46 protein-coding genes (2 of these 46 running past the window's edge) are annotated in these 57671 nt (G+C 31.9%); 18 read left to right on the top strand and 28 right to left on the bottom strand.

What is annotated here, in order from left to right; genetic code table 11:
* The 13 genes from BMX42_RS05455 to BMX42_RS05515 form a co-directional block, all read right to left on the bottom strand.
* Window positions 1-297 carry the 5' portion of a TSUP family transporter gene (locus BMX42_RS05455; RefSeq protein ID WP_091310048.1) on the bottom strand. 1158 nt of this gene lie to the left of the window's left edge, so only the first 297 of its 1455 coding nucleotides appear in the window; its start codon is at window positions 295-297; its stop codon lies off the left edge, out of view.
* Window positions 290-1036 (bottom strand): DUF2490 domain-containing protein, encoded by a 747-nt coding sequence (locus tag BMX42_RS05460; protein ID WP_091310052.1) that lies wholly within the window; start codon window positions 1034-1036, stop codon window positions 290-292. Before BMX42_RS05460 ends, BMX42_RS05455 begins: the two co-directional genes overlap by 8 nt.
* Window positions 1036-2679, bottom strand: a complete 1644-nt coding sequence (locus BMX42_RS05465; RefSeq protein ID WP_091310056.1) for an NADPH-dependent assimilatory sulfite reductase hemoprotein subunit — start codon at window positions 2677-2679, stop codon at window positions 1036-1038. The genes BMX42_RS05460 and BMX42_RS05465 overlap by 1 nt, the downstream gene beginning before the upstream one ends.
* 91 nt (window positions 2680-2770) lie before the next feature.
* Window positions 2771-4432, bottom strand: a complete 1662-nt coding sequence (locus tag BMX42_RS05470; protein ID WP_177169123.1) for a diflavin oxidoreductase — start codon at window positions 4430-4432, stop codon at window positions 2771-2773.
* Window positions 4422-5240, bottom strand: coding sequence for a uroporphyrinogen-III C-methyltransferase (gene cobA / locus BMX42_RS05475; RefSeq protein WP_091310063.1), 819 nt, complete (start codon window positions 5238-5240; stop codon window positions 4422-4424). Before cobA ends, BMX42_RS05470 begins: the two co-directional genes overlap by 11 nt.
* A gap of 80 nt (window positions 5241-5320) precedes the next feature.
* Window positions 5321-6232, bottom strand: coding sequence for a cysteine synthase A (gene cysK, locus BMX42_RS05480; protein WP_091310067.1), 912 nt, complete (start codon window positions 6230-6232; stop codon window positions 5321-5323).
* Between the two features lie 40 nt (window positions 6233-6272).
* Window positions 6273-7088: a serine O-acetyltransferase EpsC gene (epsC, locus tag BMX42_RS05485; protein WP_091310070.1), complete on the bottom strand. Its 816-nt coding sequence runs from the start codon at window positions 7086-7088 to the stop codon at window positions 6273-6275.
* Window position 7089: 1 nt separating this feature from the next.
* Window positions 7090-8322: a sulfate adenylyltransferase subunit 1 gene (locus BMX42_RS05490; protein ID WP_091310074.1), complete on the bottom strand. Its 1233-nt coding sequence runs from the start codon at window positions 8320-8322 to the stop codon at window positions 7090-7092.
* Window positions 8323-8371: 49 nt separating this feature from the next.
* Complete coding sequence (gene cysD, locus BMX42_RS05495) at window positions 8372-9277, bottom strand: sulfate adenylyltransferase subunit CysD (protein ID WP_091310078.1); 906 nt, start codon at window positions 9275-9277, stop codon at window positions 8372-8374.
* 62 nt (window positions 9278-9339) lie between these two features.
* Complete coding sequence (locus BMX42_RS05500; protein ID WP_091310082.1) at window positions 9340-10035, bottom strand: phosphoadenylyl-sulfate reductase; 696 nt, start codon at window positions 10033-10035, stop codon at window positions 9340-9342.
* 479 nt (window positions 10036-10514) lie between these two features.
* Window positions 10515-12008, bottom strand: a complete 1494-nt coding sequence (locus BMX42_RS05505; RefSeq protein WP_091310086.1) for a PLP-dependent transferase — start codon at window positions 12006-12008, stop codon at window positions 10515-10517.
* Window positions 12005-13180, bottom strand: coding sequence for a trans-sulfuration enzyme family protein (locus tag BMX42_RS05510; RefSeq protein WP_091310090.1), 1176 nt, complete (start codon window positions 13178-13180; stop codon window positions 12005-12007). Before BMX42_RS05510 ends, BMX42_RS05505 begins: the two co-directional genes overlap by 4 nt.
* Window positions 13181-13554: 374 nt before the next feature.
* On the bottom strand, window positions 13555-14472 hold the full coding sequence (locus tag BMX42_RS05515) for a T9SS-dependent choice-of-anchor J family protein (RefSeq protein ID WP_091310094.1): 918 nt from the start codon (window positions 14470-14472) through the stop codon (window positions 13555-13557).
* Window positions 14473-14756: 284 nt separating this feature from the next.
* On the opposite strand from BMX42_RS05515, the gene metK reads away from it, so the two are divergent.
* A complete protein-coding gene (gene metK / locus BMX42_RS05520; RefSeq protein WP_091310097.1) occupies window positions 14757-16028 on the top strand; it encodes a methionine adenosyltransferase in 1272 nt (423 codons plus the stop codon).
* Window positions 16029-16087: 59 nt separating this feature from the next.
* Here the strand turns inward: metK and accD are convergent, their stop codons facing one another.
* The 3 genes from accD to tamL all read right to left on the bottom strand — a co-directional run bounded on the left by accD (window position 16088) and on the right by tamL (window position 20737).
* Window positions 16088-16942, bottom strand: coding sequence for an acetyl-CoA carboxylase, carboxyltransferase subunit beta (accD, locus tag BMX42_RS05525; RefSeq protein WP_091310101.1), 855 nt, complete (start codon window positions 16940-16942; stop codon window positions 16088-16090).
* Window positions 16943-17018: 76 nt separating this feature from the next.
* Complete coding sequence (gene fbaA / locus BMX42_RS05530; RefSeq protein ID WP_091310105.1) at window positions 17019-18086, bottom strand: class II fructose-bisphosphate aldolase; 1068 nt, start codon at window positions 18084-18086, stop codon at window positions 17019-17021.
* Window positions 18087-18154: 68 nt separating this feature from the next.
* Window positions 18155-20737, bottom strand: coding sequence for a translocation and assembly module lipoprotein TamL (gene tamL / locus BMX42_RS05535; protein WP_449404127.1), 2583 nt, complete (start codon window positions 20735-20737; stop codon window positions 18155-18157).
* Window positions 20738-20751: 14 nt separating this feature from the next.
* On the opposite strand from tamL, the gene BMX42_RS05540 reads away from it, so the two are divergent.
* Window positions 20752-21477 (top strand): TrmH family RNA methyltransferase, encoded by a 726-nt coding sequence (locus BMX42_RS05540; protein ID WP_091310111.1) that lies wholly within the window; start codon window positions 20752-20754, stop codon window positions 21475-21477.
* A 10-nt stretch (window positions 21478-21487) separates the two neighbouring features.
* Here the strand turns inward: BMX42_RS05540 and porT are convergent, their stop codons facing one another.
* The 8 genes from porT to BMX42_RS05580 form a co-directional block, all read right to left on the bottom strand.
* Window positions 21488-22186 (bottom strand): type IX secretion/gliding motility protein PorT/SprT, encoded by a 699-nt coding sequence (gene porT / locus BMX42_RS05545; protein ID WP_091310115.1) that lies wholly within the window; start codon window positions 22184-22186, stop codon window positions 21488-21490.
* A gap of 3 nt (window positions 22187-22189) precedes the next feature.
* Window positions 22190-22921, bottom strand: a complete 732-nt coding sequence (gene ubiE / locus BMX42_RS05550) for a bifunctional demethylmenaquinone methyltransferase/2-methoxy-6-polyprenyl-1,4-benzoquinol methylase UbiE (RefSeq protein WP_091310118.1) — start codon at window positions 22919-22921, stop codon at window positions 22190-22192.
* 63 nt (window positions 22922-22984) lie between these two features.
* The gene (locus tag BMX42_RS05555) at window positions 22985-23473 is read right to left on the bottom strand and encodes a dihydrofolate reductase (RefSeq protein WP_091310122.1); all 489 of its coding nucleotides are present in this window, start codon (window positions 23471-23473) and stop codon (window positions 22985-22987) included.
* A gap of 9 nt (window positions 23474-23482) precedes the next feature.
* Window positions 23483-24307 carry a thymidylate synthase gene (locus tag BMX42_RS05560; RefSeq protein WP_091310126.1) on the bottom strand — a complete coding sequence of 275 codons (825 nt, stop codon included), beginning with the start codon at window positions 24305-24307 and terminating at the stop codon, window positions 23483-23485.
* Window positions 24308-24361: 54 nt separating this feature from the next.
* Complete coding sequence (locus BMX42_RS05565; protein ID WP_091310130.1) at window positions 24362-25678, bottom strand: nucleoside permease; 1317 nt, start codon at window positions 25676-25678, stop codon at window positions 24362-24364.
* Window positions 25679-25742: 64 nt separating this feature from the next.
* Complete coding sequence (locus tag BMX42_RS05570) at window positions 25743-26363, bottom strand: bifunctional nuclease family protein (RefSeq protein ID WP_091310134.1); 621 nt, start codon at window positions 26361-26363, stop codon at window positions 25743-25745.
* A 123-nt stretch (window positions 26364-26486) separates the two neighbouring features.
* Window positions 26487-27455 carry an electron transfer flavoprotein subunit alpha/FixB family protein gene (locus BMX42_RS05575; protein WP_091310138.1) on the bottom strand — a complete coding sequence of 323 codons (969 nt, stop codon included), beginning with the start codon at window positions 27453-27455 and terminating at the stop codon, window positions 26487-26489.
* 38 nt (window positions 27456-27493) lie between these two features.
* Window positions 27494-28240, bottom strand: a complete 747-nt coding sequence (locus BMX42_RS05580; protein ID WP_091310141.1) for an electron transfer flavoprotein subunit beta/FixA family protein — start codon at window positions 28238-28240, stop codon at window positions 27494-27496.
* Between the two features lie 249 nt (window positions 28241-28489).
* Between BMX42_RS05580 and BMX42_RS05585 the strand changes: the two genes are divergently transcribed.
* The 10 genes from BMX42_RS05585 (at window position 28490) to BMX42_RS05630 (ending at window position 43456) form a co-directional block, all read left to right on the top strand.
* Entirely contained in the window at window positions 28490-29467 is a 978-nt protein-coding gene (locus tag BMX42_RS05585) for a pyruvate dehydrogenase complex E1 component subunit beta (protein ID WP_091310144.1), read from the top strand.
* A gap of 85 nt (window positions 29468-29552) precedes the next feature.
* Window positions 29553-32039 (top strand): DUF5686 and carboxypeptidase-like regulatory domain-containing protein, encoded by a 2487-nt coding sequence (locus BMX42_RS05590; RefSeq protein ID WP_394332815.1) that lies wholly within the window; start codon window positions 29553-29555, stop codon window positions 32037-32039.
* Window positions 32040-32081: 42 nt separating this feature from the next.
* Window positions 32082-32672 (top strand): DNA-3-methyladenine glycosylase family protein, encoded by a 591-nt coding sequence (locus BMX42_RS05595; RefSeq protein WP_091310148.1) that lies wholly within the window; start codon window positions 32082-32084, stop codon window positions 32670-32672.
* Between the two features lie 80 nt (window positions 32673-32752).
* A complete protein-coding gene (locus tag BMX42_RS05600) occupies window positions 32753-33283 on the top strand; it encodes an inorganic diphosphatase (RefSeq protein WP_091310151.1) in 531 nt (176 codons plus the stop codon).
* A 66-nt stretch (window positions 33284-33349) separates the two neighbouring features.
* The gene (locus tag BMX42_RS05605) at window positions 33350-34207 is read left to right on the top strand and encodes a T9SS type A sorting domain-containing protein (RefSeq protein WP_091310155.1); all 858 of its coding nucleotides are present in this window, start codon (window positions 33350-33352) and stop codon (window positions 34205-34207) included.
* 115 nt (window positions 34208-34322) lie between these two features.
* Entirely contained in the window at window positions 34323-36965 is a 2643-nt protein-coding gene (locus tag BMX42_RS05610) for a sodium-translocating pyrophosphatase (protein WP_091310158.1), read from the top strand.
* Window positions 36966-37048: 83 nt separating this feature from the next.
* On the top strand, window positions 37049-39322 hold the full coding sequence (locus tag BMX42_RS05615) for a glycoside hydrolase family 20 protein (RefSeq protein WP_091310162.1): 2274 nt from the start codon (window positions 37049-37051) through the stop codon (window positions 39320-39322).
* Between the two features lie 12 nt (window positions 39323-39334).
* Window positions 39335-40330, top strand: a complete 996-nt coding sequence (locus BMX42_RS05620) for an isoaspartyl peptidase/L-asparaginase family protein (RefSeq protein ID WP_177169124.1) — start codon at window positions 39335-39337, stop codon at window positions 40328-40330.
* A complete protein-coding gene (locus BMX42_RS05625) occupies window positions 40330-41001 on the top strand; it encodes a copper homeostasis protein CutC (protein WP_091310167.1) in 672 nt (223 codons plus the stop codon). The genes BMX42_RS05620 and BMX42_RS05625 overlap by 1 nt, the downstream gene beginning before the upstream one ends.
* Window positions 40994-43456: a beta-mannosidase gene (locus tag BMX42_RS05630; RefSeq protein WP_091310170.1), complete on the top strand. Its 2463-nt coding sequence runs from the start codon at window positions 40994-40996 to the stop codon at window positions 43454-43456. Before BMX42_RS05625 ends, BMX42_RS05630 begins: the two co-directional genes overlap by 8 nt.
* Window positions 43457-43622: 166 nt before the next feature.
* Here the strand turns inward: BMX42_RS05630 and BMX42_RS05635 are convergent, their stop codons facing one another.
* Window positions 43623-44237 carry a deoxynucleoside kinase gene (locus BMX42_RS05635; RefSeq protein ID WP_091310174.1) on the bottom strand — a complete coding sequence of 205 codons (615 nt, stop codon included), beginning with the start codon at window positions 44235-44237 and terminating at the stop codon, window positions 43623-43625.
* 3 nt (window positions 44238-44240) lie between these two features.
* Complete coding sequence (locus BMX42_RS05640; protein WP_091310177.1) at window positions 44241-45005, bottom strand: hypothetical protein; 765 nt, start codon at window positions 45003-45005, stop codon at window positions 44241-44243.
* 97 nt (window positions 45006-45102) lie between these two features.
* On the opposite strand from BMX42_RS05640, the gene BMX42_RS05645 reads away from it, so the two are divergent.
* The 3 genes from BMX42_RS05645 to BMX42_RS05655 all read left to right on the top strand — a co-directional run bounded on the left by BMX42_RS05645 (window position 45103) and on the right by BMX42_RS05655 (window position 51194).
* Window positions 45103-46023: a GLPGLI family protein gene (locus BMX42_RS05645; protein ID WP_091310181.1), complete on the top strand. Its 921-nt coding sequence runs from the start codon at window positions 45103-45105 to the stop codon at window positions 46021-46023.
* 76 nt (window positions 46024-46099) lie between these two features.
* Window positions 46100-48814 carry a TonB-dependent receptor gene (locus tag BMX42_RS05650; protein ID WP_091310184.1) on the top strand — a complete coding sequence of 905 codons (2715 nt, stop codon included), beginning with the start codon at window positions 46100-46102 and terminating at the stop codon, window positions 48812-48814.
* 118 nt (window positions 48815-48932) lie between these two features.
* The gene (locus tag BMX42_RS05655) at window positions 48933-51194 is read left to right on the top strand and encodes a hypothetical protein (RefSeq protein WP_143055607.1); all 2262 of its coding nucleotides are present in this window, start codon (window positions 48933-48935) and stop codon (window positions 51192-51194) included.
* Window positions 51195-51236: 42 nt separating this feature from the next.
* On the opposite strand, the gene asnB is transcribed toward BMX42_RS05655, so the two are convergent.
* Together asnB and BMX42_RS05665 are read right to left on the bottom strand one after the other, a co-directional pair.
* A complete protein-coding gene (gene asnB, locus BMX42_RS05660; RefSeq protein WP_091310192.1) occupies window positions 51237-53105 on the bottom strand; it encodes an asparagine synthase (glutamine-hydrolyzing) in 1869 nt (622 codons plus the stop codon).
* Window positions 53106-53171: 66 nt separating this feature from the next.
* Window positions 53172-54422, bottom strand: coding sequence for an ABC transporter permease (locus tag BMX42_RS05665; protein WP_091310196.1), 1251 nt, complete (start codon window positions 54420-54422; stop codon window positions 53172-53174).
* Window positions 54423-54579: 157 nt separating this feature from the next.
* On the opposite strand from BMX42_RS05665, the gene purH reads away from it, so the two are divergent.
* The 3 genes from purH to mreC all read left to right on the top strand — a co-directional run.
* Window positions 54580-56106: a bifunctional phosphoribosylaminoimidazolecarboxamide formyltransferase/IMP cyclohydrolase gene (gene purH, locus BMX42_RS05670; protein WP_091310199.1), complete on the top strand. Its 1527-nt coding sequence runs from the start codon at window positions 54580-54582 to the stop codon at window positions 56104-56106.
* A 142-nt stretch (window positions 56107-56248) separates the two neighbouring features.
* Complete coding sequence (locus BMX42_RS05675) at window positions 56249-57277, top strand: rod shape-determining protein (protein WP_091310203.1); 1029 nt, start codon at window positions 56249-56251, stop codon at window positions 57275-57277.
* Between the two features lie 11 nt (window positions 57278-57288).
* Window positions 57289-57671 carry the 5' portion of a rod shape-determining protein MreC gene (mreC, locus tag BMX42_RS05680; protein ID WP_091310206.1) on the top strand. It continues 454 nt past the right edge of the window, so the window shows 383 of its 837 coding nt (coding positions 1-383); its start codon is at window positions 57289-57291; its stop codon lies beyond the right edge, outside the window.

The raw sequence follows: 57671 nt of genomic DNA on the forward strand, positions 1-57671 counted from the left end.
TTTGGCTAACTCTCTAACGTTTCGATTTACTTCTGGTTTATCAGTTGCAATAATTACAAAATCTTTGTTTTCTAAATCAGTTGCTTCAAAAGCTCTTTCGTAAAAAGAAATAGTTGAATTTTGACGAATAATTTCCTTCAACTTCGGATGAAAATAAGTCGCAACCAAGATTAAATTAATCTTAGGGTTTTGCCTTAATAAGGTTTCTGCTTTTTCCAAACCAACATTTCCACCGCCCACAATTAAAAAGCGGGCGGTTTCTGTTTTTAGGAAAACTGGAAATAATGTATTACTCATTTTTTTTCTTTTTTAAATCAATACTGTGAAAAATGGACAATCTTAAAATATCTCTATTATAAAAATCGGTTCCTGATTTTTGTTGCTGAAACCAATTCATATAACCAATTTCAAAAGCATACGATTTATTCACTTTATAATTTAGTGCGAGATAAACTCTATTTTGGTCGAACGTATTTTTGACAATCTTTTTTCCTAGATTAAACATTATTTCATCTTTAATTTTAAGAAGTAATTTTTCATTTCCTTCTTTTTTCCAAATCGGAAAATCTAATCCTAATTGATAACGCAATCGGAAATTTGAAAAGTGATAACCACCAACTAATTTGCCATTTTCTACATCATGAAAAAAACGTGCTTCCGCTTTATAACGATGATTAATTGTTATAAATCTTAGTTTTTGCTTGTTACTAAAACCGATATCTGGACGCAATTCCGGAACCGTTAAATTACTTTCAGAATTCGGGTTATTCGGGTTTTGTAAAAACAATGTCATTCCCGAAGAAGCCTTCCAGTCTTCAATTAATTTCCTTTCTAAATTTAACCTAAACACCAATTGATGTTGGGCTGTTGGATTATAAAACTGTCGTTCTTGAATTTCGCTATTCAAACTCCAATTCTCGTTAAACTTTAAACTGTTGTAATATCCATACCAAATCAATTGTTGATTTTCTACCTTTTTTTGCGCTAATAAAAACTCAGGAATCAATAAAATAATTACTAAAACTATCTTCTTCATTAGTTCAAAATTGCTCGGTAAGTATAATCTCCGAAAGTTTCATTTTCTAACTTCTCTATGACATACTTTCCTAATAAAACATCTACATCTTCTAAAATTTGTGATTCAGTTTGTTTCTCTTTATAAATTGTATTCAAACGCGTTCCTAAACGGTCGCCGCCTAACATGAAATTATATTGTTCTGGACCTGTTCCAACGAAACCAAGTTCCGCAACATACGGACGACCACAGCCATTTGGACAACCCGTCATACGAATGGAAATTTCATCATTTGTTAATTCGTATTTGGCTAGAATTGGTTCAATTTTTGTTACCAATTCTGGTAAATAACGTTGTGCTTCCGCCAAGGCTAACGGACAAGTTGGCAACGCCACACACGCCATCGAATTTTTTCGTAAAGCACTTTCTAGTTTTTCGATATCATGTTGCGATAACAAAGCTTCTACTTTTGATTTATTACTTTCTTCAATTTCTCCTAAAATCAGATTTTGATTTCCTGAAAAAATGAAATTACTGATGCCCAATTGCGCCAATTCGAACAAAAACTGCTTTTGATCAGGTTTAATCACACCATGTTCTACAAACAACGTATAAAACCATTTCCCTTGATGATTTTTTTCCCAACCAAAACGGTCACTTCTTTCTGTAAACGTGTATTTTCTTTCAGGTTCGAATTCAAATCCGATGCGACTTTCTAATTCTTTTTTGAAACCTTCCACCGTTAATTTATCAACTGTATATTTCAATCGAGATAATTTTCTATCGACACGATTTCCAAAATCACGTTGCACCGTTAAAATTTCATACACGGCTTTTAGCGTTTTTTCTTCTGTATCCGTGAAACCAATAATACTTCCTAAACGAGAATACGTATTTGGATTTCCGTGAGTTGTAGCCAAACCACCGCCGATTGCGATATTGAAACCTTTCAATACATTGTTTTCGATAATAGCAATTAATCCAATATCGTTGGTAAACACATCTACATCATTACTTGGTGGAATGGCGATTGCGATTTTAAATTTTCTCGGCAAATAGCGATCTTCATACAATGGATCGGCTTCAGATGAACGTTCGTAAATTTTTTCACCATCGATAAAAACCTCGTAATACGATTGCGTTTTAGGCAAAAGCAAGGTTGAAATTTTATCGGCATACTCGTAAATTTGTTGATGAATGGCTGAAATTTGCGGATGCGAACTCACAATCACATTTCGGTTTACATCGCCACACGCCGCAATTGAATCTAATTTTGCGGTGTTAAACGCTTGAATGGTTGGTCGTAATTGATGTTTTAGCAATCCATGTAATTGCACCGTTTGTCTTGTTGTGATTTTTAAAGTTCCTGTTCCAAATTGTTCTGAAATTTCATGCGTTGCAATCCACTGATTGGCGTTAATTACACCACCAGGAATTCTCAAACGAATCATAAATGAATATAATTTGTCTAATTTTTTGGCTGCTCTTTCTACTCTTCTGTCGCGGTCGTCTTGCACATACATTCCGTGAAATTTCACTAAAGTTTCGTCGTCCGGACGCACATTTCCTGTATGATTATCTAAATCGATACTTTCCTTTAATGTTCCTCTAAGACCATCACTTTTGGTCTTGATATGTTCTACTGCTGATAATTTTTTGCTCATTTTATTTATTTTTTTAAGGCATAAGCAAAAAGGCAAAAGGCAAAAGTTTTAACTCTCATTATCTTATCCCTTTTTACTATTGCCTAATCACTTAATACACGTCTTTTTGATATTTTCCTTGATTCTCTAATTCTTCCAAAACTTGTTTAGCATCGCTTTCTGAGATATTTCGCTCTTTTGAAATAACCTCAACAATGGCTTGTTCTACATCTTGACTCATTGGATTTTTTTGTCCGCAGATGTAAATACTGGCGCCGTTTTCTAACCAAGAATTAAATTCCTTTGCTTTTTCTCGAATTCTGTCTTGCACATAAATTTTACGTTCTTGATCTCTTGAAAAAGCCGTATCTAATTTCGTCAACACACCAGTTGTTAGCCATTCTTGAATTTCGGTTTGATAGTAAAAATCTAACACGAAATGTTGTTCACCAAAAAACAACCAGTTTTTACCTTCGGCTCCGGTCACATCTCTTTCTGCCAAGAAACTTCTGAAAGGTGCAATTCCAGTTCCTGGGCCAATCATAATAATATCCGTTTCTTCGTTTGGCAATCGGAAATTTTGATTTTTATGTATATAAAATTCCAGTTGTTCTTCTAAAGGAAAATCGGCTAAAAATTCTGATGTTAAACCTGTTTTGATTTCATCATCCACGTTGAATTTATTCAAATTAACCGTTAAATGCACTTGTCCCTCATGCGCTTCCGAAGATGACGAAATAGAATATAATCTTGGAGCAATTGGCAAAAGCAAAGCAATCACTTCTTCTAATTTTACTTTTTTAGGTTGGTGTTTTTGAATGATATCTAACAAATTAGCTTTCTCTTCAATAATTTCAATTTCAAACAACTTTGAAAAAGCTTCCAATGATTTTTTAGACAAACCTCTCACATTTTTATCTGCAAGAATTGAATAATCTTCTTCTTCAAAATACGTTGCAATGGCTTGAATTTCTGCTTCTTTATTTTTTGGAAAAACACCTAAAGCATCACCAGGTTCGTAACTAATTTCATCATCAGATTCAATTTCGATATGATAGGTTTCTTTGTCCGAACCTTTGTCATTCAATACGACTTTATGACTAATTTTTCCTAAATAATTTTTCTTACCAGAAGAAACAATTGAACTTGTTGGTTTTACTTCATTCGTTACATTTGAGTCAATATTTTGAAAAGCTTTTTGTAAATCACTTTCCCAAATTGAAACAGTTTCTGCAAAATCAACATCTGCTTTTACTAATGGTAACAAACGTTTTGCTCCTTTTTCTTCTAGAACCTCATCTAACAAAATTCCTGCATTAGAAAACAACGGATACGAAGAATCTCCAAGTCCTAAAACGGCAAAAGAAACTTTGCTAAAATTCGCATTTGACGCTTTTAATTTTTCGTAAAATGGTATGGCATTTTGAGGAAATTCTCCTTCACCTTGTGTACTCATTACAAATAAGACCAGACTTTCTTTTTCAAGTTTAGCCACATCATATTGAAAAACATCAATAGCTTTTGCTTGAATTTTATTCTTTTTGAAAGCCGCCAATAAATTAGAAGCTACTTTTTTAGAATTTCCAGTTTCAGTTCCATACACAATTAGAGGTTTTACAGTTACCGAAGGAATTGTATTGTTTTCAGTGATTCCACCTAACAACTCCACTCGATCTAAAAACCCAGATAAATAACCTTTGGTCCAGATAATTTCTTCTTTTGAAGCATTTTGTGCTAATTGTTGTAATAACGATAGTTTAGTTTCAGACAGCATTTTGGAATATATTTTTATGATTATCGAAATAAGATTCTGTTGTATTTTTTTCAGTGAACCATGAATATTGTTCATGTAAATTCACCACTTTTCCTATGATTAATAGTGTTGGCACAAATTCAAATTCAGGCAAAGATTTTGATTGGATATTTTCAAAAGAAAACACGTTTGTTTTTTGATTGGGCGTAGTTGCTTGTTGCACCACAGCCAAACCTTTTTCTAAATCAATACCAAGATTTAAAAGTTGTTGCGTTAAAAAATCAAGACGTTGTCCGCTCATGTAAAAAACCAAAGTATCTTCTGTTGTCGCCCAGTCTTTCCATTGGTCGTACTGCACTTTATCTAAATCGTAAAGCGTTAAAAATCGCACACCTCTTGAAAAACCTCTAGCCGTTAGAGGAATTCCCGTATAAGCTGCAGCGCCAAAAGCCGCTGAGATTCCTGGAATGATTTCATAAGGAATTTCATGTTTCTTAACCGTTTGTAATTCATCTAACACATTAGAAAATAAAGTAGCATCGCCACCTTTTAATCGCAATACCAATTTCCCTTGCAAAGCGAATTCCACTATAAGTTCGTTAATATCTTTTTGTGGTGTCCAAATGCCTTTTGAACATTGTTTACCCACATAAATTACTTCTGCATCTTTTCTGGCATATTCTTCAATTAGTATTGGTGAGACCAATCTGTCTGTTAAAACCACATCGGCAGTTTGCAAATATTTTAATGCTTTTAGGCTGATTAAATCGGGATCTCCAGGACCAGCTCCAGCCAAAATAACTCTCCCTTTTTTTGCTATTTGTATCATAATTATTTTTGAAATTAGGCGTAGAAATAGCTGCTCCGCGTTAATAACGAAGTACAATTTCTACAATAAATCACTGATTTCTAGAACAATCCTTCTATCGAAAGATAACGTTCTCCGGTATCGTAATTAAAGGTTAATACTACAGCATCATCAGGTAATGACGCTACTTTTTTTGCTACGGCAGCTAATGAAGCACCCGTTGAAATTCCGACTAAAATCCCTTCTTTTTTAGCAATATTTCTGGTGTATTCGAAAGCTTCGTCTTTTGAAACTTGAATGACCTCATCAATTAAATTTCCGTGGTAATTTTCTGGAACAAAACCAGCACCGATTCCTTGAATTGGATGTGGAGATGGACTACCACCACTTAAAACTGGAGACAATTCTGGTTCCACTGCAATAACTTTAACATTCGGAAATTTAGCTTTTACGACCGATGCAATGCCCGAAATATGTCCGCCAGTTCCAACACCAGTGATGATATAATCTAAACCATTTGGGAAATCTGCTAAAATTTCTTGTGCTGTGGTTCTTTGATGTATCGCAACATTTGCTGGATTTTTAAACTGTGATGGCGACCAAGCATTTGGAGTTTGTAAAACTAATTCGGCAGCTCTTTCAATAGCTCCTTTCATTCCTTTTTCGCGTGGTGTTAAATCGAATTCTGCACCATAGATTTCCATTAATTTTCTGCGTTCCACACTCATCGATTCCGGCATTACCAAAATTACTTTATAGCCTTTTACAGCTGCCACCAACGCCAATCCAATTCCCGTATTACCAGAAGTTGGTTCGATAATTACACTATTCGGGTTTAGTAAATTTTTAGCTTCCGCATCTTCAATCATTGCTAAAGCAATTCTGTCTTTAATACTATTTCCTGGATTGGTTCTTTCTAATTTAATCCACACATTTTTATTCGCACCGTATAAATTATTGATTTTTACTACTGGTGTATTTCCTATCGTTTCTAATATATTATTTGCTTTCATCTCGTTTGATTTTATTTGTATTTTTATTTGTTTTGATTTCCTAAATCACATAATTCAATGCTTCTGGAAACTCACTTTTCTTTTTAATTTCGATTTCACTTTTATGATAAACCAAAGAATTTTCTGGAACTGAATGGGTTAACCAAACATTTCCGCCTATTACTGAACTCACTCCGATTGTTGTATTTCCTCCCAAAATGGTGGCATTCGCATAAATAGTCACATTATTTTCAATGGTTGGATGTCTTTTATCTGAAGCATTATCTTTTGAAACCGACAAAGCTCCTAATGTGACACCTTGATAAATTTTAACATTGTTTCCTATTTTAGTGGTTTCGCCAATTACAATTCCAGTGCCGTGATCTATAAAGAAATTTTCTCCGATTTCTGCTCCTGGATGAATGTCGATCCCTGTTTTACTATGCACATATTCCGTTATTATTCTTGGAACAATTGGAATATTTAATTTCCAAAAAATATTAGCAATTCTGTAGGCTGTAATCGCAAAAAAACCTGGATAAGCAATTAAAACTTCTTCTTTAGATTTTGCAGCTGGATCAAAATTTATAATCGTTTCTAAATCGTTAATCAAAACAAAATGAATTTGCTCTAGACTATCAAAAAAATAATTTGAATTCACTATAATTTGATTCGTATCATCTGCAACATTTGCCAAAATATCTTGAAGTTTTAACTGAATCAGCTTTTCTTTATTTTGGAAAAACCTATAATTAGAATATTCTTGACTAATATCGAAAAGCCAATTAATCAATTCATCCACCCATTTTTCCACTTGTTTTTTATTGATTGGACTTTTCGTCCTTTCCTGATTTCTGATGTATATTGAGTACGACATATTATAAAAACATTAAGGCGCCAACCGTATTATTACTAGTTTCATCAATCAGAATGGCATTTCCTGATTTCGGATTTTTATCGAAAGCATCATAAAACAACGGCTGATTTGTTCTTAAACTAATTTGAGCGATGTCATTTAGTTTGATTTCCGTTTCGTTGGTGAATTCCCAATCGTTGATATTCCATTTTTGATTTACTTCTTGAATTTTCACGCGAACATTTTTAAATCGGTGTTGCAACAAATACGTTTTCCCTAATTGTAATGGCGTGTTATCTAACCAAGAAACCCAAGAATTAATTTGAGTAGATTCTATTGGTAATTGATGGTATAAAACGACAGTATCACCACGACTAATATCAATGTTGTTCTCAAAATGTAAAACGACATTATCGCCAGCTTTCGCCACTTGAATACTTTCTAAATTCTTCTCAATTTTTACAATTTTAGTGGCAATATTCGCTGGTAAAATAATTGCTGTATCGCCAACTTTATAACTACCACTCAATACCAAACCAGCGTAACCACGATAATCGTGATTGGCTTCATCTTTTGGACGAATTACCCATTGTACTTGAAATCGAGATGCTAAATCTTCTGTTGTTTCCAATTCAATAGATTCTAAAGTTTCTAACAATGCTTTTCCTTCGTACCAAGCTGTATTTTCAGACTTCGTCACAATATTATCACCAACCAAAGCGCTTACTGGGATGTAATGAATTTCATTGAAATTCAACTCAGACTTAATCGTTTCAAAATCAGCTTTAATTTGATTGAAAATTGTTTCAGAATAATTCAGTAAATCGATTTTATTTATGGCGATAATTGCTTTTTTAATTCCCATCAACGAACCAATACTGGCGTGACGTTTTGTTTGTTCTGTAATTCCTTTTCGAGCATCTACTAAAATGATAATCAAATCGGAATTAGAAGCTCCAGTGATCATATTTCTCGTGTATTGTTCGTGACCTGGTGCATCGGCGATGATAAATTTTCTTTTCTTAGTCGAAAAATATTTATAGGCTACATCAATTGTAATTCCTTGTTCGCGTTCTGCTCGAAGTCCGTCTGTAATTAGTGACAAATCGATATCCACACCTTCTTGTTTCGTTTGTTTTTTCAAAACACCTAATTGATCGGTGTGAATACTATCAGAATCATATAAAAGACGTCCGATTAAAGTGCTTTTACCATCATCTACATTTCCTGCTGTTATAAATCGTAATGTGTTCATTGTTTTTTTTGTTTCAAGTTGTTTTTGTTTCAGGTTTCAAGTTTCAAGTTTAGAAATACCCTTGTTTTTTTCTGTCCTCCATGGCTGCTTCAGATAGTTGATCATCTAATCGCGTTTGTCCTCTTTCACTCACTCTGGTTTGAATGATATCTTCAATTATATCTTGTATGGTTGCCGCTTCGGAAGGAACTGCTGCTGTACACGTCATATCTCCAACCGTTCTGTATCGTACTTTTTCAACCACAACTTTATCATTTTCTAAAGGTTGAATGAGTTTTGATGTCGCCACCAATTTATCTTGGTGCACAATACATTCTCTTTCATGAGCAAAATACAAGTTGGGTAATTCGATGTTGTGTTTCTGAATGTAGTTCCACACGTCTAATTCTGTCCAATTGCTAATTGGGAAAACTCGAACATTATGACCTTTTTTCACTTTTCCGTTTAAAATATCCCATAATTCTGGACGTTGTAATTTTGGATCCCATTGTCCGAAATCGTCTCGAACGGAAAAAATTCTTTCTTTCGCCCTGGCTTTTTCTTCATCGCGTCGAGCACCACCAATACACGCATCAAATTCATTTTCCTCAATCGCATCTAAAAGCGCATAGGTTTGTAGAGCATTTCTTGAAGGAAAACGACCAGCAGTTTCTTTCAAATTGTATTTTTTAATGCTATCTTCTACTGAAGCTACGATTAATTTTTCGCCAATTTGATTCGCTAAATAATCTCTGAATTCAATGGCTTCTGGGAAATTATGACCGGTATCAATATGTACCAATGGAAAAGGAAATTTCCCTGGACGAAAGGCTTTTAAAGCTAGATGCACCAAAACGATAGAATCTTTTCCGCCAGAAAAAAGCAAAGCTGGTTTTTCAAATTGTGCGGCAGTTTCACGAAGAATATAAATTGCTTCGTTTTCTAATTGTTCTAGATAGTTATGTTTTTGACTCATTTTGTTTTGTTTCAAGTTTCAAGTTATTTTTGTTTCAGGTTTCAAGTTGTTTTTACCTGATTTTATTTATGTAAACCACATTCTTTTTTGGATTGATCTTCCCACCACCAACGACCCGCTCTGAAATCGTCACCTGGTTTTATAGCTCTTGTACATGGTGCGCAGCCAATACTTACAAATCCTTCATTGTGTAAAAGATTATATGGAACTGCATTTTTCTTTAAATATTCCACAACTTCATCGGTTGTCCAGTTTAATAATGGATTGAATTTGTATAGTTGTTTTTCTTCGTCCCATTCAATTTCTTTTACCGAATTTCGATTGTTCGATTGTTCCGCTCGTAAACCTGTAATCCAAACTGTTGCACCGACTAAAGCTCTGTTTAAGGGTTCTACTTTTCGAATGAAACAGCATTCTTTTCTTAAGTCCACCGAATTATAAAAAGCATTAATTCCATTTTCATTGATATAATTTTCAATGGTGTTTGAATTCGGATAGAAAGCCTTAATTTTTGCATTGTATTGTAATTGTGTTTTGTCCCAAACAGCATAGGTTTCTGGAAAAAGTCGGCCTGTATCTAATGTAAACACCTCAACATTTTTAATGTTTTGCGAAAAAATAGCATGAGAAATCACTTGGTCTTCAATTCCGAAACTGGTTGAAAAAACTATTTTACCTTGGATTATTTTGGCGATTTGTTTTAGCTTTTCTTCTAGCGTTTTACTTTCTACAACTTTTTTTAATAAATTATCTTTCATCTTTGATTTTGGTTTAAATAAAAAAAGCTCCTTCAAATTGAAGGAGCTTAATACTATTGTTTGTGATATATACAAATACAGTGTTACGGCTCCTTTTTGAGAAAGCACGCACAACAAACTGAAGTTGAAACTGTATATGTTATTGAATTTGAAATCATTTTATTTTTGTATTTATTTAATTATTGGATATAAAAAAAGCCTCTGCAAAACAGAGGCTTTTAGCTATTTTAAAAATTTAAAATTAGGCAATAGTCATCTCTGCGGAAATTTTCCCCATACAACAACACATATTGCTAACTGTAAATATCATTTTCTTATTATTTATGTGGCAAAGATAGATTAATTTTCTTTTAAACCAATTTTTTTAGATTAATTTTCTAAATTTTATTATTATTTTATCTTTAAAATGAATATTAGTTTTAAATAAATCATTTTAATAGATTATTTTTCTTTTTAATTATTCGAATCCAATTTTTAAATTATTCTAATACCAATTGAAATACGTTGATAATATCTTCGATTGGTTCTGCACCAACTGAGATTCGCAATAAATTCGGATTTATACCTAATTCATTCAATTTACTTAAGCCACTTTCCGACTTTAAATAATCGTAATGTGCTAAATACACATATGGCATGGCTAGCGTAAATTCCGTTCCTAAACTTGGGCCTTTAGCCAATTCTAACTTATCGTAATAATGAGCTAAATCTTCATCAAAAACTACTGACAACAATCCTGGAACTAAATTTCCTTTTTGGATTTTCGAAAAATTACCCAAACTATCTTCATGAAAAACACTTTTAATTTCAACAACTTTTGATTGTGTTTTTAAATAATCATGAAGTAAAATCGTGTTTTCAGAAATTCTATTTACACGATTTTCGTAATCTAAAATTTCAAAACCTAATCTTTTAACTTCACCTTCAAAAGGAGGAATTACGTTTTCAGAAAGCAAAGAAACTAGAGCATTATTTTTAGCAATAATTGCACCGAAAAGCAAATCGGCATTTCCGCAAGCGAATTTGGTTAAACTTTCCACAACCACATCGCAATAAGGTAAAACATCTACGCAATAAGGTGTTGCCAACGTATTATCTATAATTAGTTTGATTGAAAAACGGGAACACAATTCGTGCAATCTTGGCAAATCTACACATTGTAAAAGCGGATTACTCACCACCTCTGTTATTAGAACAGCAACTTTTTGATGATTTCTTTCTAACCAATTTTCCAGTTGATTTAAATCGAAAATATTAATTTGAACGTGAGAATTCTCTTTTCTTTCGATAATTTCCATCGTATCGACATACAACCAACCCAATTGTACAATTTCAGTTTTCCAGAATTTTTTCTGAACAGAAACCAACACTTCAGTTGCCGTAAACAAAGCATTCATACCGCAATTAGACAAAACAACTTTATTTGAAGATGTTCCGTATGCTTCACTCAACGTATTTTTTATATTGGAAATCGCTTTTTTTTCATTTACCGTTTCTTCAACAAAAACAGTTTTAATTAAATTGTAATTATATAAAGTTTCTTCCGCTTTTCTAGAACTGATAATTAAACCTGCATTTCGGATAAAATCGGCGTATTTTTTTTCGTTTTCATCTTCTGAATTGATAATTAAAAATGCGTTTTTATATTTATCTTCGATACATTCAAAAGAAACATTTAAAGCTTTTTCAATTATAATTTTAGCATGAATTGAAGTAATTGGAATTAATTTTTCGGCATCAGAAATTTTATATTTTTTCTTTATAAATTGCGTCAATTGTGTCACAAACGGATTGCGAAAAAAGCGCGGATATCCTGATTTCATTTTATCAATTACACTAGATTTCCCTTCTTCATAATCAATCACATCTTGAATTTTTGGTAAACTCACTGAAACCGAGTGCGGATTATCTAAAGGAATGTTTTCTCCGCAAGGAATTTTACAAAAATATTCACTGATTACTTCACTAGTCATAACTTTACGTATTTATTCGTTTCTACTTTTAATGCTTGTTGAATATCCGCAATTAAATCGTCGATATTTTCTAATCCAACCGATATTCGAACTGTAGCATGCGTCAATCCAATCTTTTTCAAATCTTCTTCAGAATACGTGGCATGACTCATTTTTGAAGGAATTTCTAAACGAGAATCTGATGTTCCGAAAGAAACTTTTTCGCCAAATAATTTCGTATTCTGAATTAATTGTTCTGCTTTTTCCGCTGATTTCAATGTTATTGTTAATACAGAAGGAATAATTTTCATTTGACTTTTCGCTAACTCATATTGTGGATGTGATGGCAATCCTGGAAATTTCACATCAATCACATCAGAAAGTGTATTTAAAAACTCCGAAAGCTGAATAGCACTTTGTTCTTGAGTTTTCATTCTGTATACCAATGTTGGTAAGCCTAATGAGACTAAAAACACATCAAACGGACTTTGCGCTCTTCCATGTGCATTTGAAAAATAATTCAAACGTTCCGACCAATGTTCCGTTTTTGCAACGATTGCTCCTGCTACCACACTTCCATGTCCAGAAATAAATTTTGTTGCTGAAAACAAAGAGAAATCTGCACCTAAATCTAATGGTTTTTGTGATGCGAATGTTGCCATACTATTATCAACCGCAAATAATGTATTGTATTTTTGACTTAAATCGGCAACCGATTTTAAATCAACAATTTTCAAACTTGGATTGGTTGGCGACTCACATAAAATCAATTTTACATCATTTTGTTCTAAGGCATTTTCTACTTCAGATAATTCTGTAAAATCTGCATAACAGGTTCTTACATCATATTTTTCAAGTAAAATTGACAACAATCTGTATGTTCCACCATAGCAATCTCTTTCTACTAAAATTGTATCACCAGATTTCAAAACGGTATCGAATAATAAAGCCAAAGCTGAAACACCAGTATTCGTACAAACACAACCTGCACCGTTTTCTGCTAAAGTGAAAATATCTTCTAAAGCATTTCTAGTTGGGTTATCTGTTCTAGAATAATCGTAGTTTTTATTATTTGGAAATTGTCTTTTTTGATCAAATGTTGCCGTGTTGTAAATAGGCAAATGCGTAGCGCCATAAGCGTCTACTAAATTGGAATGTTGTGATATATTAGCTAATAAAGTTTCAAGTTGCATGTTATATATGTTTAAAGTTGTGTCAAAAAAAAACCTCTACAAAAGCAGAGGTCTATTTATATTATTTTTTAGATTTAACAAATAGAGTACCCCGCGGAAATTTTCCACATCATCATTTGCATCATCATTTTATTATTTCCTAATTGCATGTTGTTGTTTTTTAACGAGGCAAAAATAGAATAATTTTCTAATAAAATAAATTTTATAGTTAAATTATCTAAATTTTACTACTTTAAAACATTTATTTAGTTTTTTTATCTACAAAATTTAAAATTAAGCCTTTAAAATTATTTTATCTAACAAAAAAATCGGAATAACAAATTGACGACCAATTCATTATTCCGATTTTTAAAGTTTATATTTTCTAGAACCTACTAGTTTTTCACAAATTTAGACGTTCCAGAACCTTCTAAAGTATTTATCCTTAAGAAATAAATACCAGGATTCAAATCACCTACAGAAACACTTGATACATTAGAATTAATTTCTTTAACCACTCTTCCGTTAATATCGGTAATTGAAACTTTAGTAATTTCAGAATCATTTAAATTTGAAATATTAACCATGTCAATTACAGGATTTGGATATACTGAAAAATTATTTTTAAAGAAACTATCCGTACTTAATGGCCTGTCAACTGAAAAAGTATCAATTCCAATAAGATCAGAATTAGCACCAGTAGGCCCACCATTTGTAACAAAATACCTAAATGCAAATTTAACAGGCGTTAATCCAGACAATCCAGAAACCGTGTATGAATATTGCGTCCATGTTTTTGGATACACAAACCCACCTACTAAAGTTGGATTAATAGTTAAACATACAGTTGTAAACGAACCAACCCCTGAAGAACCTCCCGAAGGAAGAACAGTAGCAACAGAACTCATTCTTAATTCCAATCTATCTGGATAATCCGTTGCCCCATCAGTCCCTTTACGAGAATAAAACGTAACAACATCCCCATTTTGAACGGAAATATCTGGAGTAATTAACCAGTTACTAATTATTCCTGTACCGGTTGTACTATTAAAATTCACTACAGCAAAAGAGTTATTACCTCCCGCTTGTCCTACAGGAACAGTATTAATATTTCCACTTCCAAATAAAGCACCAGCTAATGGCGTGGTATAAGTTGCATTATTCCATGTTGCAGTAGTTGCTGGAGAACTTTGGTTAGTAACTTGCCATCCTGCAGTAACCATAGCAGCCGTAGTTCCGTCAAATCCAAAAGCAAACTGATTTTGTGACATACCAAAAATTGGCAATAAAAGTAAAAGTAGAATTTTTCTCATAATTATTATTTTTAAAATTATTATTGAATGTACTCAAACTCAACAATTAAACAACGTTAACCCGTTGAAAAACAATTATTAATCGACAAAACACATTTTTTATCAAAAAAAACAAAACAACTATTTGGAATTCAAATACATTTCATACATTTGCACCAGAATTAAAAAGAGGAAAAATTTGAACTGATTGCAACCTCGTTAAAAAAATGCTAAAGCAGAAACCCTCCTTTAGTATTTCCCTGCAATTTTTTCGTTTATTATTTATATAATTTATTTTTATAATTATGGCATATTTATTTACGTCGGAATCTGTAAGTGAAGGACATCCAGACAAAATTGCAGATCAAATTAGTGATGCATTAATTGACAACTTTTTAGCATTTGACCCATCGTCAAAAGTAGCTTGTGAAACTTTAGTAACAACGGGGCAAGTAATTTTGGCTGGTGAAGTAAAGTCTTCTACTTATTTAGACGTACAAACTATTGCTCGTGATGTAATTAGAAAAATTGGTTACACTAAAAGTGAATATATGTTTGAAGCGAATTCTTGTGGTGTTTTATCAGCAATTCACGATCAATCAGACGATATTAATAGAGGAGTTGACAGAGCAGCTGCTACTGATTTCGAATCTAAAGCAAACGCACAAGGGGCAGGTGACCAAGGAATTATGTTTGGTTACGCTACAAACGAAACAGTAGATTTAATGCCATTAGCATTAGATTTAGCTCATAAATTATTACAAGAATTAGCAGAATTAAGAAGAGAAAATTCAGCTATTACTTATTTACGTCCAGATGCAAAATCTCAAGTAACATTAGAATACAACGACGAAAATCAACCAGTAAGAATTGATTCTATTGTAGTTTCAACTCAGCATGATGATTTCGACGAAGAAACTACAATGTTAGCTAAAATTAAGAAAGATATTATTGAAATTTTAATTCCTAGAATCTTAGCTAAATTCCCTCAATACGCACATTTATTTAATGATAAAATTGAGTACCACATTAATCCAACTGGAAAATTCGTAATTGGAGGACCACACGGAGATACTGGATTAACAGGTAGAAAAATTATTGTTGATACTTACGGCGGAAAAGGTGCTCACGGTGGTGGAGCTTTCTCAGGAAAAGACCCAAGTAAAGTAGATAGAAGTGCTGCTTATGCTGCGCGTCATATTGCTAAAAACTTAGTAGCTGCAGGTGTAGCTAGTGAAGTTTTAGTACAAGTTTCATATGCTATTGGTGTAGCTAAACCATGTAACATTTATGTAAACACTTACGGAACTGCTAAAAATGGTTTATTAGATTCTCAAATTTCTGATAAAGTAGCGCAATTGTTTGATTTAAGACCATACGCAATTGAGCAAAACTTAAAATTAAGAACACCAATTTATAGTGAAACTGCTGCTTACGGACACATGGGACGTAAAAATGAAGTAGTTACTAAAACGTTTAAATCTCCAAATGGCGACGTTAAAACGTTAGAAGTTGAATTATTCACATGGGAAAAATTAGATAGAGTTGCAGATATTAAAACTGCTTTTGGAATCTAATATTTTCTAAACATTATAAAAAAATCCCGATTTGAAATTCAAATCGGGATTTTTTATTTTTATCTAATATCTTGATTTAAAATTAAATCAACGTATAAATTAATTTTGTCTTTTAATTCTTTTCTGTGCGAAATGAAATCTAAGAAACCGTGATCTAATAAAAATTCAGAAGTTTGAAATCCTTCTGGTAAATCTTTACCAGTTGTATCTCTAACTACACGAGGTCCAGCGAAAGCTACTAAAGCTCCTGGTTCAGCGATATTAATATCTCCTAGCATCGCATAAGAAGCCGTAGTTCCACCAGTTGTTGGATCTGTACATAATGAAATGTATGGCAATTGCGCTTCTGCTAATTGTGCTAATTTTGCTGATGTTTTTGCTAATTGCATTAACGATTGTGCTGCTTCCATCATACGAGCTCCACCCGATTTTGAAATCATTACAAACGGCAATTTATGTTTCATAGAATAATTAATTCCACGAGCAATTTTTTCACCTACAACAGCACCCATAGACCCACCGATGAAAGCAAAATCCATACAACAAACAACGATGTCGTTTCCTTTAGATTTACCAACAGCAGTTCTTACAGCATCTTTAAGTTTTGTTTTTTCAGTAACTTCTTTTAAACGATCGCTATATTTTTTTGTATCTACAAAGTTTAATGAATCTACAGAAGTTAAATTTGCATCCAATTCTTCAAATTCATTATTATCAAAAAGTATTTGAAAATATTCCGCACTACCAATTCTAACATGATAATCGTCTTCTGGACTAACCCATAAATTTCTTTCTAATTCTTCAGAATCAACAATTTTACCTGTAGGCGATTTATACCACAATCCTTTAGGAACATCTTTTTTATCTTCAGTTGCAGTTGTAATTCCTTTTTCTTTTCTTTTAAACCAAGCCATAATTTTAAATTTTGGTTAGAAGACAAAAGTTTGAAGATGGAAATTTACATCCAACTTCAAACTTCAAACTTCTTGCTTATAATGTATTTACGTTATTTAAATCGGCGAAAGCCTGTTCTAATCTTTTGTTGAAAGTCAATTCACCTTCACGAATCCATTTTCTTGGATCGTAATATTTTTTATTAGGAAGTTCACTTCCTTCTGGATTTCCAATTTGAGTTTTTAAATATTCCATATTAGTTGCTATATAATCTCTAGCTCCTTCTGTGAAAGCAAATTGTAAATCGGTATCAATATTCATTTTAATTACTCCGTAAGAAATAGCTTCTCTAATTTCTTCTAAAGTTGAACCAGAACCACCGTGGAAAACAAAATCAACAGGATTTGGACCTGTATTGAATTTATTTTGAACGAATTCTTGAGAATTTTTTAAGATTTTCGGAGTTAATTTTACGTTTCCAGGTTTGTAAACACCGTGAACATTTCCGAAAGAAGCTGCAATTGTGAAACGCGGACTAATTTTCATTAATTCTTCGTAAGCGTAAGAAACTTCTTCTGGTTGAGTGTATAATTTAGAACTATCTACATCAGTATTATCTACACCATCTTCTTCTCCACCAGTAATACCTAATTCAATTTCTAAAGTCATACCCATTTTACTCATACGAGCAAGATATTGTTTACAAAGTTCGATATTTTCTTCAATTGGTTCTTCTGACAAATCAATCATATGAGAAGAATATAATGGCTTTCCTGTTGCTGCGAAATGTTTTTCAGAAGCATCTAACAAACCATCAATCCAAGGTAATATTTTTTTAGCACAATGATCTGTATGTAAAATCACAGTAGCACCATAAGCTTCAGCTAAAGTATGCACGTGAATTGCACCTGCTATTGAACCTAAAATTGCTGCCTTTTCATTTGCATTAGATAATCCTTTTCCTGCATTAAATTGCCCACCACCGTTTGAAAACTGAATAATAACTGGAGAATTAAGTTTTGCAGCTGTTTCTAGAACACCATTTACAGTACTATTTCCAGTAACATTTACTGCTGGCAAAGCAAAACCTTTTTCTTTTGCGTATCTAAAAATTTCTTGAACTTGATCTCCTGTAGCTACTCCGGGCTTAATATTATGACTCATATTCTTTTTTATTTGATAATTTATGTGTGTTGTTGTTTCGATTTACAAAAGTAACAATTTTATTAATTTTAAAAAGGATAATTGATACCTATATTAAAAACTGTTTTAGATAAATTCATATCTCTGAACCATCTTTCTGAATATTCTTTTGCTGGATTGTATAATTTATATCCGAAATCACCTCGAACTACGAAGAAACCAAAGTCATAACGGAGACCAAAACCTGTTCCTATAGCAGTATCATTAAGCGATTTAAAGCCTTTAAAAACTAATTTTTCATCTTCTACATTATCAAAAACATTCCAAATATTTCCAGCATCTGCGAATAAAGCACCGTTTAAACTATTGAAAATATTAAATCGGTATTCTAAATTAACTGATAATTTAAAGTTAGCTTCATTAAAATCATTGACACTTTTACTAGCTCCTGGCCCTAATGAATACGCTTGCCAACCCCTATTATCATTGCTTCCACCAGCAAAATAACTTCGTGAAAACGGAACAGAATTGGAGTTTCCATAAGGAATAGCAATTCCACCAAAAAATCTAAAGGCTAATGAGCTCTTTTTATACAAATGCAAATGCTTAATATATTCAAATTCCGTTTTTATATATTGTGCGTATTCTACACCAAATAAAGTTCGGTTATTACTATCACTAAAAGGTTCATTTTTTTGTTTAGCAATTAAATTTAAAACATTTCCAGCACTTTCAACTTTTGCCTTAATATTATAAAACTCCACATCGTTAATGTCTCTTTTTGTACTTAAATTATAAGAGAAACTTGAAGATAAAATTAAGTTGTTTTCAATTAATCTTTTTCTTCTTTCCCCAATAGTATTGATGGTTTTAAAATCTGCTTCGTTATTAACTGGTATTCCACCATAAGAAACTTGATTTAAAAATTCAACTGCGCCTGGCAAAGACAAATCTCCTGTTAAAGCTCCATCAACAGTTAAATTAGGATTATTGTTATATACATGAGCCAATTCATTTAATGTGTTATAAGAATAATTATACACATTAAAATAATTGCCAACATTTAAATTTCTAACAAATTGCAAATTGAACAAATCGAATCTAAACTTTTTAGTTTCATCTTTATTTAATCCCCAATCATAATAAAAACTTCCATTATAATTTTCTTTATCCAAACCAATATTGGTTTGTTTAGAAAGTCCTAACGTAATTGCTGTGCTCGGAAAAGATTCTTTCTTAATTATTTTTTTGGTATTAATCGGGAAGAAAATTCGAGGTAAAGATAATTTCACATCACCTCCATATTCCAAAATATTAAAAAAGGCATTAGTACTGTTTTTTATACTTGGATCTGTTGATGTTCCTAGATTTCCTCGTATAGCAAAATCTAAAATTTCAGCACCTTTAAACACATTCCTAAATGTAATACCTGTGAATCCAGAAATACCAAATTGTTGAATATTAGAATGCGTTAAATCACCCTTTATATTATATTGATATTTTTTTAATGGAGTTAATACAATATTTGCGATTAATCCATTTCCGCTAGCATCTTCAACATATTGAATTCGTGGAAACGAGAATATTCTTAAATTCGTTAATGCTCTTGTGGTTAAGGTTTTATCTTTATCACTAAACAATTGACCTTCTTCAATAAAGATGGCGTTTGTTAACGCTTTTGGTTTGTATTTTAATTTTCCAGAACTATAAAAATTGGTTTTTTTATAAGTAATACTATCAATTCCTACCGCTTTTTCTTTAACTTGTTTATCTGTAAAAACATTTACTTTTGAGATTCTATACAATTTAAATGGTTCTGTATAACTTGAATCTCCTTTTTTTACAACCCTATTTCCAATATTAAAAGTGATATTTAATTTATTATCTGGCTTGTCAATTGTATCAACATCAGGTGGTTTTATATAGTTCTCTTGGAAAAAATATAAGCCACGATTTCTAAATTCCGTAGCAATTCGTCTTTTCTCATTTTCAATATTTTCTTTGCTATATGCCTCACCTGTTTTAATTAGTGATTTATCAGAAATTCGAACATACAACGAATCTACAATTGGCGATTCAATATTTCTAAAAATACTGTCAATTACATAAGCATTACCCGTGTTTACTTTATACGAAATTTTTACTTTTTGATTTTTTAACGAATCAATTTTAGAAGACACTTTTGCATCAAAAAAACCTCTATTAAAATGATAAGCATATAATCTTTTCTCCGATTTTTTAACTTTTGAAGTATCTAAAATTGATGGCGCTTCACCAATTTCCTTTAAAAAATTACTATATCCAGAAACAAAGAACGATTTCCCTAAACGGTTTACTTGCTTCTTAGAATACAGCTTAGTCATTCTCTCAATTCGGTTTGGTTTTTTATGCAACCAAGCATTATAAGAAGAATCCGCATTTTTTTTACTTAAGTTATACAATTGTAAACGCGGTTTGAAACCTAATAATTTACTGTTGGGTTTTTGATATAACTGATTGTGCAAATCTTCCGAATTGGTAGATTTGTCATTTACAATAATTTCGTTGTCATGAATTAGCAATTGTTTCTTCTGGAGCTTTCTTACTTCAGAACAAGAGTAAAAAAGTATTCCAAAAAGAAAAAATAGTACTATTTTTGATGTGAGATTTTTCAAGCACTTAATTTTATTCAAAAATACAATTTTTTATGGTTAGCAAAAACCAAATTAAACTAATTAATAGTTTACAGCAAAAAAAGTACCGTAAGTTACACAATCTTTTTATAGCAGAAGGAAAAAAAGTAATTCAGGAACTTATTGATGCTAATTTTAGTTTGGAACATTTATTTGTAACCAAAGAAAATTTGTTTGATAAAAAGTATAATTCCGAATTCATTTCGGATGCGGAACTTAAAAAAATATCAGCCTTAACTACTGCGAATGATTGTTTGGCTGTTTTTAAAATTAAGGAAGTAAATTCAAAAACAAGTTCTGACTTAGAATTAGCACTGGACAACATAAAAGATCCAGGAAATATGGGCACGATTATTAGATTGTGTGATTGGTTTGGAATTTCTAAAATTATTTGCACAGAAGAAACCGTTGATATTTACAATCCGAAAGTAGTTCAAGCTACGATGGGAAGTTTGGCTCGAGTAGAAGTTTTATACACGGATTTGCCTGATTATTTAAAAACGGCTGATGTAGAAATTTTCGGCACTTTTATGGAAGGAAAAAATATCTATAAACAAGAATTACCAACAAAAGGAATTATTGTAATGGGTAATGAAGCTAATGGAATTTCTAAAGAAATAGAAAATTTGGTGACTCAAAAAATTTCAATTCCAAGATTTGGGAATTTACAACAAACCGAAAGTTTAAATGTTGCGACTGCAACAGCTGTGATTTTATCGGAGTTTAAGAGAAGTCTATAAGTTACTTAGATTAATGGAACGTAAAGTTCACAAAAATTGCTCTCGTTTTCATAGATTGAATATCTCCTGTCCAAGGAGAATTTGGGTCTTTATCACGAATTAATTCGTCATTCATTCCGAAAACCCCACGAATAGATGGCGAGAATTTGAAATATTCTAAATACAAATCGATTCCAAAACCAACTTCATAATTTTGTGTCCACGTTTTTACTCTAAATCTATCTGAGGAATTATCGTCTGGTGCTTTTTCGTTGCTGCCTAAATTTAATGTAGCTGAAACTCCACCTAATAAAAACGGTCTGATATTCCCAGTTCGTAAAGCCGAATATTTTAACAATAATGGAAAATGCAAATTAGCTGCTTTTACTTCTCTTAATTGGTCAACACTATCTTCAATATCTGGATACACTAAATTTCTTTGTGTGGCATAAAATCCTGGTTCAAAACGCAAATCAAAATACTCGGTTAATCTTAAATTCCCGACTAAACCCACATTAAAACCAGTTGTTTTTTGCAATTCAATATCTTTTCCTACGGTTAAATATTTAAATTGGTAATCGTAACTACTAAAACCTAAAAAATACCCCCAATGCACTCTTTGTTTATCGTGGTTTTCATTATTAATAATTGGATTTTTACCAAAGGTTCCCCCCTGACCAAAGGAGTTCAGTGAAAATAATACTATTAAAAAGAAATATCTAAATTGCATGTTTTACTTTTTTGATGCTTTATAAATTGTAGCCACTCCCATCGTTTGAGGAAGATCCTTAACATCTATAAACCCAATTTTTCGTAAAATATTGTTCAAAGCTTCACCAAATGGAAAATTTTGTGCCGAATTTGAAAGATAAGTATAGGCTTTTTTATCTTTAGAGAACAATTTCCCTATTGTTGGCATGATGAAATTCGTATAAATATAGTATCCTTGTTTAAAAGGAAATTTTGTTGGCACCGAAGTTTCTAAGATTATAAAGTTGCCGTTTGGTTTTAAAACGCGTAATATTTCCGATAAGCCTTTTTCTAAGTTTTCAAAATTACGAACCCCGTAAGCTACTGTAATTACATCAAAATAATTTTCTGGATAAGGAATACTTTCCCCATCACCTAAAACCATTTGAATTTTTGATTCTAAATTTTTAGCTACAATCTTTTTCTTTCCAATATCTAACATACCTTGAGAAATATCTAAACCAATAATTTCGGTTGCCGATGTTTCAGCAAATAATATCGCTAAATCTCCTGTTCCTGTTGCAATATCTAAAATAGTAGTTGGATTTTGAAGTTTTACCATTTGTAAAATCTTCTTTTTCCATTTTGCGTCAGTTCCTAAAGAAATTATTTTATTCAATCCATCATAATTTCCTGAAATATTGTCAAACATTTCTGCAACTTGTTCTTTTTTGCCTTTTTCAGAATCTTGGTATGGTTTTATGGTTTCAGACATGATTGTTTATTTGTGCTACAAAAGTAATTTAAAATTATAAGTTTTAGATTATGAATTTTAAATTTAATTAGCTCTTAAATAAGTTATAAAAGTAAAATCGAAAGCGTGTTTTTCATCTTTTTCATGATGTTCTTCAAAAACGACATTCCATTTTTTAGGGTCAATTTCAGGAAAAAAAGTATCGGCTTCTACATTGGTATGCACACGAGTTAGTTCTACTTTATCTGCAATATCAATGGATTGTTTGTAAATTTCTCCACCACCAATAATATAAACCTCATCATTTTTAGGGCAAACTTCAATCGCTTTTTCTAAACTTGGTACTACAACGCAACCTTCAGGCACTTCATAGTTTTTTTGGCGTGTAATAATTACGTGTGTTCTATTTGGTAAGGGTTTTGGAAAACTTTCAAATGTTTTCCTTCCCATAATGATATAATGTCCAGAAGTTAAACTTTTAAATCGTTTAAAATCGTCAGGTAAATGCCAAACCAATTGGTTGTCTTTTCCTAAAGCATTGTTGGTTGATGTGGCTGCGATTAGTGTTAGCATGGGATTATTTTAAACAGAAACTGCTCCTTTAATGTGTTCGTGTGGTTCGTAGCCTTCTAAAGTGAAATCGTCAAAAGTGAAATCGAAAATATTAGTCACATTTGGGTTCAATTTCATTATTGGTAATTTTCTTGGTTCACGACTCAACTGTAAATTTACTTGTTCAATATGATTGTTGTAAATGTGCGCGTCACCAAAAGTGTGAATAAATTCACCTGCTTCAAATCCGCAAACTTGCGCCACCATCATCGTAAATAAAGCGTAAGAAGCAATATTGAATGGAACACCTAAGAAAATATCGGCACTACGTTGGTACAATTGACAAGATAATTTTCCGTCAGAAACATAAAACTGAAAGAAAGCGTGACAAGGTGGTAAAGCAGCTTTTCCATTCGCAACATTTTCTGAAAACGAAACCGTTGTATCTGGTAAAACCGAAGGATTCCAAGCCGAAATTAACATTCTACGGCTATTTGGATTGGTTTTTAGTGTTTCAATTAATTCTGTAATTTGATCAATTTCTTCACTGTTCCAATTTCTCCATTGGTGGCCATAAACTGGTCCTAAATTCCCATTTTCATCTGCCCAAGCATCCCAAATTTTTACGCCATTTTCTTGTAAATACGCAATATTGGTATCTCCTTTTAAAAACCACAATAATTCGTGAATAATCGATTTTAAATGTAATTTTTTGGTGGTTACCATTGGAAAACCTTCACTTAAATCGAAACGCATTTGGTAACCAAAAACACTAATGGTTCCAGTTCCTGTGCGGTCTCCTTTTTGAGTTCCGTTTTCAATTACGTGTTTTACTAAATCGTGGTATTGTTTCATACAAAGTTAGTTTCAAACCTGACAGGTTTCTAAAACCTGTCAGGTTTTTTATATTTAATGATTAAAAGCTTCAACGTCTTTTGGATCGTGTTTGTGTTTGAATAAAACTGCAAAAGCTACAGTTATAATTAATGCATAAATAGCAAAAGTTAGCCAAATGTTGTGCCAATCTTTACCTTCAGGTGTTGTAAAATAGGTATCAATTAAGAAACCACTTCCTAAACTTCCTAAGATAGCTCCAAATCCGTTGGTCATCATCATAAATAAACCTTGTGCGGAAGAACGAATTTTAGAATCGGTTGTTGTTTCTACGAAAAGTGAACCTGAAATATTAAAGAAATCAAATGCTAATCCGTAAACGATATTCGACATAATAATCATCCATAAACTTCCAATTGGATCACCATAAGCAAAGAATCCGAAACGGAAAACCCAAGCAATTAAACTGAAAAGCATTACTTTCTTAATTCCATATCTTCTCAAGAAAAACGGAATCGCTAATATGAATATTGTTTCAGAAATTTGAGAAATTGACAAAACAATATTTGCCGATTTTACTACAAATGTGTTTGCGTATTCTGGAACATTTTTAAAATCGTGAATATACGTTTCACCATACATATTTGTTAATTGTAAAGCTGCACCTAAGAACATACTAAACACAAAAAACATTGCCATTTTAGATTGTTTGAACAATTTAAACGCATCTAAACCAAAAATTTGTGATAATGTTTTATTTGTGCTTTCATCTTTAGTTGGCTCAATTTTCGGTAACGTGAAAGAGAAAATTCCCAATGCAAAAGCGAAGAATGAAGCAATATAAAACTGATTACATTCAACTGGCATGTTAGTGATAGATGCAATTGTTTTTCCAATTCCAATTCCGAAAGAAAAAGGTGGATTTACATTACTAAAAATATTCGTACACCACATGGCCACAATAAAACCGATAGTTCCCCAAACTCGAATTGGCGGATAATCTTTAATAACATTAAAGTTGAATTTCTTTAAAACTGCGTAAGAAAGAGAATTTGACAACGACAAAGTTGGCATATAAAACATCATTCCGATAAGTAATACCCAAAAGAAAGTTGAAGGGCTATCAATTGCTGGTAAGAAAAGTAAAATTACTCCATATAAAATATGATGAATTCCGTATAATTTTTCTAAGTTTAAATATTTATCTGCGATTATTCCAGAAATGGGTGGCATAATGATAGAACCCAATCCTAAAGTTGAAAATACAATTCCAAATTCGGCTCCAGACCATTGTTTAAATCCGAATCCATAACTCGCAAGAGTTGTTAGCCACGCACCCCAAACAAATAATTGTAAAAAACTTACAATCGTTAATTTTAGTTTAATGTTCATAATTTTGATTAGCTTTTAATTAGTCAAGTTTAGTTGTTGGTTGCGTGTTTGTTTTGTTGTAGTCTTAACTTTCTTTTTTGTCTATTTCTTCTTTTATGATTGCTGCTTTTTCGTAGTCTTCGTTTTGAATTGCTTCGTCTAAAAGCATATGTAATTCTTCTAAGGTATTCTTCGAATACGCATTAGTATCATCACTATCGTCACCAAAAGTTTCAGGCTCTGTTAAAATATTATCATTATTTGTATCATCTGGATTTCCTTCAGTTGGATTTAAATTTAAAAACACACCTGCTTTATCTAAGATATTTTTATACGTGAAAATTGGCGCATTAAATCGTAAGGCTAAAGCAATAGCATCAGAAGTTCGGGCGTCAATAATTTCTTCAATTCCTTCTCTTTCGCAAATGATACTTGAATAAAAAACACCATCAACCAATTTATGAATGATAACTTGTTTGATTACAATATCATATTTATCCGCAAAGGTTTTAAATAAATCGTGTGTTAAAGGGCGAGGTGGTTTTATTTCTTTTTCTAGGGCAATAGCAATTGATTGCGCTTCAAAAGCACCGATTACAATTGGCAATTTTCTATCTCCATCCACTTCATTCAAAATCAGAGCATATGCCCCATTTTGTGTTTGACTATAAGATATCCCTTTAATGGTTAATTTTACTAAACTCATTTTGTACTTAAACTTTATTCAAATGTACTATAAAAATATTTTCTATAAAATAAAAGGCTATCTAAATTAGATATTTCTATCGTATTTAGATAGCCTTTTTTAGGAGGCACAATATATAAAAAATTATGCGTTTGCCGCTTTAAAAGCTTTTAATTTTTCAATCAATTTAGGAACAACATCAAAAGCATCACCAACCACACCATAATCAGCAACTTTAAAGAAAGGCGCTTCAGGATCAGAGTTGATTACTACTTTTACTTTAGATGAGTTGATTCCTGCAATATGTTGAATCGCTCCAGAAATACCTACAGCAATATATAAATTTGCCGCTACTGGTTTTCCTGTTTGTCCTACGTGCTCAGCGTGTGGTCTCCATCCGATATCAGAAACTGGTTTAGAACAAGCAGTTGCAGCACCTAATACTGAAGCTAATTCTTCAATCATCCCCCAATTTTCAGGACCTTTTAATCCACGTCCCGCAGAAACAACAACTTCAGCATCAGCGATAGTTACTTTCCCTGTTGTTTTTTCTGAATTGGTAACTTTTACACCAAAATCTGCATCAGATAATGAAGGTGAAAAATCTTCTTCTGTTAATGAAGTAGCATTTTCAACTAATCCGAATGAGTTTTTAGAAATTCCTAAAACTTTTACGTCTGTAGCAATTTCTGATATATTGAATGCTTTGTTTGAAAAAGCATTTCTTTTTACTTGAAATGGAGCAACACTAATTGGTGCTTCGATAACGTTTGAAGCAAAACCAGCGTTTAAGTTTACTGCTACTAATGGCGCTACGTGTAAACTATCTGTAGTTGAAGCTAAAATTACTACTTTAGCACCTTCTTTTTCAGCCGCTTGCTTAATCACATCAGCGTAAGCTTTTGCACTAAATGTATTTAATTTATCGTTATTTACTTTTAACACTTTACTTACTCCATAAGCAGATAAAGCTGCATTTTCTGTAGCGTTAATTGAAACAGCAGTTACTGTTGTTCCTAACATATCGGCTACTTTTTTTGCGTATGAGGCAATTTCAAAAGCTACTTTTTTGAATTTACCATCGTTTGATTCTGTATATATTAAAACTGACATATGTTTTTATTTACGATTTACGAATTTCGATTTATGAATTAGATTACTTTAGCTTCGTTGTGTAATAAATTAATTAATTCGTCTAAATTATCTGGACTAATTAATTTTACTGCAGATTTAGCAGCTGGTTTTTCAAATTTCACAGTTGAAGTTGCATTAGCATCACTAGAAGGCTCAACAATATTTAAAGCTTTAGTTCTAGCTGTCATAATTCCTCTCATATTCGGAATTCTTAAGTCTTTCTCTTCAACTAAACCTTTTTTACCTGCTACAATTAATGGTAAACTTGCCGAAGCAGTTTCTTTTCCACCGTCAATTTCTCTAATTGTAGTTGCTTCAGTGCCTGAAACTTCTAATCCAATACAAGAATTTACAAAGTTAAAACCTAATAATCCGGCTAACATTCCAGGAACCATTCCTCCATTATAATCAATAGATTCAGTACCTGCAATAATTAAATCGTAACCACCTTGTTTTACAACATTTTCTAATTGTTTGGCAACAAATAAACCATCAGTTGGGTTTGTGTTTACACGAATTGCTTCATCAGCACCAATTGCTAGTGCTTTTCTTAATGTAGCTTCGGCATCTGCACCACCAACATTTACAACTGTTACATGAGCACCATTTTGCTCTTTTAATACAATTGCTTTGGTTAAACCAAATTCATCATTCGGGTTAATAACATATTGTACACCATTTGTATCAAATTCTGTATCGTTATTAACAAAATTAATTTTTGAAGTAGTATCAGGAACGTGACTGATGCAAACTAATATTTTCATTTTTAAATAATTTATATTGATGGGACGAAAATACAAAAAATGTTTTAAAAAAATACTATGCACGCATATAAAATGCTGTTTTTTTACACAAAATATATGATTTTTGTGAATTATGTATTTTTTTAATCATAAAACACTTATTCATTGCTTAATCAGTAAAGAAATCGTTTAAGTAAAATTATTTAATAATAATGATAGTACTCATTAAATTTTATTATTTTTGCCTTCACTAAGTTTTAGAATTAATTTATGAGAACAATACAGTTTAGAGAAGCAATTTGTGAAGCAATGAGCGAAGAAATGCGCAGAGATGAATCTGTGTACTTAATGGGTGAAGAAGTTGCTGAATATAATGGAGCTTACAAAGCTTCAAAAGGAATGTTAGATGAATTCGGTCCAAAAAGAGTAATTGACACTCCAATTGCAGAACTTGGTTTTGCAGGTATTGCAGTAGGTTCAGCTATGAATGGATGCAGACCAATTGTAGAATACATGACGTTCAATTTCTCATTAGTAGGAATTGACCAAATTATAAATAATGCTGCGAAAATGCGTCAAATGTCGGCTGGACAATTTCCTATGCCAATGGTTTTTCGTGGACCAACAGCTTCTGCTGGACAATTAGGAGCAACACACTCTCAAGCTTTTGAAAACTGGTTTGCAAACACTCCAGGTTTAAAAGTAGTGGTTCCAAGTAATGTTTACGATGCAAAAGGCTTATTAAAAGCAGCTATTAGAGATAACGATCCAGTTATTTTCATGGAATCGGAACAAATGTATGGTGACAAAGGTGAAGTTCCAGAAGGAGATTATATTATTCCTTTAGGTGTTGCCGATGTAAAACGTGAAGGAACTGATGTAACTATTGTTTCTTTTGGAAAAATTATCAAAGAAGCTTATGCTGCTGCTGAAGAATTAGCCAAAGAAGGTATTTCTTGTGAAATTATCGATTTAAGAACGGTACGTCCAATGGATTACGACTGTATTATTAATTCGGTTAAAAAAACAAATAGATTAGTCGTTTTAGAAGAAGCTTGGCCATTCGCTTCAGTTGCTTCTGAAATTACATATATGGTTCAAGAACGTGCTTTTGATTATTTAGATGCACCAATTCAAAGAATTACAACAGCTGATACACCTGCTCCATATTCTCCAACTTTATTAAAAGAATGGTTACCAAACAGTAATGATGTGGTTAAAGCTGTTAAAAAAGTAATGTATAAATAAGATTGTATATTTTTAGATTCGTTAATTAATCTAAAAAAAGTATATTTGAATCCCGATAGTAGTATCGGGATTTTTTTTTAAAATAATGACAATGAAAAACCTATTTGCCTTAATATTTTTAATTTCAACAATTGCTTTCTCTCAAACAAAAGTAAGCGGTGTAATTTTAGACGATGCCAACCAACCAATATCATACGCAACAGTAGCTTTTAAAAATTCTGCTGAGGGAGTTATTGCCGATGAGAATGGAAAATTTTATTTAGAATCGAAAAAAGTTTATACCACTTTAGCCGTTTCATTCGTAGGCTACAAAGACAAAGATGTTGAACTTACTGGAGAACACAATTACGATTTAAAAATTGTTTTAGCCAACTCCAATGAAATTGCTGAGGTAAAAGTATATGGTGGAAAAACTTCAAAAAAGAACAATCCTGCCATAGATATTTTACGTAAAATTTGGGAAAGAAAAAAGAAAAACGGCCTACGTCAATTCAATCATTATCAATACGATAAATATGAAAAAATTGAATTTGACCTAAACTCTATTGATAGCACCTTTATGAAAGGTAAAATTTTCAAGAATGTAGAGTTTATCTTTCAACATGTTGATACTTCAGCTATTACTGGTAAAAATTTCCTACCTATTTTCATCAATGAAACCATGAGTAAAGTGTATGGCGACAATGTGAAAAACAGAACTAAAGATGTATTACAAGCGAATAAATATTCAGGTTTTGGAAATGCGAATAACGACGGTGTAAATGCCTTCTTAAAAGATTTGTATGCGGACTACGATATTTATAACAATTATTTAAAATTTTTCGATAAGGATTTTGTCAGTCCATTATCTAGAACTGGAATTCAAGTATATAATTATGTTTTGGCCGATAGTACTTTCATAGACAAAAAATGGTGTTACAATATTGTATATTATCCTAGAAGAAAAAACGAGTTAACTTTTAAAGGTGATTTTTGGGTAAATGATTCTACGTTTGCTATCAAAAGCATCAACATGGAAGCCAGCAAAAGTGCTAATATTAACTGGGTTCGAGACATTTATATCGAACAAGAATTTGACGTATTAAACGATTCTGTTTTCTTATTAAAACGTGATCATATGATGACGGATTTCGCCATGACCAAAAAAGAAGGCGCTAAAGGTATGTATGGAAAAAGAACTACAATGTTCAAAAACCATGAATTCAATCAACCAAAAGACGACAAATTTTATAGAGAAGATGTAAATAATTTCGATAAAGAAGTATTCACCAAAACCGATGAATATTGGGATGAAAATCGTTTCGAGAGTTTAAATTCCAACGAAAAAGGCATTTACGAAATGCTCGACACGTTAAAAACCATTCCGAAAATTAAGCGTTTCTACAATTTAGTTTCTATTTTAGGAAGTGGCTATATTCAAGTCGGAAAATTTGATATTGGTCCGATTTTCTCTACTTTCGGATATAATGATGTGGAAGGACAACGTCTTCGTTTTGGAGGAAGAACCTATTTTGGTCCAAACGATCCATGGAGAATTCAAGGATACACCGCATATGGTTTCAAAGACGATAAAATGAAGTACGGAATCAATGCCCGAGTGATGTTGAACAAAAAAAACCGATTCATTGTTTCATTTGGAAATCGACGTGATGTAGAGCAAATTGGAGTGAGTTTAACAACTTCTAACGATGTTTTAGGAAGAAGTTTTGCTTCGTCATCGTTTTTCTCAAGCGGAACTAACAACAAACTGACGAATGTAAATCTGACGAATTTAGGTTTCGAAATCGAACCTGTAAAAAACCTAGTTTTAGAAAGTAGTTTTTCTTACCGAACTTTATCTTCAGCTTCACCTGAATTTAATATCGATTATTTCACAGATAATACGTTTACAACTACAGCAAATAAAATCACACAATCGGAAGTTAATTTACTTGTAAACTATACGCCAAAACGTAAAATGGTAGGTTATGGTGTGGATAGAATTGATGTCGATCTAAATTATCCTCGAATTTTCGTAAGTTATTCTCAAGGTTTAAAAGGAGTTTTTGATAGCGATTTTAATTACTCGAAATTACAATTTTATTACCGTCAACCCTTGCTAATTGGTGGTTTTGGAAGATTATTCTCTACTTTAGAAATTGGAAAAACTTTCGGAGCAGTTCCTTTATCATTAATGGGTGTAATTCCTGGAAATCAATCGTATTTCATCATAGATAACACATATAACTTACTAAATTATTACGATTTCGTAGCCGATCAATATACTTCACTACATTTAGAACACAATTTCAACGGAAAATTATTTTCAAGAATTCCGTTATTACGTAAGTTAAATTGGAGAGAAATTATTGGCATGAAAGCCGTTTATGGTTCGGTTTCAGATGAAAACAAAGCTATCAATGCTTCTGGACAAAATTACATTGCACCTGTTAGTGGTTATTATGAATATTCAGCCGGAATTGGAAATATCTTTAAAGTAATGCGTGTAGATGCAGCTTGGCGCGGAAGTTATTTTGACATTCCTGAAGCTCGTAAATTTACTATAAAAGTAGGTTTTGGTTTCTATTTCTAACTTGTTCAAAGTCCAACATTCGTCATCCAAAATTCAACATTTATGTTAAGTTTTTTAGAGCCACTAATAGAAATCGAACCTAAATTTCAAGTAATTATTGATACTTACGGACATCCGATTATCACCACTCGCCCATCCGGATTTGTAGCACTTTCGCAATTAATTTTAGAACAACAAGTTTCCATTGCTTCGGCAAAAGCCTGTTATGATAAAATTGAAAAGCATTTAAATGGCTTCACCCCAAAATTATTGCTCGAAGTTTCTGATGAGGAATTAAAAGCGTGCGGCGTATCTCGACAAAAAATAAGTTATATCAAAAACTTAGCACTTTGCATTGAAGAAAATAAAATCGATTTAGAAAGTTTTCATTCCAAAACCGAAATAGAAGTCTATTCCGAATTAATTCAATTAAAAGGAATTGGCAAATGGACCGCTCAAGTATATTTGATGTTTTGCCTACAAAAAAAAGACGTTTTCCCAATTGGAGATATCGCCGTACAACACACGATGCGCGAACTTTTCCAAACAGAAACGCTGGAAGAAATGGAAAATCACGCCAATAATTGGAAACCATTTCGCTCTTTAGCCACATATTTATTATGGCATCATTATCTTAGAAAAAGAAACAGATAAAATTTTTAAAAAAACTTTTCACTTTTCACTTTTCACTTTTTACTTTTTCACTACCTTTGCACCCGAAAATAAAAAGAAAAATGACAGCAGATAAAATAACAACGTTTGATGTTTTGGTAGAAATTCCTAGAGGAAGCCGAAACAAATATGAGTATGATTTCGATTTAAAAAGAATGCGTTTCGATAGAATGTTATTCTCTTCAATGATGTATCCAGCAGATTACGGTTTCATTCCTGAAACTTTAGCTTTGGATGGCGACCCATTAGATGTTTTAGTATTAGTTACTAAACCAACTTTCCCAGGTTGTGTAATCGAAGTAAAACCAATTGGAGTTTTCCACATGGCAGATGATAAAGGTCCAGATGAAAAAGTAATTTGTGTACCGGTTTCAGACCCGATTTGGAATTCTTTAAACGATTTAAGTGATGTAAATCCTCACTTGGTTAAAGAAATCGAACACTTTTTCCAAGTTTACAAAGACTTAGAAAACAAACAAGTTGATGTTGAAGGTTGGGGTGATGTAAACGAAGCTCGCGCCATCATTAAAGCATGTACAGAACGTTTCGAAGCTATTGAAAACAAACCAGAAGGCTTATTTAGCATAAAATAAACTTCCATTCATAAAAAATAACTTAAAAGGTGTTAGATTTGTAATAAATTTCTAACATCTTTTTTTATGAGCAAAAATTACATTTTGTTTGTAGCAGCAATTTCTGTTTTTAAATTCAGTTCTGCACAAACGCTTAGTTCAGCACCAACATTAACATTCACAAATGACACTGGAATTTCAACCGATAATATTGCTAGTGATGGCGATGGTGGCTCGGTAAATATTTCAGATATTAACATCCAAATTTATACTATTTCTGATGTAAATGGTGCAATAGTTACTCCTTTGTCGTGGGAAAATGCTAGTTATTACGGAGCAGGAACATACACGGGTATAACAGCAAATATGGCAACAGGTAGAAAAGGAATGGCAATTAAATCAGAAAATGGATCAGAATTCAAATTGAATCAATTTCAATATTTAAATTGGGGAGAAAGTCAAGCTGAAGGTGCCGTAAACACAATTAAAGGATTCAAAAACGGAATCGAAGTAGCCTCAACAACTTTTCAAGGTTACAATAATCCATTTTTACCAAACACTATTGTCCTAACTACTGCATTTGATGATGTTGATGAGGTAAGATTTTATATTTCAGCTGGAGGATATGAAGGCAATCAAAACTTTACTAATCATAGCATTAACTCTATTCAAGTGAGCACGCCTGTATTGAACGCAAATAGTTTTGAGCTAAATTCAAAATTAAATATTTACCCAAATCCAACTTCAAATAATGTAACTGTTGAATTATTGACAAATGAGATTTCAACACTTGAAGTTTATGATGTTTCTGGAAAATTCTTATTTACTGAAAGTCTAAACAAAGAAATAAATACAATTAATATCGAAAAATTATCATCAGGAATTTATTTCTTTAAAGTGAGTTCATCAAAAGGTATTTCTACAAATAAGATCGTAAAGAATTAAATAAAAATATTTCAATAAATTTATTAAAAAAGGCAATTATCATTAGGATAATTGCCTTTTTTGTTTATTTTTGTTAAAACGAATTAAAATTAACCATTAACTATTTACTAAAACTATGAATAATTTTATGATCTATTTGCCAATAGTTATGGCAATTATTGGATTGCTTTTTATGGCAATGAAACGTGCTTGGGTTTTAAAACAAGATGCCGGAGACGGTAAAATGAAAGAAATTTCAGATTACATTTATGAAGGCGCATTAGCTTTCTTAAAAGCAGAATACAGATTACTAGCAATATTTGTTTTATTAGCAAGTGTTGTTTTAGCAGGTATCACTTTTCTTCCTGGTGTAAAAACACATTTATTAATTGTAGTTGCCTTTGTTTTTGGAGCTTTCTTCTCTGCTTTAGCAGGAAACATGGGAATGAAAATCGCTACAAAAACTAACGTTCGTACTACTCAAGCCGCTCGTACTAGTTTACCTCAAGCCTTAAAAGTTTCTTTTGGTGGTGGAACAGTAATGGGATTAGGAGTTGCTGGCTTAGCCGTTTTAGGTTTAACAGGATTCTTTATTATATTATTCAGATATTTTATGCCAGGTGGCGTTTGGACAAACACCGAAGATATGACGGTTGTTTTAGAAACATTAGCTGGTTTTTCACTTGGAGCTGAATCTATCGCTTTATTTGCAAGAGTTGGTGGTGGAATTTATACAAAAGCTGCCGATGTTGGTGCCGATTTAGTAGGTAAAGTTGAAGCTGGAATTCCAGAAGACGATCCTCGTAATCCTGCTACAATTGCAGATAACGTGGGTGATAACGTTGGAGACGTTGCTGGAATGGGGGCCGATTTATTCGGTTCATATGTAGCAACTGTTTTAGCTGCAATGGTTTTAGGTAATTATGTAATCAAAGATATGGGTGGAAAAATTGATGATGCTTTTGGAGGAATTGGTCCAATTTTATTACCAATGGCTATCGCTGGTTTCGGAATTTTATTCTCAATTATCGGAACAATGTTAGTAAAAATTTCTAGCAACGATGCAAAAGAAAAACAAGTTCAAGGTGCATTAAATATTGGAAACTGGGTTTCTATTGCATTAACTGCAGTTTGTTGTTTCTTCTTAGTTCAATATATGTTACCTGAAGTAATGACAATGGAATTCTTCGGAGAAGGTGCTCAAAAAATCTCTTCAATGAGAGTGTTTTATGCTTCGTTAATTGGTTTATTTGTTGGTGGAGCTATTTCTTCAGTAACGGAATATTATACAGGTTTAGGTACAAATCCAGTATTGGCAATCGTACAAAAATCATCAACTGGAGCCGGAACAAACGTAATTGCTGGTTTAGCAACAGGTATGATTTCTACTTTTCCAACGGTTTTATTATTCGCAGCTGCCATTTGGTCAACGTATGCTTTAGCAGGATTTTATGGTGTGGCTTTAGCCGCTTCAGCAATGATGGCAACTACAGCAATGCAATTAGCGATTGACGCTTTCGGACCAATTTCTGATAACGCAGGTGGAATCGCTGAAATGAGTGAGTTACCAAAAGAAGTTCGTACTCGTACAGATATTTTAGATTCAGTGGGTAACACAACTGCTGCTACTGGAAAAGGTTTCGCAATTGCTTCAGCAGCATTAACTTCATTAGCATTATTCGCAGCTTATGTAACATTTACTGGAATTGACGGAATTAATATTTTCAAAGCGCCAGTTTTAGCGATGTTATTCGTAGGAGGAATGATTCCGGTAGTATTCTCAGCTTTAGCGATGAATTCTGTAGGAAAAGCAGCCATGGATATGGTATACGAAGTGCGTCGTCAGTTTAAAGAAATTCCAGGAATTATGGAAGGAACTGGAAAACCAGAATATGCAAAATGTGTGGACATTTCTACAAAAGCGGCTTTACGCGAAATGATGTTACCAGGAATTATGACAATTGGTTTCCCAATCGCAATTGTATTATTAGGTAAATTAGTTTACGGAGGCAACAACCAACTAATCGCAGAAATGTTAGGTGGTTATATGGCTGGAGTTACGGTTTCTGGTGTACTTTGGGCAGTTTTCCAAAACAACGCAGGTGGTGCTTGGGATAATGCTAAAAAATCTTTCGAAGCTGGAGTTATGATTAATGGCGAAATGACTTACAAAGGTTCAGATGCTCACAAAGCTGCTGTAACTGGAGATACAGTTGGAGATCCATTTAAAGATACTTCTGGACCATCAATGAACATCTTAATTAAATTAACGTGTTTAATTGGATTAGTAATTGCTCCAATTTTAGGAAGTGGTCACGATGCTGGAGAGCATAAGATGGGAGATTGTTGTTCTAAAGACAAAAAAGAAATGGTTTGCAAAGAAGGTAAATGTGATTTATCGAAATGTGCTACTATGACAAAAGAGGAATGTGCTAAAATGTGTGAAGAAAATGGTTGTAATCAAGAATGTAAAGATAATTGTATGTCCCAATACGATGAAAACGGTAAATATATCGGAGATGCACATGTTCATAATCAAAATTGTAATCACGGTCACGATGCTGATTATGATGCGCGTCACAAAGACAATAGCCCTGTAGTAACACAAAAAGAAACTCAAAGCATTCAAATTAAAAAAGAAATTTTAAAAGACGGAAAAACAAAAGCAACTGTAAACATGAAAACTACAATTGACGGAAAAGAAAGCGTTGATACTAAAGTTTTTGAAGGAACAGAAGCAGAAGTTAATGCAAAAATTGCAGAACTAGATAAAAAATAATCTCTTAAAACCAGATTTTTTAAAAGCCTCACAAATTGTGAGGCTTTTTTTGTATTTTTAGCCAACAAACAAACACAACTAAAATGCTTAAAAAAAGTCTACTACTACTTTTACTACTTGTTAATTTCTCCTATTCTCAAAAAGAATTGGCTTTAATTCCACAACCTTCAGAATTAAAATTAAATGAAGGTAATTTCGTTTTAAACGAAAACACAAAAATTCTACTTACAAATCCTGAATTTAAAAATGAAGTTGATTTATTCAATCAATTTTTAAAAAGCAGTTATGGTTTTGAATTACAGATTACTAATAATTCAAAAAGCCCTATAAACACAATTGAAATTCAAAAAGACAACAGTGACAAAGAATCATTAGACAAGTACATACTGAATGTTTCGCCATCACAAATCCAAATAGCATCAAAACGGAATATTGGAATTTTTTACGCATTTCAAACGTTACAGCAGCTATTTCCAATTCAAAAAAGCAACAACATAAATATTTCTTCAGTTGAAATAAAAGACCAACCCAAATACGCTTGGCGTGGTATGCATCTCGATTGCGCACGACATTTCTTTCCAAAAGAATTCATTAAAAAATATATCGATTATTTAGCGATGTACAAATTCAATACGTTTCACTGGCATTTAACTGACGATCAAGGTTGGCGAATCGAAATTAAAAAATATCCAAAATTAACGGAAGTTGGCGCATGGCGAAATGGTTCTATGATCGGACATTATAACGATCAAAAATTTGATGATAAACGCTACGGCGGATTTTACACACAAGAAGAAATTAAAGAAATTGTCGCCTACGCTACAGAACGTCACATAACTGTTGTTCCAGAAATTGAAATGCCAGGTCATGCGGTCGCAGCATTGGCAGCTTATCCAGAATATTCCTGTACGGGCGGACCGTTTGAAGTGGGAAAAATTTGGGGTGTTTTGGATGATGTTTTTTGTCCGAAAGACGAAACGTTTACTTTTTTAGAAAATGTTTTAACAGAAGTTATGTCTTTATTTCCATCTAAATACATTCATATTGGTGGTGATGAATGTCCGAAAACGCGTTGGAAAGTTTGTCCGCATTGTCAAAAAAGAATGAAAGATGAAAACTTAAAAGACGAACACGAATTACAAAGTTATTTCATTCAAAGAATTGAAAAATTCGTAAATAGTAAAGGAAGAAAAATTATCGGCTGGGATGAAATCTTAGAAGGCGGATTAGCGCCAAATGCAGCCGTTATGAGTTGGCGCGGCACAGAAGGAGGAATTGCAGCAGCGAAACAAAAACATTTTGTAGTGATGACACCTGGTTCGCATTGTTATTTCGATCATTATCAAGGTGAACCGAAAAACGAACCGATTGCGATTGGCGGTTATACCACAGTTGAAAAAGTGTATTCATTTAATCCAACTCCAAAAGAATTATCTTCGGAAGAAGCAAAATATATTTTGGGCGCGCAAGCGAATCTCTGGACAGAATATATTGAAACGCCAAGTCATGTGGAATATATGATTTTCCCTAGAATGCTAGCCTTATCGGAAGTGCTTTGGGGAACTTCAAATCCTGTAAATTATACAGATTTCCAAAACAGAATGATCAAACATTTTGATGCTTTAGAAGCAAAAGGAATTAATTATAGTAAATCTATTTTTGAAGTGACTACAAAAGTGAAACCTTCAACAACTGGAAATGGTGTTTTATTCGAATTAAAATCGGCAAACAACTCCAACAAAATCCGATATACAACGGATGGTTCTAATCCAACTGCAAACTCTTTTCCATATTCAAATCCAATCGAAATTACAAAAAGTCAAACCATAAAAGCAGCTTATTTCGAAAACGAAAAACAAAAAAGTGGTTACATAGAACAAACCTTCTCATTAAATAAAGCAACAGGAAAAAAGATAACTTTAACAGATCCACCTCATGAAAATTATAGTATTGGCGGTGCTTTAACTTTAGTAGATGGTGTTTTAGCCAACCGTAGTAAACTAGGAAAAGATTGGTTAGGTTTTTCTGGAAAAGATATGAATGCAACAATTGATTTAGGTAAATCGGAAGCGATTCATAAAGTCTCCGTTAGTGTTTTGGAAAGTCAAGGCAGTTGGATTTATTACCCACAAAGTATTGGTGTTTTGATATCATCAGATGGAGAAAATTACAGATTAGGTACAATCATTTCATCAGAAAAAATCAAAGATTCTAAAGGAAGAATTGTTGTAACATTTGATAATCAACAAGCAAAGTTCATTAAAGTTATAGCTTATAATGCTGGAAAAACCCCAGAAGGCTTACCTGGAGCAGGTTCAAACGCATGGTTATTTGTTGATGAAATCGGAGTCGAATAAAAATATAGCATTATGGCAAATCGTAGAAATTTTATAAAAACAGCGGCAATTGGTTCGGTAGCCATTGCTCTAAATTCTTTCAAATCGAAAGAGGAAGAAGAAATCATAATCACAGACAAAAAAGTAAATAAGCCTATTGTGCTTTCCACTTGGAATTTCGGAGTTCAAGCTAATGGTGCGGCTTGGGAAGTTCTAAAAAATAACGGCCGTGCTTTAGATGCTGTGGAAGCTGGCGTGAAAATTCCAGAAGGCGATCCAAAAGAACGAAGCGTGGGTTATGGCGGTCGACCAGATCGTGATGGAAAAGTCACACTTGATGCTTGTATTATGGATGAATTTTCTAATATTGGTTCGGTAGCGTGTTTGCAACATATCAAACATCCCATATCTGTAGCGCGATTAGTAATGGAAAAAACGCCTCACGTGATGTTAGTTGGCGATGGCGCTTTACAATTTGCTCTTTCGCAAGGATTCAAAAAAGAAAACTTACTAGTAGAAGAATCGGAAAAAGAATGGAAAGAATGGTTAAAAACCAGTCAATATAAACCGATTGCGAATATTGAAAATCATGATACAATTGGAATGATTGCTTTGGATGCTCACGGAAATTTATCTGGAGCCTGCACTACGAGTGGAATGGCTTTTAAAATGCACGGACGCGTTGGCGATTCTCCAATTATCGGAGCTGGATTGTATGTCGATAACGAAATTGGTGCCGCAACCGCAACTGGTCATGGTGAAGAAGTTATCCGAATTGCGGGTTGTCATTTGGTTGTGGAATTAATGCGTCAAGGAAAATCACCACAAAAAGCCTGTGAAGAAGCCGTTTCAAGAATTGTAAAACTGACCAAAAACAGAGGGAAAGAATTGAAAGATATTCAAGTTGGATTTATAGCTTTGAATAAAAAAGGGGAATATGGCGCATATTGCGTTCAAGGCGGTTTTAATTATGCAGTAAACGATAATTCTGGAAATAAATTAGTAGATGCTGCTTACTTTTTAAAATAATGAATAAATTAGAAATTGCTTGTTTTAATTTAGATTCAGCCCTAATCGCTCAAGAAAATGGAGCTAATCGAGTGGAACTTTGCGCCGAAATGCAAGTTGGAGGAACGACTCCAGATTTTGAAATCACCAAACAAGTCAGAAAATTAATCACTATCGATTTGAATGTAATGATTCGACCTCGAGGTGGAAATTTTGTGTATTCAGATACCGAATTTCAACAAATGAAAAATGCAATAGTGCAGTTCAAAGAAATAGGCGTAAACGGATTTGTATTCGGGATTTTAACCGAAAATAATTTGATAAACACAATTCAAAATACAGAATTAATTGAATTAGCGAAACCCTTCCCGTGTACTTTTCATCGCGCTTTTGATGAAGTTTCGGATGCTTTTCAATCTTTAGAAGAAATTATAGAATGCGGTTTCCAAACAATATTAACTTCTGGGCAAAAACCAAATGTAATGGAAGGCGTAAATCGATTAGCAGAATTAGTTGTAAAAGCGAAAAACAGAATTTCAATTATGCCTGGTGGTGGATTACGTTCTACAAATATTGATTTCATTCAAGAAAAAACAAAAGCGACTTTTTATCATTCTTCAGCCATTACAGATGGAAGTGAAATGGCAAATCCAGAAGAAGTAAAACAATTAAAAAGTAAATTGCATGTATAAGAAGTTATTCCTTTTCCTATCGATTTTATATTGTAGTTTACTGACTGCACAAAATTCGTATCGCAATTTATCAACTGAAAAATGGACCTTCAACAAACAAAACGAGGCTCAGAAAAACAGAGCAAAAGTTCCTGGAACAATTCATACCGATTTATTCGAAAACAAACTCATTCCAGATCCATTTTTAGGAACGAATGAAAAACAATTACAATGGATTGAAAATGAAAATTGGGAATATGAAACAAAATTCAACCTTTCAAAAGCAGAATTTAAAAACCAAAATATAGATTTTGTTTTTGAAGGTTTAGATACGTATGCGACAATTTATTTAAACGGAAAATTGCTTTTAGAAACTGATAATATGTTCCGAACTTGGAATACATCAGTGAAAGATAAATTACAAATCGGTGAAAATTATCTAAAAATTATCTTTAAATCGGCTTCACTTTTTGGAAAAGAAGAAGCTAAAAAACTACCCTATACTTTACCTGGAGATGAAAAAGTTTTCACTCGAAAAGCACAATATCATTATGGCTGGGATTGGGGACCACGATTTGTGACTTGCGGCATTTACAAACCCATCAAACTTCATTTTTGGAATGTGGTGAAAATTGAAAATGTGCGTTATGAACAAATTAGCTTAACGGATGAATTAGCAAAACTCAATTTTATAGTGACTTTAAATTGCGAAAAAGCTGGAAATTATAATTTGAAAGTCAATGATAAATCTAAAAATTTCAATTTAAAGAAAGGCGAAAATAAAATTCAATTTCCTCACGAAATTACCAATCCAAAACGTTGGTGGTGTAATGGTTTGGGAGAAGCGAACTTGTATTTGTTTCAAATCAATCTTTCCAAAAAGAATAAAATAATAGATTCTGAAAAACTAAATATTGGCTTGCGAACGATTGAATTAGTTCAAGAAAAAGACGATGTTGGTAAAAGTTTTTATTTCAAATTAAACGGAAAACCAGTTTTTATGAAAGGTGCGAATTACATTCCGCCAGATAGTTTTTTGCCTCGAGTTACCGATTCGACTTATAATTCTATCGTCAAAAATGCTGTCGATGCGAATATGAACATGATTCGTGTTTGGGGCGGTGGCGTGTATGCTGATGATGCTTTTTACGAAGCTTGCGACAAAAACGGAATTTTAGTTTGGCAAGACTTTATGTTTGCTTGTGCGATGTATCCGAGTGATGAAAAATTTCTTTCTACTGTAAAAAATGAAGTAATTGACAACGTAAATCGTTTGCAAAATCATCCAAGTATTGCGCTTTGGTGTGGCAATAATGAAAGTGATGAAGGCTGGAAAAATTGGGGTTGGCAAAAACAATACAACTATACAGAATCAGATTCCACGACCATTTGGAACGGTTACAAAAAATTATTTCATGAAGTTATTCCAGAAACCTTAGACAGTTTATTATCTAAAGAAAAAAATATCTATTGGCCATCTTCTCCGTCAATTGGTTGGGGAAGAAAAGAAAGTTTACTACAAGGCGATTCGCATTATTGGGGCGTTTGGTGGGGAATGGAACCTTTTGAAATCTATAAGAAAAAAGTCGGGCGATTTATGAGTGAATACGGTTTTCAAGGTATGCCAAATTTGGAAACTTTCTCGAAATTCACGAATTCCGAGAACTTAAATTTGAATTCTGAAACCGTTAAAGCACATCAAAAACACAATACAGGTTATCAAACCATTCAAACGTATATGGAACGCGATTATAAAGTTCCAACTAAGTTCGAAGACTATATTTATGTTTCGCAATTACTTCAAGCAGAAGGTATGAAAACCGCTATTGAAGCGCACAGAAGAGCGAAACCGTATTGCATGGGAACATTATTTTGGCAATTGAACGATTGTTGGCCTGTGACATCATGGAGTTCGGTGGATTATTACGGAAATTGGAAAGCGTTTCAGTATCAAGCGAAACGTAGTTTTGAAAACATTTTGATTTCTGTAAATGAAGAAGAAAATCAATATAAAGTTTATATTGTAAATGATGAATTGAATTCGAAAAAAGGAAAACTCGAATTACAATTATTAGATTTTGATGGAAAAATATTGAGAAATTCCACTTCTGAAGTTCAAATAGAAGCGAATACTAGTAAAATTTGTTTTCAAATCGACAAGAAAGAATTCGAAAAATTCAATTTGAAACAAATTGTTTTAAACTTAAGATTTAATAAAGCAGAAACGAATTACTTCTTTGAAAAACCAAAGGAGTTGTTATTAGAAAAACCTAACATTCAAATTAAAAAAATTGATGAAACTAAAATTGAAATTTCGACAAATGTTTTAGCCAAAAATGTTTTTCTATCATCGGAAAACGAATCTTTTTTTAGTGATAATTATTTTGATTTATTACCGAATGAAACAAGAATCATAAAAATGTCCAAACCAGTAAAAAACATCAAAGTAATTTCTTTGTTTGATACGATGAAATAAAAACGAAACGTCAGTTCGAGTGTTTCGATGAAGCATGAATCGGAATATATCGAGAACCTTTTAATAATAATTTTCTATTCTCGATACAATCCCAATTTCATCGGGATCACTCGAACTGACGAAAATTATAATAAAAAAAGCCTTGATTTCTCAAGGCTTTTATATTTTAAAACAATCCGTTTATTTCGGCGTCAATTTTTTGGATAATCGCTCCTAAATCTTCCGGATTATTCACATAATCAATATTATCTACATCAATAATTACCAATTTACTTTTGTCGTAAGTTTGAATCCACGCTTCGTATCTTTCGTTTAATCTACTTAAATATTCAATCGAAATCGTATTTTCATAATCGCGACCACGTGTGTGAATTTGCTTTACTAAATTCGGAATTGAACTTCTTAAATAAATTAATAAATCTGGCGGTCCAACCAAATCTTCCATCAAATCAAAAAGCAATTTATAATTGGTATAATCACGATTTGTCATTAAACCCATAGCATGCAAATTGGGTGCAAAAATGAAAGCATCTTCGTAAATGGTTCTATCTTGTATGGTTTTTTTACCTGTTTTTCTAATCTCTAAAATTTGTCTGAAACGACTATTCAAGAAATAAATTTGTAAGTTAAAACTCCATCTTTCCATAGAATGATAAAAATCGTCTAAATACGGATTATCATCTACGTCTTCAAAATGCGCTTCCCATTTAAAATGTTTGGCCAACATTTTGGTTAAAGTAGTTTTTCCAGCTCCAATATTTCCAGCAATAGCTATATGCATATTTTATTTTTTAATTTGATAGGTACTTATTTGACAGTCGGTAAAAATAGACAAAATTCCATCCTTATAGAAGAAATTTTTAATCATTTTTTCATCAATGTCAATTTTCATTGAAGCCTGATTTTGAACGGAATAATAATACATTTTATCGTCAAAAAGATAGAATAAATCGCTTTTGTCAGAAAAAATTACTTTTTCAAAAGGCTTCACTTTTCCTAAGCTTGCAATTTTTCCAAATTTATTGATGGAATATATTCCGTTTTCAACATCTATCCAAAATAAATAATTATAATCAGAATATGCATATTTAATTGCTTTATTTATCGGATTGGAAAGGAATTTATAATTTTTCGAATTTAAATTATATAAACCGATTTGCTGACTTAAACTATCATAAAACCACAATTCATTTTGTGAAGCTGGTTTTAAAAATTCGCAATTAATTTCTGAAAAAATGGTAGAATTAATTTCATTAAACTGTGCATCTAATAAAACAAAAGCATTATTTTGCTTATAAAAAACAACTGTTTGCAACATATTGAATGTTTCAACACCAGTAATTTTTCCGTATTTATTATTCGTGTAATTCAAAGTATCTTTTTCATTGATCTTATACAAATTGTTACTGGTAGAAAAATAATTATTCCCATAAATATCATTTCCCCAGAAAACATCATATTTAGCAGGCTTCACTCCTACTTTCTCAAAATCAATGTTTTGAGCTGTAGCAAAAAAAGTGGTAAAAAAAAATAACAGTAGAATTTTCATATATATAATATTAACACAAAAATAACAAATTAACATGTAACTATTTCTGCTTTTTGTTGTCTAAATAGATAAGAAAACAAAAAATATAACAAATCATATGAAAAAAATATTTTTAGCTATACTTGGTTTATCCACTTTTATAGCATCTGCACAAAAAGATTTCCAAGGAATGGCTGTTTACGAATCTAAAACTTCTACAGCAGATTTTGCGAAAAATTTTGAAGGAAATAAAGACATTACTCCAGAAATGAAAACGCAAATTATGGAAAGAATGAAGAAAATGTTTGAAAAAACGTTTACTTTAAATTTCGATAAATCGTCATCAATTTATAAAGAAGAAGAAAAATTAGATGCACCAGGACAAGGTGGTGGAGGAAGAATGATGGCCAGCTTTATGGGCGGCGGCGGAACGTACTACAAAAATGTAAAAGAAAAACAATATACCGTTGATAAAGAAGTTTTCGGAAAAGAATTTTTAATTAAAGATTCGTTACCAAACTTAAAATGGGTTTTAACTGAAGAATCTAAAAAAATTGGAGATTATACTTGTTTTAAAGCAACAGCAGTGAAAGCAGCTAGTAAATCTGATTTTAGAAACTATAGAAGAAAAGAAGAAAAGAAAAAAGATGCTGTAAAAACAGAAGAAGTTAAAAAAGACGAAAGCGCAACTACAGAAAAGAAAGACGAAAAGAAAACTAACTTTTTCGACGAAGTAGAAATGGCAAAAGAAGTAACAGTAACAGCTTGGTATTGCCCAGAAATTCCAGTAAATCAAGGTCCAGATGAATATTGGGGTTTACCAGGATTAATTATGGAAGTTAACGACGGAAAGACTGTTATTATGTGTTCAAAATTAGTGATGAACGTGAAAGACAAAATGGAGATTAAAGCCCCAACTGGTGGCGATAAAGTAACTCAAAAAGAATTTGACGACATCATGATGAAAAAAATGAAAGAAATGAGTGAAATGGGTGGTGGTCCAGGTTCAAGAGGTGGTATGCATATAAGAACAAGATAGTTTATAATTATAAATACGAGACAAAAACTAAGTCGCCTTATGGCGACTTAAATTTATACAACAATTACAATTTTCCATGAAAAAAATACTATTACTCTTAGCCATTTTTATCTCAGGCTCAATTTATGCTCAATCTGTTAAAGTAACAGGAATTTTAAAAGATACCGATAATTTAGTTATAGAAACTGCTAATGTTATGGCAATAAACCAAGCTACAAAGGCTATGGATGCCTATAACATTACTAGTGAAAAAGGAGAGTTTTCATTAAACTTAAAAGCCAATACCGAATACACCATTAAAGCGGGTTACATTGGTTATGCACCTTTTGAGAAAAAAATTACAACTACTAAAGAAAACATGACTTTCGATATCGTTTTATCGGGTTCAAACACGATTGAAACGGTTGAAATTGTAAAAGAAATGCCTGTTAGAATTAGTGGCGATACCATTATTTATAATTCTGATTCGTTTACAAATGGAACGGAGAAAAAGCTAGAAGATGTACTTAAAAAATTACCTGGAGTTACTGTAAATAAAGATGGAGAAATTGAAGTAGAAGGTAAAAAAGTACAAAAAGTAATGGTAGAAGGAAAAGATTTTTTTGATGGCGATACCAAAATTGCTACCAAAAACATTCCTGCAGATGCCTTAGATAAAATTCAGGTTTTAAGAAATTATAACGAGGTTTCTAACTTAAAAGGATTAGAAAACAACGAAGACAATGTCGCATTAAACATCAAGCTAAAAGATGGTAAAAAGAATTTCTGGTTTGGTGATATGATGGCTGGTGCTGGAGTTGCTGATTCAGAAAACCGAAGTATTTTAAATCCGAAATTATTTTATTATAGTCCAAAATACAGTGTCAATTTAATTGGAAACTTAAACAATATTGGAGAATTACCTTTAACCATGCAAGACTATTTCAAGTTTACGGGTGGATTTAAAAACATGATGAAAAAAGGCGGTTCTAGTATAAATATTTCTACGAACGATTTAGGAATTATGGGAATGAGAAACAATCGTGCTAAAAATATTGATTCCAAATTTGGTGCAGCAAACTTCTCTTATAATCCATCAAAAGCATGGACAATTAGTGGATTCGGAATTTATTCGTACAATAAAACCGATTTACAAACGGACAATATTTACAATCGTACTGATAGATCAACAGGAACACCAATAAATGTTATTGAAAATCGTCAGGATATTTCAAAACAAAAAACCGACTTAGGTTTATTTAAAATTAGTTCTAGCTATGTACCTTCTACAAAAATGCATTTAGATTATGATGCTTTATTGAAAACATCGAATCAATTGGAAAAGCAAAGTGTACTTTCTAGTTTACAAGGAAATATTTTTACAGAAAAAAGCCAAAAACCATTATCTGTAAATCAAAATTTAAATTATTATTATACCTTAAATGATAAAAATGTTTTTGCTTTTGAATTGCAAAATTTATTTCAACAAGAAGATCCATTTTATAATGCTAATTTAGAAACACAACCTTTCTTTTTAGTTGATTATGACAATTCACAAACAAGAAATAATGTCAATCAAAACCGATTTGTAAAAACAAATAAAACTGATGCGAAGTTTGATTATTACTATATGGTTACTCCAAAAAGTAATATTAATGTAACTGTTGGAAATACGTATTCGTACCAGAATTTTAACTCAAATATGTTTCAAATTTTAGATAATGGAACACAAAACAATTTAACCGATGCATCTAATACAAATGATGTAAATTATGCTTTTAACGATGCTTTTGTTGGGTTACATTACAAAATGTTATTTGGAAAATTCACTTTAAATCCAGGAGTTTCTGTACACCAATTTAACACCGTTGACAGCCAATTGAACAGCTCAAATAAAATGAGTTTCAATAGAGTTTTACCAGATTTCTATGCGTTATGGCAAATGAAAAAATCACAATCGTTAACATATAACTTTTCATTGACTAACAATTTTACTGACATTAACAAACTAGCTCAAGGTTACGTGTTTTCAAACTACAACAGTTTATATAGTGGAAATCGTTTCTTAGAAAATTCTGTTTCTCAAGTTCACTCGTTACGTTTTTTTAAGTTTAGTATGTTTAACATGGAAAATGTTTTCGCAAACCTTACTTACACCAAACAAACAGATATTATTACCAATCGAGCTTTTATAGACCCTTTAAGTGTTAATCAAGTTTCAAGTTCTGTAAATCTTAATTCAAACTTTCCACAAGAATCAATTACTGGAGCATTTAATTATGGCCGTTCATTTGCTCGTTACTTCAAAGCTGATGGAGGCTTAAGTTTATCATGGAACAAAAACAACAATATTCTTGTAAGACCAGATGATACAGATTATATCCAAACTGCAGAAAATTACATTCAAAATTATAATGTTGGCTTTTCAACTAATTTAAAAGAATTACCAAATATTGAGTTGTCTTATAATTTTTCAATTAGTGATTCACAAGTTCAAACATTTTATGTAGACAATCCTTCTGTAAATTTAGAATATTTCTTTTTAGATGCGTTTTCATTTACAGCTGATTACGACTTTTATCATAACAGAAATAAAGCCAAAACTATTGATACAGAATATGATTTCTTAACGGCATCTTTTTCGTATCAGAAAAAAGACAGCAAGCTGGAATATAAAATTAGCGCGACTAATTTATTAAACACAAAATCATTAAACGACAATACTTTTACTCCGCTTGGTGGCTCTACTAACTTTTCAAGTTACTATGTACAACCTCGTTATATTATATTAAGTTTGAAATACAATTTATAAGAAATTACATAATCATATTTGTAAGAAAATGTTTAAAATCCCAACTGAAATAAGTTGGGATTTTTTGTTTTCATTTTCTAAAATTTTATACATTTACACAAAATTAGACACCTTCCAAATGAAAAAAATCCTTTTTATCATTGCTTGTTCCTTACAATTTGTAAATGCGCAAACTAAACCCTCAACTGGCGAATATCTTTCTATTGACAAAACAAATCAAGGAATTAATTTGTTCTTAAACGACGACAAAACGTTTCAAATGTTTGTTTTAAATGGAACATATGAAGTTATAAACGATTCAATAAAATTCTCAAACGATTTATCAAATGAATTGAAAAATGCTTTTAATGTACAATTCAAAAAAAGCAAAACAGCAAATAAAAAAGTTAACATTTTCATTGAACCAGCTTATTTATATAGTCGTCCAAGTTATTTTTTAGGAATTCAAAATAAAGCAGACGGAGAAATCACTTACAAAACGTTTAATGAATACTTTGATCGAGATGAAATTGAGCGTTTTTATGAACAATCCTATTCAGATAAAAAAGAAGGTGAGGAAGAAAATACCAAAATGTCTTTCGAATTAGACAAACCTTACGCTATTTATGTCGTACGAAACTTACAATCAAAAGCAAAAATTGAAAAATATATAATTTCTTCTGATGTTTCTGAAGTTAAAATTGAGAGCAATACTAGTATTTTTGATGAATTTGAAATGACTGGTGTGGTAGAAAATGAAGATGCTTTAAAAGTATATGTAAACAAAACTTCTCCTTTAAAATTCGTTAATAAAAAAGCTAAAATTGAAACTAAAAATGAAATTCCAGCTACTAAAACTACAGAAAAAAACTGGACATATCCTGGCAAAAAAGATTTCAATGACATTTATGCAGATAGCGCTGCTGTAGTTGTTGATACTGCTGCGGCTTATTCTGATACAGATTATCAATTTAAAGCTAAAGTGGAAAAAAATTTAAAAGAAGCTTTAGTAAACATTAAGAAAGATCCTGCAAAGTATTTATTTGTGTATTACAATCCAAAAGGAAAAAGAACCGAAAAGGATTTCAAGAATTTAATTGAAGAATACAATATAAATATTAGCAACACTATGTATTCTGAATATGATGCCGCTTATGATAAATTTAATTTTTATTTGGCTACAAAATCAGACGAAGGCTTTTTTAAGAAAAACAATGTAACAGATAAATCGTTTTTAATTTTAAATAAAGATGGAAAAATTATTGCAACCTCTACAAAATCAATAGATCAAATTAGCAATACCTTAAATTATGATAGCGCCTTTTTAAGTAATAAACTTCTAGAAACTGAAAACGCTATTACATTATCAAATACAGTTACCAATAAAAAAACAAGTATTCCAGATTTAACAAAAACTTTGAATACTAATTATAAAGATTTATTTACTTCGAAATATTACTACAATTTAACAAGTTATACTGAAGAAGAGCCAATTATTGAAGAAAAATATGATGAAAATGAAGACGCTACTACTGAGGCTGCTGCAGTTGTAGAAGCTGCTGCAGATGCCTATGAAAACAAAAATTTCACCTATTACAAATCTGAAGTTTCTGAGAAAATCTTAACCGAAAAATTAAACACTATTTTCGAATACTACAATTCTAAAAACATCGTAAACAGCGAATTAGTGAATATCCTATTAGGGGAAATTTCAGGAAATCATAATAGCTTTGATTTGTTTAAAAACGAAAACAACACTAATAACAAACAAGAGATTAAATTCATCAATTATATTTTAAAATATAACGAAGACGAAAAAAAAAAAGTTAAAATCGCAACAATTTTAAGTAGTATTATCTCGGAAAAAGCAGCAAATAATCCTGACATTCAAACTTATAATGATATTGCGTATAAATTAATTTCTTATTCAGGAAATAATTTAGGAATCATACAAAATGCCATAAATAATTTTAACACAAAAGAAAAGGCATCAGAAGAAGCTAACAAACTAGTTGACATATATTACAATACTTTGGTAAATAACAAGCCTGTTTTTGAAAACATAGATACTCAGTTTAACAATATTAGTGCTGATATTGATTACGAAATAGATTGGACTAGTTTTAAAAACAGAATTAATACGATGTTAAACGCTCAAGCTTGGGATATTTTTGAAACAAACAAAACTAAAGATTTTGAAAGAGCAATTAAATGGTCGGAATTATCAAACCTTGTAGAAAAAGACAATCCATATTCATTAGACACATTAGGACAATTGTATTTTGCTGTTGGAAAAAAATCTGAAGCTATTGCAATTCAAACTAAAGCGGTTGCTCTTGCAAAAACTATGAAAATAAGTCATGAAGAGTTTGAAAATGCCTTAAATAATATGAAGAAGTAATTTCTGAAACAAAAAATCCTGTTTAATTAAAACAGGATTTTTTTATACTTTCATTTTCGCAAACTTATCTATTTTTTGTTGAATGTCTTGATGTGATTCGTTAAAATCGTACAACAAACCAAACAATTCTACTGAAGCTAATTTTCCAATAAAATACGGATTTTCGTTTCGTATCATATAATCTAAAGTAGCATCGTCTAATTGTAAATTCTGAGCTACATATCCGTTTTTAAAGAACTCTTTTGCAAAGCGAACTCCATTTAAACCGTCAATTGGTAATCCATTTTTCTTTTTGGCAACCAAATTCTGAGGTAAATATTTTTTAGCAACTTCTCTCACAATCCATTTATCGGTAATAAAAGGATGTTTCTTATTGTGTAATTGAGTTGTCCAACGTGTTTTATATTCTAATGGTAAATTCAAACCGAATTTCACAACATCTTCATGTAAAAATGGAAAACGCACTTCAATTGAAGAAATCATTCCCATTCTGTCGTTTCTGTACAATAATGCTTGTAAATGTTTTTGCATCATTTCGAAAGAATCCAAATAGTACTTTTGTTCGTTTTTTGGTACGAATGAAAACAATTCAGAACCTTTTTCATACAACATTTCACTTTTGTATGAATTGGCCAATCTGATATTAAATGCATCTAAATTTGAAGAAGATGGCGGAAAAAGATAATTATGTAACGTTGGATATATTTTGTAAATTTTCTTTAAAATTTCATGAGGAAATAATAAAGCATTTTTATAACGCGCCGCCATTAGTTTAGAATATCCTAAAAACAATTCGTCTGAACCTTCACCACAAATTACAGCTTTCACATTATTTTGTCTGGCTAAATGTGCTACTCTAGAAATTGGCACACCATTGGTAAAATACACAATTGGTGCGGCATTATGTTCAGTAGCTGTAATCCAATGTTTTAAAAAATCCTCTGGATGAAATTCCGTTTTATGTAAAGGCAAATCTAAATGACTCGCTAAAGCTAATGAATCTGAATATTCAGAATGCTTACCAACAATATCAGCAGTAAACATTTCAATATCTGGTCTGTATTGTTTGGCAATTGCAGTTAAAAGAGAAGAGTCAATTCCACCACTCACGAATGAACCCATTGGAAAGTCGGAAACCAACATTTCATCAACAGATTTAGATATTAAAGTATCAAATTCTTTTACAATTTCCGATTTTGGTTTTTTTGCCAATTCTTTATAATGATTCGCATCAACCTGATCAGATAGTTTATAGTAATAGTCTTCAGAAACTTCTAAGTTTTCAGAAATTTTAACAACTGCTCCTGCTTTAACTTTTATCACATCATTAAATAACGAATAAGAAGAACTACCTTCTAATGTGCTATTTAAAGCCATGATGCTTTTATAACTATCTGGTTTTAATTGCAAAGCTTTTGCTAAAGTTCTCGATTCAGATGCGAAAGCAAAAACTTCTGAATTATTTACAAAGACCAACGGTTTTATTCCGAAACGATCGCGAACTAAAAAAAGTTCTTTTTTCTTTACATTATAAAAAGAAAAAGCAAACATTCCTTTAATATCACGAAGCGTTTTTTCAATTCCGAAATGAATTAAGTATTGAAAAAGCACTTCCGTATCTGAAGTTGTAATAAAGTTAACGGTTGGTAAATGTTGTTTTAAGGCTAAGAAATTATAAATTTCTCCATTAAAACACAATACGAAATCATCATTAAAAAAAGGCTGATTGGAACGACTATTTCCATCAATTAACGACAATCTTTGGTGAAAAAAGTGTGCATTACCATCTTTATTCCACTCACCGGAAAAATCGGGACCTCTGTGCGCTTGAAGCTCACTCAAACCTTTTATCAAGATTTGTTTATTATTATCAGAGAGGTTTTTATTAATAAAACCGGAAATTCCGCACATTTAAACTGGGGTTTAAGAATACAAAAATAGCATAAAATTAACTTTAAACAAGAGAAAACTTTATTTTTACATTCCTGTACGAATTGCCTCAACAGGATCTAACCTTGAAGCAGAAATTGCAGGTAAAATTCCTGAAATCAAACCAATAGCAATTGACAAACTTGAACCTAATAAAATATTAGCAGCACTTAGTACAAATTGAAAATCCAACACACTTGTTAAAATCATAGCAATTATCCAAACTAAAATAATTCCAAATAATCCTCCAAACATGGCTAAAATTACAGCTTCAAATAAAAACTGAAATAAAATAAATTTATTTTTAGCTCCTAAGGCTTTCTGAATTCCAATTAAATTGGTACGCTCTTTTACAGAAACAAACATAATATTGGCAATACCAAATCCACCTACTAAAAGAGAAAAACCACTAATTAACCAACCAAAAACGTTCATTTGACCGACAATATCATCTATAAAATCGGTAAAACCTGAAAGTACATTTACAAAGAAATTATTAATTTCCCCTGCTCTTAAACCTCTAAAATTTCTCATTTTATTAGCTATTTCAGCCTTAAATTCTTCCATATCAACTCCTTCTTTTGGCTTAATTAAAATAGCTGGCGTAAAAAGATTACTATTATCACCATATAATTTTCTAATATTATTTACGGGTAAAAAAACAGCCACATCATTCGTATCACCAAAAGCATTCTCTCCCATTTTTTTCAACACACCAATAACTGTATAACGTTGACCATACAATCGAATTTGTTTTCCGATAGGTTCTCCTCCTTTAAACAAACCTTCAGCAACTTCGCTACCAATAACAATTACTGATGTTCCCGAATTGGATTCCGCTTCATTAAACAATCTTCCTTTTTCAACTTTAAAAGGTTCAATTTCAAAAAAATCACTAGTTGAAGGCTTAACACGAATAGAATTTACCGTGTTTTCATCATATTTTAAAGTTTGGTCTCCAGTGAAAAAGTTGAACGAAATTTTATCAATATCATCCATATTTTTCTGTAAAAATTGAAATTCATCATACTTTACATGTGGAAATTGGTCGCGTTTCCATTCTTCAACATCAGTTGGTCCGAAAGAATATTTAAACAAATAAATAGTATTTTTATCCATCCCATCTAAACTGTCTACAATATTTTTCTTTAAAGAATCGACAGCTGCTAAAACGGCAATAATAGAAAAAATACCAACCGTAACGCCTAATAAAGACAATAAAGTTCGTAATTTATTATTCCTCAAAGCGTTAAGTGCAAAAGCAAAACTTTCTTTTAGTAAACGTAAGTATAGTATCATAAAAATCAATATTCTGGATATATGTAGATAAAAAGTAGAATTTGTTACAATTTTAGATGTAGATTTTTTTGCTTCCAAGAAGTAATTTAGAAAATGAAATTATTGCATTTTCTTATTCAAATTCTTACTTTTGCACCTGAAAACAAACAACAATACAATGACTCACACAAAACAAATCAAATCGGCGCTAATTTCTGTATTTGACAAAACTGGCTTAGAGCCAATTATTAAAGCACTTCACCAAAACAATGTAACAATTTATTCAACTGGAGGAACTCAAGATTTTATTAAGAATTTAAATGTTCCTGTTGTGGCAGTTGAAGATGTAACTTCTTTCCCTGAAATTCTTGGTGGAAGAGTGAAAACTTTACATCCGAAAATTTTTGGTGGAATTTTAAACCGTCAAGACAATGAAAGTGATGTGGCACAAATGACAGAATTTGACATTCCTCAAATTGATTTGGTAATTGTTGATTTATATCCATTTGAAAAAACAGTTGCTTCTGGCGCAAGTGAGGCTGATATTATTGAAAAAATTGATATCGGCGGAATATCTTTAATCCGTGCTGCAGCTAAAAACTTTAAAGACACAACCATTGTGGCTTCAGTTGATGAATATGCTACTTTTTTAGGTTTTTATACTGAAAATAATGGCTCAATTTCAATCGAACAAAGAAAATTATTAGCTACAAAAGCATTCCATACTTCTTCAAATTACGATACAGCTATTTTTAATTACTTCAACACAGAAGATACGTATTTAAAAATTAGCGAAGAAAAAGGACAAATTTTACGTTACGGAGAAAACCCTCATCAAAAAGGATTTTTCTTTGGTGATTTCGATAAAATGTTTACTAAATTACACGGTAAAGAGCTATCATACAACAACTTATTAGATGTTGATGCTGCTGTAAATTTAATGAATGAATTCAAAAATAACGAACCAACATTCGCTATTTTAAAACACAATAACGCTTGTGGTTTAGCAACAAGACCAACCATGAAAGCAGCATATTTAGACGCTCTAGCTGGCGATCCAACTTCAGCTTTTGGTGGTGTTTTAATTGCAAACGGAAATATTGATGTGACTACTGCAGAAGAAATTAATAAATTATTTTGCGAAGTAGTAATCGCTCCTTCATACGATCAAGAAGCTATTGATATTTTAGAAGAGAAAAAGAACAGAATTATTTTAGTTATCAACGATGTTGAGTTACCTGCTAAAAATGTTCGTACATGTTTAAACGGAATTTTAGTTCAAGACAAAGATAATATTACAGATTCAGCTGACATTTTAAAAACGGCAACTTTAACTGCTCCAAGCGCAGAAGAAATTGAAGATTTATTATTCGCATCAAAAATTTGTAAGCATACAAAATCAAACACAATTGTATTTGCAAAAAACCGTCAGTTATGTGCTTCAGGAACTGGACAAACATCTAGAGTTGATGCGTTAAATCAGGCCATTGAAAAAGCAAAAACTTTCGAATTTGATTTAACTGGCGCAGTAATGGCAAGTGATGCATTTTTCCCTTTCCCAGATTGTGTTGAAATCGCAAACAAAGCAGGAATTACGGCAATTATTCAACCTGGTGGTTCTATAAAAGATGAATTAAGTATCAACTATTGCAACGACAATAATGTAGCGATGGTTATGACAGGAGTTCGTCATTTCAAACACTAAAAAATTACCTACAAAACACATATTTTAAAACGCATTAAAAATTTATTTTTTAATGCGTTTTTATTTTAAATAATTCCAATTTAATTTTATACTTTTGTTAGTTGAATATAAACATACAAAATACTAAACCCTTGATATAAATATGGGATTTTTTGACTTCATGACTGAGGACATCGCAATTGACCTTGGTACCGCGAATACACTGATAATTCACAACGATAAAGTTGTAATAGATAGCCCTTCAATTGTTGCTAGGGACCGAATAACTGGAAAAATAATTGCTGTTGGAAAAGAAGCCAACATGATGCAAGGAAAAACCCACGAAAACATTAAAACAATTCGTCCATTGAAAGATGGGGTAATTGCCGACTTTGATGCGTCCGAAAAAATGCTTCAAATGTTTATCAAAAGTATTCCAGCTTTAAAGAAAAAATTATTCACTCCTGCACTACGTTTAGTAATTTGTATTCCTTCTGGAATTACTGAAGTGGAAATGCGTGCTGTAAAAGAATCTGCAGAACGTGTAAATGGAAAAGAAGTATACTTAATTCACGAACCTATGGCAGCTGCAATTGGTATCGGAATTGATATTATGCAACCAAAAGGAAACATGATTGTTGACATCGGTGGTGGAACAACAGAAATTGCTGTTATCGCATTAGCAGGTATTGTTTGTGATAAATCGGTTAAAATTGCCGGTGACGTTTTCACAAACGACATCATTTACTACATGAGAACACAACACAATTTATTTGTAGGTGAAACTACTGCTGAAAAAATTAAAATTCAAATTGGTGCCGCTGTTGAAGATTTAGAAAGTGCTCCAGAAGATATGTCGGTTCAAGGACGTGACTTATTAACTGGAAAACCAAAACAAGTTGACGTTTCTTACAGAGAAATCGCAAAAGCATTAGACAAATCTATACAAAGAATTAAAGATGCGATTATGGAAACGCTTTCTCAAACTCCTCCAGAATTAGCAGCAGATATTTACAACACAGGTATTTACTTAGCTGGTGGTGGATCTATGTTAAGAGGATTAGACAAACGAATTTCGTTAAAAACAGATTTACCAGTTTATATCGCTGAAGATCCTTTAAGAGCCGTTGTTAGAGGAACTGGAATGGCACTTAAAAACTTAGCGAAGTATAAAAATATCTTAATTAAATAAGCACGTAATACATGCAGCAAATTATAAATTTTCTTATAAAAAACAGCTATAAATTGCTGTTTTTGCTGCTTTTGGGTGTTTCATTAACACTTACGGTAAAATCACATTCTTACCACAGAAGCCAGTATATTAATTCTTCAAACGCTGTATCTGGTTATACGTATAACCAAATTAATAGCGTAAAAGAATATTTTGGTTTAAGACAAAAAAATGAAGATTTAGCCAGAGAAAATGCGCGTTTAAAAGAAATTCTTTTCAATAAAAAAGATACTATTTTAGAAAGTAAAATTGTAGTGCCGGATATTTTATCCACTTACACAGTAAGACAAGCTAAAGTAATTAAGAATTCTTACAGCAAACAAGAAAACTTTTTAACTTTAGATAGAGGCGCATT

Origin of the sequence: Flavobacterium terrigena, from assembly GCF_900108955.1 — a bacterium.
Lineage (GTDB): Bacteria > Bacteroidota > Bacteroidia > Flavobacteriales > Flavobacteriaceae > Flavobacterium > Flavobacterium terrigena.

Coding starts and splice junctions, on each gene's coding strand:
- BMX42_RS05620 (WP_177169124.1), top strand. CDS start 39,335: ATGGCAAATCGTAGAAATTTTATAAAAACAGCGGCAATTGGTTCGGTA.
- BMX42_RS05505 (WP_091310086.1), bottom strand. CDS start 12,008: ATGACTAGTGAAGTAATCAGTGAATATTTTTGTAAAATTCCTTGCGGA.
- BMX42_RS05600 (WP_091310151.1), top strand. CDS start 32,753: ATGACAGCAGATAAAATAACAACGTTTGATGTTTTGGTAGAAATTCCT.
- fbaA (WP_091310105.1), bottom strand. CDS start 18,086: ATGAGTCATAATATTAAGCCCGGAGTAGCTACAGGAGATCAAGTTCAA.
- BMX42_RS05510 (WP_091310090.1), bottom strand. CDS start 13,180: ATGCAACTTGAAACTTTATTAGCTAATATATCACAACATTCCAATTTA.
- BMX42_RS05580 (WP_091310141.1), bottom strand. CDS start 28,240: ATGAAAATATTAGTTTGCATCAGTCACGTTCCTGATACTACTTCAAAA.
- BMX42_RS05635 (WP_091310174.1), bottom strand. CDS start 44,237: ATGCATATAGCTATTGCTGGAAATATTGGAGCTGGAAAAACTACTTTA.
- BMX42_RS05490 (WP_091310074.1), bottom strand. CDS start 8,322: ATGAACACATTACGATTTATAACAGCAGGAAATGTAGATGATGGTAAA.
- BMX42_RS05515 (WP_091310094.1), bottom strand. CDS start 14,472: ATGAGAAAAATTCTACTTTTACTTTTATTGCCAATTTTTGGTATGTCA.
- BMX42_RS05640 (WP_091310177.1), bottom strand. CDS start 45,005: ATGAAAATTCTACTGTTATTTTTTTTTACCACTTTTTTTGCTACAGCT.
- BMX42_RS05675 (WP_091310203.1), top strand. CDS start 56,249: ATGGGATTTTTTGACTTCATGACTGAGGACATCGCAATTGACCTTGGT.
- BMX42_RS05665 (WP_091310196.1), bottom strand. CDS start 54,422: ATGATACTATACTTACGTTTACTAAAAGAAAGTTTTGCTTTTGCACTT.
- BMX42_RS05625 (WP_091310167.1), top strand. CDS start 40,330: ATGAATAAATTAGAAATTGCTTGTTTTAATTTAGATTCAGCCCTAATC.
- BMX42_RS05555 (WP_091310122.1), bottom strand. CDS start 23,473: ATGCTAACACTAATCGCAGCCACATCAACCAACAATGCTTTAGGAAAA.
- BMX42_RS05605 (WP_091310155.1), top strand. CDS start 33,350: ATGAGCAAAAATTACATTTTGTTTGTAGCAGCAATTTCTGTTTTTAAA.
- BMX42_RS05540 (WP_091310111.1), top strand. CDS start 20,752: ATGGTTAGCAAAAACCAAATTAAACTAATTAATAGTTTACAGCAAAAA.
- accD (WP_091310101.1), bottom strand. CDS start 16,942: ATGGCTTGGTTTAAAAGAAAAGAAAAAGGAATTACAACTGCAACTGAA.
- BMX42_RS05655 (WP_143055607.1), top strand. CDS start 48,933: ATGAAAAAAATCCTTTTTATCATTGCTTGTTCCTTACAATTTGTAAAT.
- BMX42_RS05460 (WP_091310052.1), bottom strand. CDS start 1,036: ATGAAGAAGATAGTTTTAGTAATTATTTTATTGATTCCTGAGTTTTTA.
- BMX42_RS05615 (WP_091310162.1), top strand. CDS start 37,049: ATGCTTAAAAAAAGTCTACTACTACTTTTACTACTTGTTAATTTCTCC.
- BMX42_RS05590 (WP_394332815.1), top strand. CDS start 29,553: ATGACAATGAAAAACCTATTTGCCTTAATATTTTTAATTTCAACAATT.
- BMX42_RS05630 (WP_091310170.1), top strand. CDS start 40,994: ATGTATAAGAAGTTATTCCTTTTCCTATCGATTTTATATTGTAGTTTA.
- cysK (WP_091310067.1), bottom strand. CDS start 6,232: ATGAAAGCAAATAATATATTAGAAACGATAGGAAATACACCAGTAGTA.
- BMX42_RS05565 (WP_091310130.1), bottom strand. CDS start 25,678: ATGAACATTAAACTAAAATTAACGATTGTAAGTTTTTTACAATTATTT.
- porT (WP_091310115.1), bottom strand. CDS start 22,186: ATGCAATTTAGATATTTCTTTTTAATAGTATTATTTTCACTGAACTCC.
- asnB (WP_091310192.1), bottom strand. CDS start 53,105: ATGTGCGGAATTTCCGGTTTTATTAATAAAAACCTCTCTGATAATAAT.
- BMX42_RS05610 (WP_091310158.1), top strand. CDS start 34,323: ATGAATAATTTTATGATCTATTTGCCAATAGTTATGGCAATTATTGGA.
- purH (WP_091310199.1), top strand. CDS start 54,580: ATGACTCACACAAAACAAATCAAATCGGCGCTAATTTCTGTATTTGAC.
- BMX42_RS05570 (WP_091310134.1), bottom strand. CDS start 26,363: ATGAGTTTAGTAAAATTAACCATTAAAGGGATATCTTATAGTCAAACA.
- BMX42_RS05575 (WP_091310138.1), bottom strand. CDS start 27,455: ATGTCAGTTTTAATATATACAGAATCAAACGATGGTAAATTCAAAAAA.
- BMX42_RS05645 (WP_091310181.1), top strand. CDS start 45,103: ATGAAAAAAATATTTTTAGCTATACTTGGTTTATCCACTTTTATAGCA.
- cysD (WP_091310078.1), bottom strand. CDS start 9,277: ATGAGTCAAAAACATAACTATCTAGAACAATTAGAAAACGAAGCAATT.
- ubiE (WP_091310118.1), bottom strand. CDS start 22,921: ATGTCTGAAACCATAAAACCATACCAAGATTCTGAAAAAGGCAAAAAA.
- BMX42_RS05465 (WP_091310056.1), bottom strand. CDS start 2,679: ATGAGCAAAAAATTATCAGCAGTAGAACATATCAAGACCAAAAGTGAT.
- cobA (WP_091310063.1), bottom strand. CDS start 5,240: ATGATACAAATAGCAAAAAAAGGGAGAGTTATTTTGGCTGGAGCTGGT.
- metK (WP_091310097.1), top strand. CDS start 14,757: ATGGCATATTTATTTACGTCGGAATCTGTAAGTGAAGGACATCCAGAC.
- BMX42_RS05585 (WP_091310144.1), top strand. CDS start 28,490: ATGAGAACAATACAGTTTAGAGAAGCAATTTGTGAAGCAATGAGCGAA.
- BMX42_RS05560 (WP_091310126.1), bottom strand. CDS start 24,307: ATGAAACAATACCACGATTTAGTAAAACACGTAATTGAAAACGGAACT.
- epsC (WP_091310070.1), bottom strand. CDS start 7,088: ATGTCGTACTCAATATACATCAGAAATCAGGAAAGGACGAAAAGTCCA.
- BMX42_RS05500 (WP_091310082.1), bottom strand. CDS start 10,035: ATGAAAGATAATTTATTAAAAAAAGTTGTAGAAAGTAAAACGCTAGAA.
- BMX42_RS05650 (WP_091310184.1), top strand. CDS start 46,100: ATGAAAAAAATACTATTACTCTTAGCCATTTTTATCTCAGGCTCAATT.
- BMX42_RS05470 (WP_177169123.1), bottom strand. CDS start 4,432: ATGCTGTCTGAAACTAAACTATCGTTATTACAACAATTAGCACAAAAT.
- BMX42_RS05595 (WP_091310148.1), top strand. CDS start 32,082: ATGTTAAGTTTTTTAGAGCCACTAATAGAAATCGAACCTAAATTTCAA.